This window comes from Hylemonella sp. GW821-FHT10B10 (assembly GCF_059415585.1).
The window spans coordinates 336,778-391,432 of the sequence record NZ_JBWKNN010000001.1; the positions used below are offsets into that span (position 1 = coordinate 336,778).

At 65.2% G+C, this 54,655-nt stretch carries 56 protein-coding genes and 3 tRNA genes (2 of these 59 running past the window's edge); 36 read left to right on the plus strand and 23 right to left on the minus strand.

Annotated features, from left to right (window positions below):
• From AC07NT_RS01625 to AC07NT_RS01695, 15 genes are all read left to right on the plus strand, one after another.
• Nucleotides 1-929, plus strand: the 3' end of a protein-coding gene (locus AC07NT_RS01625) for a DUF3683 domain-containing protein (protein ID WP_498598172.1). It extends 2,953 nt beyond the left edge of the window; 929 of the gene's 3,882 nt are visible here — the last part of the coding sequence; its start codon lies off the left edge, out of view; the stop codon is at nt 927-929.
• A gap of 25 nt (nt 930-954) precedes the next feature.
• Nucleotides 955-1,368: a gamma-butyrobetaine hydroxylase family protein gene (locus AC07NT_RS01630; RefSeq protein ID WP_498598171.1), complete on the plus strand. Its 414-nt coding sequence runs from the start codon at nt 955-957 to the stop codon at nt 1,366-1,368.
• Between the two features lie 2 nt (nt 1,369-1,370).
• Nucleotides 1,371-2,102 (plus strand): bifunctional demethylmenaquinone methyltransferase/2-methoxy-6-polyprenyl-1,4-benzoquinol methylase UbiE, encoded by a 732-nt coding sequence (gene ubiE, locus AC07NT_RS01635; RefSeq protein WP_498598170.1) that lies wholly within the window; start codon nt 1,371-1,373, stop codon nt 2,100-2,102.
• A gap of 58 nt (nt 2,103-2,160) precedes the next feature.
• A complete protein-coding gene (locus AC07NT_RS01640) occupies nt 2,161-3,123 on the plus strand; it encodes a Tim44 domain-containing protein (protein WP_498598169.1) in 963 nt (320 codons plus the stop codon).
• Between the two features lie 42 nt (nt 3,124-3,165).
• Complete coding sequence (locus AC07NT_RS01645) at nt 3,166-3,702, plus strand: ubiquinone biosynthesis accessory factor UbiJ (RefSeq protein WP_498598168.1); 537 nt, start codon at nt 3,166-3,168, stop codon at nt 3,700-3,702.
• Entirely contained in the window at nt 3,699-5,267 is a 1,569-nt protein-coding gene (gene ubiB, locus AC07NT_RS01650; protein ID WP_498598167.1) for a ubiquinone biosynthesis regulatory protein kinase UbiB, read from the plus strand. Before AC07NT_RS01645 ends, ubiB begins: the two co-directional genes overlap by 4 nt.
• Before the next feature lie 34 nt (nt 5,268-5,301).
• A complete protein-coding gene (locus AC07NT_RS01655) occupies nt 5,302-6,747 on the plus strand; it encodes a high affinity choline transporter 1 (protein WP_498598166.1) in 1,446 nt (481 codons plus the stop codon).
• A 131-nt stretch (nt 6,748-6,878) separates the two neighbouring features.
• Nucleotides 6,879-7,169: an FmdB family zinc ribbon protein gene (locus AC07NT_RS01660; protein ID WP_498598165.1), complete on the plus strand. Its 291-nt coding sequence runs from the start codon at nt 6,879-6,881 to the stop codon at nt 7,167-7,169.
• Nucleotides 7,170-7,174: 5 nt separating this feature from the next.
• Complete coding sequence (locus AC07NT_RS01665; RefSeq protein WP_498598164.1) at nt 7,175-7,813, plus strand: DUF502 domain-containing protein; 639 nt, start codon at nt 7,175-7,177, stop codon at nt 7,811-7,813.
• Nucleotides 7,814-7,834: 21 nt separating this feature from the next.
• Entirely contained in the window at nt 7,835-9,649 is a 1,815-nt protein-coding gene (gene aspS, locus AC07NT_RS01670; protein WP_498598163.1) for an aspartate--tRNA ligase, read from the plus strand.
• Nucleotides 9,650-9,713: 64 nt separating this feature from the next.
• A complete protein-coding gene (nudB, locus tag AC07NT_RS01675) occupies nt 9,714-10,190 on the plus strand; it encodes a dihydroneopterin triphosphate diphosphatase (RefSeq protein WP_498598162.1) in 477 nt (158 codons plus the stop codon).
• Nucleotides 10,191-10,194: 4 nt separating this feature from the next.
• The gene (locus AC07NT_RS01680; RefSeq protein WP_498598161.1) at nt 10,195-10,932 is read left to right on the plus strand and encodes an endonuclease/exonuclease/phosphatase family protein; all 738 of its coding nucleotides are present in this window, start codon (nt 10,195-10,197) and stop codon (nt 10,930-10,932) included.
• Nucleotides 10,929-12,161, plus strand: coding sequence for a cardiolipin synthase ClsB (gene clsB / locus AC07NT_RS01685; RefSeq protein WP_498598160.1), 1,233 nt, complete (start codon nt 10,929-10,931; stop codon nt 12,159-12,161). Before AC07NT_RS01680 ends, clsB begins: the two co-directional genes overlap by 4 nt.
• 78 nt (nt 12,162-12,239) lie before the next feature.
• On the plus strand, nt 12,240-12,968 hold the full coding sequence (gene folE, locus AC07NT_RS01690; protein WP_498598159.1) for a GTP cyclohydrolase I: 729 nt from the start codon (nt 12,240-12,242) through the stop codon (nt 12,966-12,968).
• Nucleotides 12,969-12,970: 2 nt separating this feature from the next.
• Nucleotides 12,971-13,393, plus strand: a complete 423-nt coding sequence (locus AC07NT_RS01695) for a BLUF domain-containing protein (protein ID WP_498598158.1) — start codon at nt 12,971-12,973, stop codon at nt 13,391-13,393.
• Nucleotides 13,394-13,435: 42 nt separating this feature from the next.
• Here the strand turns inward: AC07NT_RS01695 and AC07NT_RS01700 are convergent, their stop codons facing one another.
• Complete coding sequence (locus tag AC07NT_RS01700; protein ID WP_498598157.1) at nt 13,436-14,269, minus strand: MinD/ParA family protein; 834 nt, start codon at nt 14,267-14,269, stop codon at nt 13,436-13,438.
• Nucleotides 14,269-15,057, minus strand: coding sequence for a GGDEF domain-containing protein (locus AC07NT_RS01705; protein ID WP_498598156.1), 789 nt, complete (start codon nt 15,055-15,057; stop codon nt 14,269-14,271). The genes AC07NT_RS01700 and AC07NT_RS01705 overlap by 1 nt, the downstream gene beginning before the upstream one ends.
• A gap of 113 nt (nt 15,058-15,170) precedes the next feature.
• Here AC07NT_RS01705 and AC07NT_RS01710 point away from each other — a divergent pair, with 113 nt between their 5' ends.
• Nucleotides 15,171-15,665: a thermonuclease family protein gene (locus AC07NT_RS01710; RefSeq protein WP_498598155.1), complete on the plus strand. Its 495-nt coding sequence runs from the start codon at nt 15,171-15,173 to the stop codon at nt 15,663-15,665.
• 12 nt (nt 15,666-15,677) lie between these two features.
• Here the strand turns inward: AC07NT_RS01710 and AC07NT_RS01715 are convergent, their stop codons facing one another.
• From AC07NT_RS01715 to gpmA, 3 genes are all read right to left on the minus strand, one after another.
• On the minus strand, nt 15,678-16,433 hold the full coding sequence (locus tag AC07NT_RS01715) for a HesA/MoeB/ThiF family protein (RefSeq protein WP_498598154.1): 756 nt from the start codon (nt 16,431-16,433) through the stop codon (nt 15,678-15,680).
• Nucleotides 16,434-16,551: 118 nt separating this feature from the next.
• On the minus strand, nt 16,552-17,988 hold the full coding sequence (locus AC07NT_RS01720) for a S41 family peptidase (RefSeq protein WP_498598153.1): 1,437 nt from the start codon (nt 17,986-17,988) through the stop codon (nt 16,552-16,554).
• A 145-nt stretch (nt 17,989-18,133) separates the two neighbouring features.
• Nucleotides 18,134-18,880 carry a 2,3-diphosphoglycerate-dependent phosphoglycerate mutase gene (gene gpmA, locus AC07NT_RS01725; protein WP_498598152.1) on the minus strand — a complete coding sequence of 249 codons (747 nt, stop codon included), beginning with the start codon at nt 18,878-18,880 and terminating at the stop codon, nt 18,134-18,136.
• 138 nt (nt 18,881-19,018) lie between these two features.
• Between gpmA and AC07NT_RS01730 the strand changes: the two genes are divergently transcribed.
• From AC07NT_RS01730 to AC07NT_RS01745, 4 genes are all read left to right on the plus strand, one after another.
• Complete coding sequence (locus AC07NT_RS01730) at nt 19,019-19,426, plus strand: rhodanese-like domain-containing protein (protein WP_498598151.1); 408 nt, start codon at nt 19,019-19,021, stop codon at nt 19,424-19,426.
• A 4-nt stretch (nt 19,427-19,430) separates the two neighbouring features.
• On the plus strand, nt 19,431-19,691 hold the full coding sequence (grxC, locus tag AC07NT_RS01735; protein ID WP_498598150.1) for a glutaredoxin 3: 261 nt from the start codon (nt 19,431-19,433) through the stop codon (nt 19,689-19,691).
• A 118-nt stretch (nt 19,692-19,809) separates the two neighbouring features.
• Nucleotides 19,810-20,250 (plus strand): protein-export chaperone SecB, encoded by a 441-nt coding sequence (gene secB / locus AC07NT_RS01740; RefSeq protein WP_498598149.1) that lies wholly within the window; start codon nt 19,810-19,812, stop codon nt 20,248-20,250.
• Nucleotides 20,251-20,288: 38 nt separating this feature from the next.
• Nucleotides 20,289-21,305, plus strand: a complete 1,017-nt coding sequence (locus tag AC07NT_RS01745; RefSeq protein WP_498598148.1) for an NAD(P)H-dependent glycerol-3-phosphate dehydrogenase — start codon at nt 20,289-20,291, stop codon at nt 21,303-21,305.
• A 31-nt stretch (nt 21,306-21,336) separates the two neighbouring features.
• On the opposite strand, the gene cphA is transcribed toward AC07NT_RS01745, so the two are convergent.
• Together cphA and AC07NT_RS01755 are read right to left on the minus strand one after the other, a co-directional pair.
• Complete coding sequence (gene cphA / locus AC07NT_RS01750) at nt 21,337-23,916, minus strand: cyanophycin synthetase (protein WP_498598147.1); 2,580 nt, start codon at nt 23,914-23,916, stop codon at nt 21,337-21,339.
• A gap of 5 nt (nt 23,917-23,921) precedes the next feature.
• Nucleotides 23,922-26,090: a cyanophycin synthetase gene (locus AC07NT_RS01755; protein ID WP_498598146.1), complete on the minus strand. Its 2,169-nt coding sequence runs from the start codon at nt 26,088-26,090 to the stop codon at nt 23,922-23,924.
• 150 nt (nt 26,091-26,240) lie between these two features.
• Here AC07NT_RS01755 and AC07NT_RS01760 point away from each other — a divergent pair, with 150 nt between their 5' ends.
• The 7 genes from AC07NT_RS01760 (at nt 26,241) to AC07NT_RS01790 (ending at nt 32,686) form a co-directional block, all read left to right on the plus strand.
• Nucleotides 26,241-28,544 carry a cyanophycin metabolism-associated ABC transporter gene (locus AC07NT_RS01760; RefSeq protein ID WP_498598145.1) on the plus strand — a complete coding sequence of 768 codons (2,304 nt, stop codon included), beginning with the start codon at nt 26,241-26,243 and terminating at the stop codon, nt 28,542-28,544.
• Nucleotides 28,541-29,035 carry a cyanophycin metabolism-associated DUF1854 family protein gene (locus AC07NT_RS01765; RefSeq protein ID WP_498598144.1) on the plus strand — a complete coding sequence of 165 codons (495 nt, stop codon included), beginning with the start codon at nt 28,541-28,543 and terminating at the stop codon, nt 29,033-29,035. Before AC07NT_RS01760 ends, AC07NT_RS01765 begins: the two co-directional genes overlap by 4 nt.
• Nucleotides 29,036-29,060: 25 nt before the next feature.
• Nucleotides 29,061-29,933: a carboxylating nicotinate-nucleotide diphosphorylase gene (gene nadC / locus AC07NT_RS01770; RefSeq protein ID WP_498598143.1), complete on the plus strand. Its 873-nt coding sequence runs from the start codon at nt 29,061-29,063 to the stop codon at nt 29,931-29,933.
• Complete coding sequence (gene nadA, locus AC07NT_RS01775; RefSeq protein ID WP_498598142.1) at nt 29,933-31,045, plus strand: quinolinate synthase NadA; 1,113 nt, start codon at nt 29,933-29,935, stop codon at nt 31,043-31,045. The genes nadC and nadA overlap by 1 nt, the downstream gene beginning before the upstream one ends.
• A 40-nt stretch (nt 31,046-31,085) precedes the next feature.
• On the plus strand, nt 31,086-31,586 hold the full coding sequence (gene coaD / locus AC07NT_RS01780) for a pantetheine-phosphate adenylyltransferase (protein ID WP_498598141.1): 501 nt from the start codon (nt 31,086-31,088) through the stop codon (nt 31,584-31,586).
• 83 nt (nt 31,587-31,669) lie between these two features.
• Nucleotides 31,670-32,359, plus strand: coding sequence for a histidine phosphatase family protein (locus AC07NT_RS01785; protein WP_498598140.1), 690 nt, complete (start codon nt 31,670-31,672; stop codon nt 32,357-32,359).
• A gap of 42 nt (nt 32,360-32,401) precedes the next feature.
• Nucleotides 32,402-32,686 carry a YfhL family 4Fe-4S dicluster ferredoxin gene (locus AC07NT_RS01790; RefSeq protein ID WP_498598139.1) on the plus strand — a complete coding sequence of 95 codons (285 nt, stop codon included), beginning with the start codon at nt 32,402-32,404 and terminating at the stop codon, nt 32,684-32,686.
• Between the two features lie 4 nt (nt 32,687-32,690).
• On the opposite strand, the gene AC07NT_RS01795 is transcribed toward AC07NT_RS01790, so the two are convergent.
• From AC07NT_RS01795 to AC07NT_RS01830, 8 genes are all read right to left on the minus strand, one after another.
• Complete coding sequence (locus tag AC07NT_RS01795; protein ID WP_498598138.1) at nt 32,691-33,056, minus strand: hypothetical protein; 366 nt, start codon at nt 33,054-33,056, stop codon at nt 32,691-32,693.
• Nucleotides 33,053-33,685 (minus strand): aminoacyl-tRNA hydrolase, encoded by a 633-nt coding sequence (gene pth, locus AC07NT_RS01800; protein WP_498598137.1) that lies wholly within the window; start codon nt 33,683-33,685, stop codon nt 33,053-33,055. Before pth ends, AC07NT_RS01795 begins: the two co-directional genes overlap by 4 nt.
• An 87-nt stretch (nt 33,686-33,772) precedes the next feature.
• Nucleotides 33,773-34,465 (minus strand): 50S ribosomal protein L25/general stress protein Ctc, encoded by a 693-nt coding sequence (locus AC07NT_RS01805; RefSeq protein WP_498598136.1) that lies wholly within the window; start codon nt 34,463-34,465, stop codon nt 33,773-33,775.
• A 95-nt stretch (nt 34,466-34,560) separates the two neighbouring features.
• On the minus strand, nt 34,561-35,538 hold the full coding sequence (locus AC07NT_RS01810) for a ribose-phosphate pyrophosphokinase (RefSeq protein ID WP_498598135.1): 978 nt from the start codon (nt 35,536-35,538) through the stop codon (nt 34,561-34,563).
• 40 nt (nt 35,539-35,578) lie between these two features.
• Nucleotides 35,579-35,655, minus strand: a tRNA-Gln gene (locus tag AC07NT_RS01815).
• A gap of 36 nt (nt 35,656-35,691) precedes the next feature.
• A complete protein-coding gene (gene ispE, locus AC07NT_RS01820; protein ID WP_498598134.1) occupies nt 35,692-36,549 on the minus strand; it encodes a 4-(cytidine 5'-diphospho)-2-C-methyl-D-erythritol kinase in 858 nt (285 codons plus the stop codon).
• A 46-nt stretch (nt 36,550-36,595) separates the two neighbouring features.
• Entirely contained in the window at nt 36,596-37,096 is a 501-nt protein-coding gene (locus tag AC07NT_RS01825; protein ID WP_498598133.1) for a lipoprotein insertase outer membrane protein LolB, read from the minus strand.
• Entirely contained in the window at nt 37,093-38,829 is a 1,737-nt protein-coding gene (locus AC07NT_RS01830) for a tetratricopeptide repeat protein (RefSeq protein WP_498598132.1), read from the minus strand. Before AC07NT_RS01830 ends, AC07NT_RS01825 begins: the two co-directional genes overlap by 4 nt.
• Nucleotides 38,830-38,875: 46 nt before the next feature.
• Here AC07NT_RS01830 and mutM point away from each other — a divergent pair, with 46 nt between their 5' ends.
• The 3 genes from mutM to mutY all read left to right on the plus strand — a co-directional run bounded on the left by mutM (nt 38,876) and on the right by mutY (nt 42,802).
• The gene (mutM, locus tag AC07NT_RS01835; RefSeq protein ID WP_498598131.1) at nt 38,876-39,691 is read left to right on the plus strand and encodes a bifunctional DNA-formamidopyrimidine glycosylase/DNA-(apurinic or apyrimidinic site) lyase; all 816 of its coding nucleotides are present in this window, start codon (nt 38,876-38,878) and stop codon (nt 39,689-39,691) included.
• Nucleotides 39,692-39,761: 70 nt separating this feature from the next.
• On the plus strand, nt 39,762-41,729 hold the full coding sequence (locus tag AC07NT_RS01840; protein ID WP_498598130.1) for a dynamin family protein: 1,968 nt from the start codon (nt 39,762-39,764) through the stop codon (nt 41,727-41,729).
• 62 nt (nt 41,730-41,791) lie between these two features.
• Nucleotides 41,792-42,802 carry an A/G-specific adenine glycosylase gene (gene mutY / locus AC07NT_RS01845; protein ID WP_498598129.1) on the plus strand — a complete coding sequence of 337 codons (1,011 nt, stop codon included), beginning with the start codon at nt 41,792-41,794 and terminating at the stop codon, nt 42,800-42,802.
• On the opposite strand, the gene rapZ is transcribed toward mutY, so the two are convergent.
• From rapZ to AC07NT_RS01860, 3 genes are read right to left on the minus strand one after another with little or no spacing between them, the layout of a single operon-like run.
• Nucleotides 42,803-43,669 (minus strand): RNase adapter RapZ, encoded by an 867-nt coding sequence (gene rapZ, locus AC07NT_RS01850; protein ID WP_498598128.1) that lies wholly within the window; start codon nt 43,667-43,669, stop codon nt 42,803-42,805.
• A gap of 19 nt (nt 43,670-43,688) precedes the next feature.
• On the minus strand, nt 43,689-45,350 hold the full coding sequence (gene recN, locus AC07NT_RS01855; RefSeq protein WP_498598127.1) for a DNA repair protein RecN: 1,662 nt from the start codon (nt 45,348-45,350) through the stop codon (nt 43,689-43,691).
• Nucleotides 45,347-46,249, minus strand: a complete 903-nt coding sequence (locus AC07NT_RS01860) for an NAD kinase (RefSeq protein WP_498598126.1) — start codon at nt 46,247-46,249, stop codon at nt 45,347-45,349. Before AC07NT_RS01860 ends, recN begins: the two co-directional genes overlap by 4 nt.
• A 28-nt stretch (nt 46,250-46,277) precedes the next feature.
• Here AC07NT_RS01860 and hrcA point away from each other — a divergent pair, with 28 nt between their 5' ends.
• From hrcA to AC07NT_RS01875, 3 genes are all read left to right on the plus strand, one after another.
• A complete protein-coding gene (gene hrcA, locus AC07NT_RS01865; protein WP_498598125.1) occupies nt 46,278-47,282 on the plus strand; it encodes a heat-inducible transcriptional repressor HrcA in 1,005 nt (334 codons plus the stop codon).
• Between the two features lie 36 nt (nt 47,283-47,318).
• Nucleotides 47,319-47,395: transfer RNA gene (locus AC07NT_RS01870), tRNA-Ile, on the plus strand.
• Nucleotides 47,396-47,403: 8 nt separating this feature from the next.
• Nucleotides 47,404-48,144, plus strand: a complete 741-nt coding sequence (locus tag AC07NT_RS01875; RefSeq protein WP_498598124.1) for a polysaccharide deacetylase family protein — start codon at nt 47,404-47,406, stop codon at nt 48,142-48,144.
• A gap of 40 nt (nt 48,145-48,184) precedes the next feature.
• Here AC07NT_RS01875 and AC07NT_RS01880 read toward each other — a convergent pair whose 3' ends face one another.
• On the minus strand, nt 48,185-49,393 hold the full coding sequence (locus AC07NT_RS01880) for an ABC transporter substrate-binding protein (RefSeq protein WP_498598123.1): 1,209 nt from the start codon (nt 49,391-49,393) through the stop codon (nt 48,185-48,187).
• Nucleotides 49,394-49,570: 177 nt separating this feature from the next.
• Here AC07NT_RS01880 and AC07NT_RS01885 point away from each other — a divergent pair.
• Nucleotides 49,571-49,647 (plus strand) — tRNA-Arg (locus AC07NT_RS01885).
• 77 nt (nt 49,648-49,724) lie between these two features.
• Nucleotides 49,725-50,288 carry a transcription elongation factor GreB gene (greB, locus tag AC07NT_RS01890; protein ID WP_498598122.1) on the plus strand — a complete coding sequence of 188 codons (564 nt, stop codon included), beginning with the start codon at nt 49,725-49,727 and terminating at the stop codon, nt 50,286-50,288.
• On the opposite strand, the gene AC07NT_RS01895 is transcribed toward greB, so the two are convergent.
• The 4 genes from AC07NT_RS01895 to AC07NT_RS01910 form a co-directional block, all read right to left on the minus strand.
• On the minus strand, nt 50,285-52,492 hold the full coding sequence (locus AC07NT_RS01895) for a RelA/SpoT family protein (protein ID WP_498598514.1): 2,208 nt from the start codon (nt 52,490-52,492) through the stop codon (nt 50,285-50,287). The genes greB and AC07NT_RS01895 overlap by 4 nt on opposite strands.
• A 149-nt stretch (nt 52,493-52,641) precedes the next feature.
• The gene (gene rpoZ / locus AC07NT_RS01900) at nt 52,642-52,845 is read right to left on the minus strand and encodes a DNA-directed RNA polymerase subunit omega (RefSeq protein ID WP_174251171.1); all 204 of its coding nucleotides are present in this window, start codon (nt 52,843-52,845) and stop codon (nt 52,642-52,644) included.
• A 33-nt stretch (nt 52,846-52,878) separates the two neighbouring features.
• Nucleotides 52,879-53,499, minus strand: coding sequence for a guanylate kinase (gene gmk, locus AC07NT_RS01905; protein WP_498598121.1), 621 nt, complete (start codon nt 53,497-53,499; stop codon nt 52,879-52,881).
• A 28-nt stretch (nt 53,500-53,527) separates the two neighbouring features.
• Nucleotides 53,528-54,436 (minus strand): YicC/YloC family endoribonuclease, encoded by a 909-nt coding sequence (locus AC07NT_RS01910; RefSeq protein ID WP_498598120.1) that lies wholly within the window; start codon nt 54,434-54,436, stop codon nt 53,528-53,530.
• Nucleotides 54,437-54,512: 76 nt separating this feature from the next.
• On the opposite strand from AC07NT_RS01910, the gene AC07NT_RS01915 reads away from it, so the two are divergent.
• Nucleotides 54,513-54,655 carry the 5' end (the start) of a serine/threonine protein kinase gene (locus tag AC07NT_RS01915; protein WP_498598119.1) on the plus strand. Its footprint extends 868 nt past the window's final position, so 143 of the gene's 1,011 nt are visible here — the first part of the coding sequence; the start codon lies at nt 54,513-54,515; its stop codon lies off the right edge, out of view.

Here is a 54,655-nt window from a genome sequence, read left to right on the forward strand (position 1 = left end):
TCAACAAGAAGATGCCCGGTGGCCTGCCCAAGAAGACCGCGCGCGCGCTGCTGGACATCGAGGACGCCGACTACGTCCCAATCATCCGCGACCCGCAGGCCACTACGGCCGAGACCGAGGCGGTGTTCTATTTCCCGGGCTGCGGTTCCGAGCGCCTGTTCAGCCAGGTGGGTCTGGCCACGCAAGCCATGCTCTGGCATGCGGGTGTGCAGACCGTGTTGCCGCCGGGGTACCTCTGCTGTGGTTACCCGCAACGCGGCAGCGGCCAGTTCGACAAGGCCGAGAAGATGATCACGGACAACCGTGTGCTCTTCCATCGCGTGGCCAACACCCTGAATTACCTGGACATCAAGACCGTGGTGGTGAGCTGCGGCACCTGCTATGACCAGCTGCAGGGCTACAAGTTCGAGGAGATCTTCCCGGGCTGCCGCATCATCGACATCCACGAGTACCTGCTGGAAAAGGGCATCAAGCTCAGCGGGGCTCAGGGCGGTTACCTCTACCATGAGCCGTGCCACAACCCCATGAAGCAGGGCGACTCGATGAAGACGGTACGCACCCTGCTGGCGGGCGACTCGAAGGACAACGTCCTCAAGAGCGACCGCTGCTGCGGTGAGTCCGGCACTCTGGGTGTGACCCGGCCCGATGTGTCCACCCAGGTGCGCTTCCGCAAGGAAGAGGAGATCCGCAAGGGTGAAACCGAGCTGCGCGAGGCCGGCCTGGTGGGTGCGAAGGACAACGTCAAGATCCTGACCAGCTGCCCCAGCTGCCTGCAGGGCCTGAACCGCTACGGCAACGATCTGCAGAACGGCCTGCTGGAGGCCGATTACATCGTGGTCGAGATGGCGCGCCAGATCCTGGGCGAGCAGTGGATGCCCGAGTACGTGGCCGCGGCCAATGCCGGCGGGATCGAGCGCGTGTTGGTCTAAGTTAGAACGTTAAACGGAGACTTCCATGGCAGGTTTGCAAGCCGGCGCCCCGACGCCACAGGATCTCACGGTGCACAGCAAGTCGCGTGTGCTGGAGGTCAGCTTTTCCGACGGCAAGACCTTTCGCCTGCCTTTCGAGCTGATGCGCATCTACTCGCCCTCGGCTGAGGTGCAGGGCCATGGCCCGGGCCAGGAAGTGCTGCAGACCGGCAAGCGCAACGTGGAGCTGGCGGATTTGGAGCCCGTGGGCAACTACGCCGTGAAACCCGTCTTCTCGGACGGCCACGATAGCGGCATCTTTTCCTGGGATTACCTCTATTTCCTCGGTTCGCAGCAGGAACAGCTCTGGGCCGATTACGAGGCCCGCCTCAAGGCGGCCGGTGTGGACCGCGATGCGCCCATGCCCGAAAAAGCCGGTCACGGCTGCAGCACCCATTGACCATGAGCAGTACCCATTTCGGCTTCGAGACGGTCGACGAGACTGAAAAAGCGCGCCGTGTGCGCGGTGTGTTCGATTCGGTGGCGTCCAAATACGACGTCATGAACGACCTGATGTCCGCCGGACTGCACCGGCTCTGGAAGGCCTACACCGTGACGGTGGCCAAGCTCAAGGAAGGCGACCGCGCGCTGGACATCGCCGGTGGCACCGGTGACCTGGCCCTGGCTTTTGCCAAGAAAGTCGGCAAGACGGGCCAGGTGGTGCATACGGACATCAACGAAGCCATGCTGCGCGTGGGCCGCGACCGCCTGATCGACGCCGGGGTGGTGTTGCCCACCGTGGTTTGCGACGCCGAGAAACTGCCCTTCCCGGACCGCCATTTCGATCTGGTCAGCGTGGCTTTTGGCCTGCGCAACATGACCCACAAGGACCAGGCCCTGGCCGAGATGTGCCGGGTGCTCAAGCCCGGCGGCAAGTTGCTGGTGCTGGAGTTCTCCAAAGTCGCGCCGCCCCTGGCCAAGGCCTACGACTGGTATTCCTTCAAGATCCTGCCCCAGCTGGGCAAGCTGGTGGCCGGCGACGCCGACAGCTACCGCTACCTGGCGGAGTCCATCCGCATGCATCCAGGCCAGGAAGAACTCAAGGCCATGATGAAAAAAGCCGGATTCGGTCATGTGGATTTTCACAACATGAGTGGCGGTGTGGTGGCACTTCATGTTGGAATCAGGTGCTGACATCCCGTTTTGAGTTAATCAGGGGATGCGGCACCCACAAGGTATTTTTGGAGCAAACATGAAATTCTGGCCTCTCGCCCTGTCGCTGGTCCTGGCCCTGGGCACTGTCAACGTCGAGGCCAAGCGCCTGGGCGGCGGCAAATCGGTCGGCAAGCAGTCGAGCAATGTGACGCAGCGCGAGGCCGCCCCGACGGCGCCGACGCAAAACACAGCCGCGCCCAAGCCCGCTCCGACAGCCCCCGCAGCCGCTCCGGCCCCTGCGCCCAAGAAACCCTGGGGTGCCATGCTGGGTGGCCTGGCTGCCGGCCTGGGCCTGGCCTGGCTGGCCAGTTCCCTGGGCATGGGCGAGGCCTTTGGCCAGTTCATGCTGATCGCTCTGGTGGTGTTGCTGGCCATGATGGCCTTTGGCTGGTTCATGCGCAGCCGGCGACCGGCGACCCCGGCCACCGGCCGCTACGCCTTCCAGGGCGCCGGTGTCGGTGACGTGGCCACGGCCAGCCCGGCCTACCGTCCGGAAAATGTCGGCAACGACGCCTCGGCACGCCCCTGGGAGCGCAACCAGACCGCTTTCGACGGTTCCGCACAGGGCGCTTCCGGCGTCGTCATCGGTTCGGCCCTGCCCAGCACCTGGAGCATCCCGGCCGGTTTTGACGCCGACGGTTTCCTCAAGGCGGCCAAGAGCAACTTCATCCTGCTGCAGGCGGCCTGGGACAAGGCCGACATGGGCACCTTGCGTTCCATGATGACCGACGACATGCTGGCCGAAATCAGCGCCCAGCTGGCCGAACGTGAGGCTCACACGGGCGGCGCCGTGAACCTGACCGATGTGCAGATGCTGCAGGCCCAACTGCTGGGCATCGAGGAGCTGGGCGACGGTTACATGGCCAGCGTCGAGTTCTCCGGCATGATCCGCGAGACCCCGCAGGCCAGCCCCAGCCCCTTCCGTGAGGTCTGGAACATGGTCAAGCCTCGCGACGGCAGCGGTGGCTGGCTGGTGGCAGGGGTGCAAGCCCTGCAGTAAGAAGCGAAGAGCAGCGCTCTTTTCAATCAATAATCGGGGACTATGGCAACACAGTCCCCTTTTTCATTGCTGGAAGACGCTTTCCAGAAGCTCGGCACCACCCTGCAGCCGCCCGCCTGGGCCGTGCAGGAGGTGCAGCGACGTATCGTGCTGCTGCTCAACCACGTGCTGATGCAGGAACCCGAGGCCATGGCTCGACTGGCCCGGCAAAAGGGCAGGGTGGTGCTGTTCCACTGGCGCGAATTCGAATTCAAGCTGCAGCTCACGCCGGCCGGCCTGCTGGACCTGGCCGCGGCCGATGCCCCGTCCGACCTGACCCTGGCCGTGACCGAAACCTCCCCGATGGCGCTGGTGCAGGCCACCCTGGCCGGTGACAAGCCGCCCGTGCGCATCGAAGGCGATGTGCAACTGGCGGCCGAGATCAACTGGCTGGTCGATCATGTGCGCTGGGATATCGAGGAAGACCTGGCCCGCCTGATCGGCGACGCGCCGGCCCACGGCCTGGCGCAGGCCGCGCGCCGCACCCTGGAGGTGCTGCGGGGTTGGTTGCAGAAGGCGAAGCCCGGAGCCGCCGAATGACCCGGCTGCTGCGCGGCACCTACATCGTCTGGATCGTGCTGCGCTACGGTCTGGACGGGCTGGTCCTGACGAGTTTCCAGAAACCCTGGTTGCGGGTGATCGCACGCATCGTCTCGTTTGGCCGTAACCTGGACGCGCCGCGCGGCCAGCGCCTGCGTGAGGCGCTGGAGCGTCTGGGCCCGATCTTCGTGAAATTCGGCCAGGTGCTCTCCACACGGCGCGACCTGCTGCCCGCGGACATGGCCGACGAACTGGCCAAGCTGCAGGACCGCGTGCCGCCTTTCCCCTCCGAGGTGGCCGTGGCCACGATCGAACGCGCTTTCCGCAAGCCGGTGGCCCAGATCTTCAGCGAATTCGAGCGCGTGCCAGTGGCCAGCGCCTCGATTGCCCAGGTGCATTTCGCCAAATTGATCGACCGCGACGGGCATGAGCGCGAAGTGGCCGTCAAGGTGCTGCGCCCGGGCATGCTGCCGGCCATCGAGAAGGACCTGAGCCTGATGCGCCTCATGGCCGGCTGGGTGGAAAGCCTCTCGGCCGATGGCAAACGCCTCAAGCCGCGCGAGGTGGTGGCCGAGTTCGACAAATACCTGCACGACGAGCTGGACCTGGTGCGCGAAGCCGCCAGCGCCGCCCAGCTGCGTCGCAATATGGACGGCCTGGACCTGGTGCTGATCCCCGAGATGTTCTGGGACTATTGCCACAGCGATGTCATCGTGATGGAACGCATGAAAGGCATCCCGATCAGCCAGACCGCGCGCCTGCGCGAGGCCGGTGTCGACATGAAGAAGCTGGCGCGCGACGGGGTCACCATCTTCTTCACCCAGGTCTTCCGTGACGGCTTCTTCCACGCCGACATGCACCCGGGCAACATTTTCATCAGCACCGACCCGGCCACCTTCGGGCGCTACATCTCGCTGGACTTCGGCATCGTGGGCACGCTGACCGAGTACGACAAGGAGTATCTGGCGCAGAACTTCACGGCCTTCTTCCGGCGTGATTACAAGCGCGTGGCCGAGCTGCACATCGAGTCGGGCTGGGTGCCGCCGCGCACGCGCGTGGACGAGCTCGAGTCCGCCATCCGCGCCGTCTGCGAACCCTATTTCGACCGGCCGCTCAAGGAGATCTCGCTGGGCATGGTGCTCATGCGCCTGTTCCAGACCTCGCGCCGTTTCCATGTGGAGATCCAGCCCCAGCTGGTGCTGCTGCAGAAGACCCTGCTCAATATCGAGGGCCTGGGCCGCGAGCTCGACCCCGAATTGGACCTCTGGAGTACGGCCAAGCCCTTCCTGGAGAAGTGGATGACCGACCAGATCGGTCCGCGCAAGCTGCTGGAAGAGCTCAAGAACCAGGCCCCGCGTTACGCCAAGATGCTGCCGGACCTGCCGCGCCTGCTGCACGATTTCCTCAAGCAGGGGGCCGGTGGCCGGGACCGGCGCGAGCTGGAGGCGCTGCTGGCCGAGCAACGCCGCACCAACCGCCTGCTGCAGGCCCTGATCTACGCGGGCATAGGTTTTGCTCTGGGATTGATCGTCGTTCAGATGGTGATCCGCTTCCAGCTGTTTTAGGGATAATCCCGAGCCAAATTCCCAGGAGACCAAGGTGCTGCTGACCCTCGTCATTGTTTACCTGCTGGTGACCATCGCCATCGGCCTGTGGGCCGCCAAACGGGTCAAGAGCTCGGCCGATTTCGCCATCGCCGGGCGCCGCCTGCCGCTGGTCATGATCGTCACCACCACCTTCGCGACCTGGTTCGGCTCCGAGGTGGTGCTGGGCATCCCCGCCAAGTTTGTGGGTGGCGGTCTGGGCAGCGTGGTGGAAGACCCCTTCGGCGCGGGTTCCTGTCTGATCCTGGTGGGCATTTTCTTCGCCGCCAAGCTCTACCGCATGACGCTGCTGACCATCAGCGACTTCTTTCGCGAGCGTTATGGCCGCGGCGTGGAGGTTATCTGCTCGCTCATCATCATGTTGAGCTACCTGGGTTGGGTCTCGGCCCAGGTCACGGCCCTGGGCCTGGTGTTCAACCTGCTCTCAGGCGGGGCCATCAGCATCCCCGTGGGCATGGTGATCGGTGTGGTCTCGGTGCTGGCCTACACGCTGTTCGGCGGCATGTGGTCCGTGGCCCTGACCGACTTCATCCAGATGATCATCCTGGTGGTCGGCCTGAGCATCCTGGCCATCTTCGCAGGCAATCTGGCCGGCGGGGCCGACAAGGTGGTGGCCCTGGCCGTGAGCCGTGACATGTTCAACTTCCTGCCCGAGCCCAGCTTCAAAGACGTGGTGTTCTTCTTTGCCGCGGCCATCACCATGATGCTGGGTTCCATCCCCCAGCAGGACGTGTTCCAGCGCGTGATGTCGGCAGACAGCGAAAAATCGGCTTCGCGCGGCGCCATCATCGGCGGGGCGCTCTACATCCTGTTCGCCTTCGTGCCCATGTTTCTGGTGGTCAGCGCCCTGATCATCATGCCCGAGCAGGCCGACGCGCTGATCAAGGAAGATCCGCAGAAGGTGTTGCCCACCCTGGTGATGGAGAAGATGCCTTTCATCATGCAGGTGCTCTTCTTTGGTGCGCTGTTGTCGGCCATCAAGTCCTGCGCCTCGGCCACGTTGCTGGCGCCCAGTGTGACCTTCGTGGAGAACATCTGGCGCCAGTTCAACCCCCATATGGGCGACAAGCAGGAGTTGAAGACCATGCGCATCACCGTACTGGTCTTCAGCACCCTGGTGCTGCTCTACGCGATCAAGATGCAGGGCAGTTCGATCTATGAAATGGTGTCCGGCGCCTACCAGGTCACCCTGGTCGGGGCCTTTGTGCCCCTGACTTTCGGCCTGTACTGGAAACGGGCCACGACCCAGGGTGCCTTGTTCTCCATCGTGCTGGGCCTGCTGACCTGGGGGGTTTTCCTGGCCACTCCGGCCGGCGCGGAGTTTCCCGCCCAGCTGGCGGGCGTGCTGGCTGCGCTGACGGGCATGCTGGTGGGCTCGCTCGGTCCCCAGGCCATCGTCAACCAGCACGCCGGGCACCACAAGCTGGTCGGGCTGGGCTAAGAAGGCCCCCGGAAGGGCTTGATTAGGAGGCGGCCGCCTATAATTGCGGGTTTTCCGCAGTTCGCCCGGTCGCTGGTAGGCGACGCGACGCGCGGACACCCGGTAGACCCTTCCTAACCCTCCTTCGAGCCATGCCTATTTACGCCTACAAATGTGAATCCTGCGGTGCCGCCAAGGATGTGCTGCAGAAGATCTCTGACCCGACCCTGAGCGACTGCCCGGCCTGTGGCAAACCGACTTTCCGCAAGCAGGTCACGGCTGCCGGCTTTCAACTCAAGGGCAGCGGCTGGTACGCCACCGATTTCCGGGGTGGCGCTGCTCCTGCCGCCACCGCCCCCGCTGCTGCGACCGCGACCAGCGAGGCTCCGGCTGCGGCCGCACCGGCCAGCCACAGTTGCGGCACGGGCTGCGGTTGCGCTTGATGGCCATGGCCAAATTCCGCAAATGGCTGTTCGCGGGCCTGCTGGTGCTGGCCCCGCTGGGCATCACCGTCTGGGTGCTGGAATGGGTGGTGTCCACGCTGGACCAGACCCTGCGCATCCTGCCTGCCTCCTGGCAGCCCGACCAATGGCTGGGTCTGCACATTCCCGGCCTGGGGGTGATCTTCGCCCTGGCCGTGGTGCTGGCCATCGGCGCCCTGACCTCGAATTTCATCGGTAACCAGCTGCTCAGCTGGTGGAATGCCCTGCTGCACCGCATCCCGGTGGTGCGCTCCATCTATTCCGGCGTCAAGCAAGTCTCGGACACCCTGTTTTCCGAGAAAGGCAATGCCTTTCGCCAGGCCGTGCTGGTGCAGTGGCCGCGCGAGGGCATGTGGACCATCGGTTTCGTGACCGGCGTGCCTGGTGGCGACCTGCTCAACCATCTGCCGGGCGAGTACCTGAGCGTTTACGTTCCGACCACACCCAACCCCACGGGCGGCTACTTCGTGATGATCAAGGCCAGCGATTGCATCGTGCTGGACATGAACGTCGACGAGGCGCTGACCTATGTGATCTCCATGGGCGTGATCGTCCCCGGCTCTGCGAAGAAGCCGGCCGAGCCCGGCCAGCCTCCCCATCCCTGATTTCCTGAAAGAGTAAGCCCCATGGCCATGCGTTCCCACTACTGCGGTCTCGTGACCGAAGCCCTGCTGGGCCAGACCGTCACCCTGTGCGGTTGGGTCAACCGCCGGCGCGACCACGGCGGCGTGATCTTCGTCGACCTGCGTGACCGCGAGGGTTATGTGCAGGTCGTGTGCGACCCGGACCGCGCCGAGATGTTCAAGGCCGCCGAAGATCTGCGCAACGAGTTCTGCATCCAGGTCAAAGGCCTGGTGCGCGCACGTCCGGCCGGCACCACCAACGACAGCCTCAAGAGCGGCAAGATCGAGGTGCTGTGCCATGAGCTGACCGTGCTCAACCCCTCGGTCACGCCCCCGTTCCAGCTCGACGAGGACAACCTCTCAGAGACCACGCGCCTCACGCACCGCGTGCTCGACCTGCGCCGTCCCTATATGCAGAACAACCTGATGCTGCGTTACAAGGTGGCCATGGAGGTGCGCAAGTTCCTCGACGCCAACGGTTTCGTGGACATCGAGACGCCCATGCTGACCAAGAGCACGCCCGAAGGCGCGCGCGACTACCTTGTGCCCAGCCGCGTGCACGACGGCCAGTTCTTCGCGCTGCCGCAGTCGCCCCAGCTGTTCAAGCAGTTGCTCATGGTGGCCGGTTTCGACCGTTATTACCAGATCACCAAGTGCTTCCGTGACGAGGACCTGCGCGCCGACCGTCAGCCCGAGTTCACGCAGATCGATATCGAGACGTCCTTCCTGAGCGAGCAGGACATCCGCGACATGTTCCAGGGCATGATCACGACGGTGTTCAAGAACACCATCGGCGTGGACCTGGGCGAGTTCCCGGTCATGACTTACCAGGACGCCATGCACCTGTACGGTTCGGACAAGCCCGACCTGCGTGTGAAGCTGCAGTTCACCGAACTCACCGATGTGATGAAGGACGTGGACTTCAAGGTCTTCTCGGGCGCCGCCAACATGGTGGGCGGTCGTGTGGTGGCCCTGCGTGTGCCGGGTGGTTCGGTCGAAGGCGGCGGCATCAGCCGCGGCGAGATCGACGCCTATACCGAATTCGTCAAGATCTACGGCGCCAAGGGCCTGGCCTATATCCGCGTCAATGAAGTGAGCAAGGGCCGCGATGGCCTGCAGTCGCCCATCGTCAAGAACATCCATGACGCCGCGCTGGCCGAGGTACTCAAGCGCACGGGTGCCCAGGACGGCGACCTGATCTTCTTCGGTGCTGACAAGGCCAAGATCGTCAACGATGCCATCGGTGCGCTGCGCATCAAGATCGGCCACAGCGAGTTCGGCAAGAAGAACGGCCTGTTCGAAGCCCGTTGGGCGCCGATGTGGGTGGTGGATTTCCCCATGTTCGAGTTCGACGAGGAAAACCAGCGCTACACCGCCGTGCACCACCCCTTCACCGCGCCCAAGGCCGGCCACGAGGACTGGATGGTCACCGCGCCGGAGAAATGCATCTCGCAGGGTTACGACATGGTGCTCAACGGCTGGGAAATGGGGGGCGGCTCGGTCCGTATCCACCGCGCCGACGTGCAGCAGAAGGTGTTCGACGCGCTCAAGATCACGCCCGAGGAAGCCAAACTCAAGTTCGGCTTCCTGCTGGATGCGCTGCAGTACGGCGCCCCGCCGCACGGCGGCCTGGCCTTTGGCCTGGACCGTATCGTCACGCTGATGACCGGTGCCGAATCGATCCGCGACGTGATCGCCTTCCCCAAGACCCAGCGTGCCCAGTGTCTGCTCACGCAGGCCCCGAGCCCGGTGGACGAGAAGCAGCTGCGCGAGCTGCACATCCGCTTGCGCAACCCGGACGCTGTGAAGCCGGCTTGAATTTCCCGGGCTCCTGCCTTGGTGCAGAATCAAAGGGCGCTCAAGTAGCGCCCTTTTTCTTGCCATGAACCCGACCTACAAAATCCCGCAATCCGTGTTGGTGGTGATCCACACACCGGCGCTGGAGGTGCTGCTGATCAGGCGCGCCGATACCGAGGATTTCTGGCAGTCGGTCACGGGCGCCAAGGACCATCTCCATGAGTCCTTCGAAGCGACTGCTGTGCGCGAGATCGCAGAGGAGACCGGCATCGATGCCCGCGCGCCGGGTCATGTCCTGCTGGACTGGGGGCTGGAGAACGTCTACGAGATCTACCCACGCTGGCGCCACCGCTACGAACCGGGTGTGGTCCACAACACCGAGCACCTCTTCGGCCTGCGGGTACCGGCGGGTACACCCATCACCCTGAGTCCGCGCGAGCACACGGCCTGGCGCTGGCTGCCCTGGCGCGAGGCGGCCGAGGCCTGTGCCTCGCCCAGCAACGCCGAGGCCTGCCTCATGCTGCCGCGTTTTGCACAGCCCTTGGCCGTCCTGCCAGAATAGTTCCATGAACATCTTGCGCGTGGCCACCTACAACATCCACAAGGGGGTGCGTGGCCTGGGGCCGCGACGCCGGCTGGAGATCCACAACCTGGGCCTGGCGGTGGAACAGCTCGATGCCGACATCGTCTGCCTGCAGGAAGTGCACAAAGAGCACCGGCGCCATGAGCAGCATTTCAGCCGCTGGCCGGGCATGCCGCAGGCCGATTTTCTGGCCCCCGAGGGTTACGAGGCGGTCTACCGCACCAATGCCTATACCCGCCACGGCGAACACGGCAATGCCTTGCTGTCGCGCTGGCCCGTGCTGTCGCACCAGCATGAAGACATGTCAGACCATCGCTTCGAGCAGCGGGGCCTGCTGCACAGCGAGGTTCATGTCAACGGGGTGTACATCCACGTGGTGGTGGTGCATCTGGGCCTGCTGGGCGCCAGCCGTCTACGCCAGGCCGCGCAGTTGATGCGCTTTATCGCGCGCGAGATTCCCGATGACGCGCCCCTGCTGGTGGCCGGTGACTTCAATGACTGGGGTGATCGGGTCGGACTGCAGCTGAAAACCTGTGGTCTGCAGGCCTGGCAGCCCGGGTCGCACAGGACTTTCCCGGCGATCCTGCCTATCGTGCAGTTTGACTATGTCTACGCGCGTGGCCTGGTGGCCCTGGGGGCACATGTGCCGCATGGCCGTGTCTGGCGCCGCATGTCCGATCACCTGCCTTTGATTGCCGAGTTCGGACTGCCGGCGCCATGAAAGACCGCCACCTGCCGCCTCTGCGTGCCGGTCACCGTGTGCAATTGCTGCAAGGCGGACAGGCGCTGTTTCCGTCGCTGGTGCAGGCCATCGAAAGCAGCGTGCACGAGGTTCGCATGGAAAGTTATATCTTCCATCTGGATACCTCGGGAGAGCAGGTGGCCTCCGCGCTGGTGGACGCGGCCCGGCGCGGGGTGTCGGTTTACCTGGTGGTGGACGGCGTGGGCACCCCCGATCTGCCTGCGCAATGGACCGCGCGCTTTGATGAGGCCGGTGTCCAGTGGCGGATATTCAGGCCACTGGGGCATTTGGGGCTGCTGATACCGAGCCGGTGGCGCCGCCTGCACCGCAAGCTGTGCATCGTGGATGGTCAGACGGTTTTTTGCGGGGGCATCAATGTGCTGGACGACTGGTACGACCCCAACCATGGTCCGCTGCAGGCGCCCCGGTTCGATTTTGCCGTGCGTGTGACAGGCCCGCTGGTGCGCGCCGTGCATGAGGTAATGGTGCAGTTCTGGTGGCGTCTGCAGGTGGGCAACAAGCTTCGTGAGGCCGATCTGCCAGCGGCCTGGCATCAGCTGGAGGAAGCGGTCAGGCAGGTGGTTCTGTCCGGGCCGAACGAGGCCGCCGTGGCGGCCACGGCCCAGGGGGCCAGGACGCGTGCGGCACTGCTGCTGCGCGATAACCTGCGCAACCGCAGCAGGATCGAGCGGGCCTACCGCAAGGCGATCGCCGAGGCGCGCCATGAGATCATCATCGCCAACGCCTATTTCGTTCCCGGACGCAAGCTCAGGCTGGCGCTGATCCATGCGGCGCGGCGCGGGGTCCGGGTGCGTCTGCTGCTGCAAGGCCGATATGAGTATTTCATGCAGTTCCACGCTGTGCGCATGGTCTACGGGGTGCTGCTTGGGGCGGGCATGGAGATCCATGAGTATTCGCCCAGTTTCCTGCATGCCAAGGTGGCGGTGATCGACGGGCACTGGGCCACGGTGGGTTCTTCCAATCTCGATCCCCTGAGTCTCTTGCTGGCGCGTGAGGCGAACGTGGTGGTGGACGATGTCCATTTCGCCCGGGATCTGCGCTCCCGTCTGGTTCACGCCATGGACAAGGAGGGCCACCAGGTGGACCCGGCCCGTTATGCCGACCGGCCCTGGTATCAGCGCCTGCTGGACCGCGTGGCTTTCGGGTTGATGCGGATGGCGGTCTTTCTGAGCGGAAATCGCTATTGAATTGATAGCTCCTGATGTCCATATCTCAAGGCTCAGGGGGCGATAACCCTGATGGCGAATCGCTGGTACCATAAGGCCATGCTGAAGAAAAGCCAGAGTCCCCTGTCCCCCGCAGACGCCTCCGACGAGGGCACCCCGGTGTCCGTGAAGATCCGCGAGCGCCTGTTGTCGGCCCGCAAGCGTTTCTATGCGAACGACAACATCGCCGAGTACATCGAGCCAGGCGAACTGGAGCGGATGCTGGACGAGGTCGCGCAGAAGATGCAGCATGTGCTGGACAGCCTGGTCATCGATACCGAGAACGACCACAACACTGACAACACGGCACGCCGCGTGGCCAAGATGTACGTGAACGAGGTGTTCCGCGGGCGTTACGTGCAGGCGCCGACCATCACAGAGTTTCCCAATGCAGAGCATCTCAACGAGTTGATGATCGTCGGGCCGATCACGGTGCGCAGTGCCTGCTCGCACCATTTCTGTCCGGTCATCGGCAAGATCTGGATCGGTGTCATGCCCAACGAGCACACCAATGTGATCGGCCTGTCCAAATACGCCCGCCTGGCCGAATGGATCATGGGCCGGCCGCAGATCCAGGAAGAGGCCGTGGTCCAGCTGGCCGACCTGATCCAGGAAAAGACCCAGCCCGATGGCCTGGCCATCGTCATGGAAGCCAGCCACTACTGCATGGCCTGGCGTGGGGTCAAGGACATGGATAGCAAGATGATCAACTCGGTCATGCGCGGCGTGTTCCTGAAGGATCCCAATCTGCGCCGTGAATTCCTGTCACTGATACCCCAAAGGTCCTGAAGATGCTCGTTCGTCTGCTTTACGCCAGCCGCGCCGTCGATACCAGCCCCGAAGCCATCGAGAACATATTGGCGCATTCACGCCAGTACAACCCGAGTTGCGGCGTCACAGGCATCCTCTGTTATGGCGGCGGCATCTTCCTGCAAGCCATCGAGGGCGGGCGCAATGCGGTCAGCGACCTGTATGGTCATATCCAGCGCGATGCACGTCACAAGGATGTGGTACTCCTGCATTACGAGGAAATCAACGAGCGGCGCTTCGGCGGCTGGACCATGGGGCAGGTCAACCTCTCGCGCATCAACACATCCATCCTGTTGAAATACTCCGAGAAGCCTGAGCTCGATCCCTATGCTGTCTCCGGCAAGGTCTCGCTGGCATTGCTCGAAGAGCTGATGGCCACGGCCTCCATCATCGGCCGCAGCTGAGCACCGCTCTGGCGCGCGTCTCGGGAGGCGGCTCAGGCCGCCTCAGCTGTTTTTGGGGATGACCGTGTCCTCGATCTTGCCGGCCAGTTGCACCAGGGCCAGTCCGGCTGGGCAGCCCGGCGTGACCTGCATGAGCAGCTGGCGGCGCATGATGGCCTGGCGTACCGAGGGGTCGACGGGGATGTCACCCACATGGATGAGCTTGACCGGCTTGCCCGGCTCGCCCGGCACGAAGCGGTCCACCACCTGCTGCAGTTGTACCGTGATGGCCCGGCCGTCACCCGGACGGGCGGTCTGGTTGACGATCATGCGGATGTTCTGGCGCTTCTGTTGCCCGACCAGTACCTTGATGGTGGCGTAGGCATCCGTCAGCGAAGTCGGTTCCGGCGTCACGACCAGCAGCACTTCGGAAGCCAGTGAGACCGCGAACAGCACCACGTCGGAGATGCCGGCGCCGGTGTCGAGTAGCACCACGTCGAAACGCGGCACGAGGCTCTCCATCACGCGCAGGAACTCGTCGCGTACCTCGGGGGTCAGGCGCGAGTACTCGACCATGCCGGAGCCAGCCAGCAGCACAGAGAAGCCACCCGGCGCCTTGATGATGGCCTCGTCCAGCTTGGCCTTGCCGGTGAAGACGTCGTGCAGCGTGGTCTTGGGGTAGAGGTTGAGCACCACGTCCAGGTTGGCCAGGCCGAGGTCGGCGTCCAGCACCAGCACGCGCAGGCCGCGCCGTGCCAACGCAGCGGCCAGGTTGGCCGAGACAAAGGTCTTGCCCACGCCGCCTTTGCCGCTGGTGATGGCCAGTACTTTGCCCAGGGGCTTGAGGGGCACGGGCGGTGCCGGCTTGTCTTTGTCGGTAGTCAGTTCATCACTCATCAGCTGAACCTCTGCGTAGTGCTGTCGGTCAGTTCGCTCCAGGCGGAATCAGCCAGGGCCAGATTGCCGAACAGCAGGCTTTTTTCCTCCGGACTGACGGAAATGACTTGCTGGTGGTCGATGCACACCCGGTTGCGCCCCTGGGCCTTGGCCAGGTAGAGCTGGGTATCGGCGCGTTCGATCCACAAATCGGCGGTGGAGCGCACCCATACCGGTGCGAAGGCGCCGCCCACGCTGGTGGTGATCTGCAGGCTGAGCAGCGGGCTCACCGGGATGGACAGGGCGGCGATCGATTGGCGGATGCGTTCGGCCACGGTTTCACCATAGGCGGCCTGGCAATCGGGCATGACGATGGCAAATTCCTCGCCACCGTAACGCGCCACGGTGTCCTGCGGGCGCACGCAACCGGCGATGCAGCGCGCCACGGCCTGCAGGACCTTGTCGCCGGCCAGGTGGCCATGCGTATCGTTTACCTTCTTGAAATGGTCGATGTCCAGCATCAGCAGCAGGGCCGAGTTGCCGGAGCGTGCCACGATCTCGATCTCGCGCGAGAGCACAGCGCGGAAATGGCGCCGGTTGGCCAAGCCTGTGAGCGGGTCACGCAGGGAGAGTTCGCACAGGCCGTCGATGATGCGCTGCAGGTAGGCGACAGGGCCATCACCAGGAGCCGGCAACTCGGTGCCGTCGTGCTCGAGCAGCGCGCGCGCGTCGTCCAGACGCAGCGCGTTCACGTCAAGCAGGGGAGCGGCGGCGGAGCTCACAGGGGGTGGATGTCCATCATTTACCATCAAAGTCTAACAGGAGCCCCGCGGGACGAGGCCCCAAATTTGACGGGCTTCCTCCTTTAAATCAGGGCTTCGATGAACAGGCCACAAAAACAAGGGAACAGACGGTGCAGGGCATGAAGCGGGGCAGCTGGATACTGGTGCTGTGGTTCAGCCTGGCGGTACCGGTGCTCGCGCAAGCGCCGAAGTCGACCTGGACCGGCACGGTGACCCATGTCAGTGACGGCGACACGCTGTGGGTGCGGCCGCAGCAGGGTGGCGCACCACGTTCCGTGCGCATCGACGGCATCGATGCGCCCGAGCTGTGCCAGAGCCATGGCGAGACGGCTCGTGCCGCTCTGGTCGCGCGCGTGCTGGGGCAGTCGGTGCAGGTCCGCGTACGGCGGCACGATGACTATGGCCGTGCTCTGGCACGTGTGAGCCTGCGCGGGGAGGATATGGGGGGCTGGTTGGTCCGCCAGGGGCACGCCTGGTCGTACCGCTACCGGGCGCAGACGGGCCCCTATGCCCATCAGGAAGCGCAGGCACGGGCACAGCGATTGGGTTTGTTCCATCAGGCACGCGCTGAACAGCCGCGTGCGTTCCGTCGCCGGCACGGCCCTTGCCACTGAGGCGAGCCGGCTTCAGTGATCGGCCTGGCCGCACACCGGACAGGCCGGGTTGCGCGGGATACGGACTTCGTTGAAGGCCATGGAGCGGCCGTCGAGCATGAGCAGGCGGCCCGTCAGGGGGGTGCCGGCACCGCTGAGCAGCTTGAGCGCCTCGGCAGCCTGCAGGGTGCCGATGATGCCGACCAGAGGAGCGAACACGCCCAGGGTGGAGCACAGGGTCTCCTCGAAGCTGGCCTGCGGGTCGAACACGCAGGCATAGCAGGGTGAATCGGCGCTGCGCGGATCGTAGACGGCCAGCTGTCCGTCAAAGCGGATGGCCGCACCCGAGACCAGGGGACGGCCCCGCTTCACGCAGGCGGCGTTCACGGCCTGGCGGGTGCGGAAGTTGTCACTGCAGTCCAGCACAACGTCGGCACGGGCCACCAGCTCGTCTAACAGGGGCGCATCGGCGCGCTGCGCCACGGTGTGGACTCGCACCTCGGGGTTCAGGCTGGCCACGGCCTGGCGGATGGAGTCGACCTTGGGGCTGCCCACCCGCGTCATGCTGTGGGCGATCTGGCGCTGCAGATTGGTGATGTCGACCGTGTCGTGGTCGACCACGGTGAGCTGGCCCACGCCGGCCGAACCGAGGTAAAGCGCGACCGGTGAGCCCAGACCGCCGGCACCGATGATCAGGGCGTGGCTGTCGAGGAGGCGCTGCTGGCCTTCAATGCCGATCTCGTCCAGCAGGATGTGCCGCGAGTAGCGCAACAACTGGTTGTCGTTCATGGTGCTAGGCCCGAGCGGGTTTGATCGAGAGTGCCGCGGAACCGGCCGAGCCGGGCCGCTGGCACTGCCCCCTGGAAGGGGATGGCGAAGCGACACGCAGTGTCGCGCAGCCTGGGGGTCAGTTTTCCTTGGGTTCCTCTTTGCGCTCGGTCTGGGTCTTGCTGACCAGAACCGGCAGGCCCTTGAGCTGGTTGATCGCCTGCATCAGCTGGAAATCCTTGTCCGTGCCGAATTCCGGCAGCTTACGTTCGGCCGCCGGTTTCTTGGCTTCGTCTTCCAGCTTCTTGAGCGCCGCATCACGTGCCTTTTCTCGCGCCTCGTCCTTCTGCTCGCTGCCCTGGCCGCTGCTGAGGTGCTTGTCGAGGTCGGCTTCGCGGGTGCGCAGCACGGAGAACACATTGCCCTCGGCGGTTTCGTCGACCATGATGTCGGGCAGGATGCCCTTGGCCTGGATGGAGCGGCCCGAGGGCGTGTAGTAACGCGCCGTGGTGATCTTCAGGCCGGTGTCGGGCCCCAGCGGGCGCACGGTCTGCACCGATCCCTTGCCGAAGGTCTGACTGCCCATGATGGTGGCGCGTTTGTGGTCCTGCAGGGCGCCGGCCACGATTTCGCTGGCCGAGGCCGAGCCTTCGTTGACCAGGACCACGAGCGGCACCTTCTTGAGACCGGCCGGCAGGCGCTTGAGCGGGTCGCTGTTGCCGCGGCGCTGGTAGAACTCGGGGGCCGCCTTGAAGGTGTATTTGCTCTCGGCGAGCTGGCCATTGGTCGAGACCACGGTCACGTTGTCGGGCAGGAAGGCGGCCGAGATGGCCACGGCGGCGTCGAGCAGACCGCCTGGGTCGTTGCGCAGGTCCAGCACCAGGCCCTTGAGAGCGGGTTCCTGCTTGTAGATCTCGTCCAGCTTGCGGGCGAAGTCGTCCACCGAACGCTCCTGAAACTGGCTCAGGCGGATCCAGGCGTAGCCGGGTTCGATCACCTTGGCCTTGACTGACTGGGTCTTGATTTCCTCGCGCGTGATGGTGACGGGGAAGGAACGATTCTCGTCCTTGCGGAAGATGGTCAGCATGACCTTGGTATTGGGCTCGCCGCGCATACGCTTGACGGCCTCGTTGAGCGTCAGTCCCTTGACGGCGGTGTCGTCGATGCGGGTGATCAGGTCATTGGTCTTGAGGCCGGCGCGGTAGGCCGGCGAGCCCTCGATGGGCGAGACGATCTTGACCAGGCCATCTTCCTGCGTGATCTCGATGCCCACGCCGACAAAACGTCCGGCTGTGCCTTCGCGGAATTCCTTGTAGGACTTCTTGTCGAAGTACTGCGAATGCGGGTCGAGGCTCGAGACCATGCCGGAGATGGCGTCGGTGATGAGTTTCTTCTCGTCTACCGGTTCGACATAGTCGGTCTTGATCATGCCGAAGACGGCAGCGAGCTGCTGCAGTTCTTCCAGCGGCAACGGTGCCACGGCATTGCGTGCCACGGTTTGCAAGGAAACGGTGGTGAGCGCGCCGGCGAGCACGCCCAGCGAAACCCAGCCGGCGATTTTCAGTTTCTGACCCATGGATAGACCCTCGTCGCTTCAATATACACGGTTGGAAGCGAAATCGCCGCCGGGGTTCCGACGGCTGGTGACAAATTGTTGGGCTATTTCCAGCCCGGCTCACCTCCTCAGTTGGGGCTGAACCAGTCTGGTGCAAGGCCCGGTTTCAGGCGGCCTTGCCTTGGGTAGCCACGGCGGCTGCGGCGCGGGCGGCGGCTTCGGCATCGCCCAGGTAGTAGTGCCGCAGGGGCTTGAGCTCGGCGTCGAGCTCGTAGACCAGGGGGATGCCGTTGGGGATGTTCAGGCTCACGATGGCCTGGTCGGAAATGCCGTCCAGGTACTTGACCAGGGCGCGGATCGAGTTGCCATGGGCTGCCACGACCACCCGCTGGCCGGACCGGATGGCCGGGGCCAGGGCTTCGTTCCAGAAAGGCAGCACCCGGGCCACGGTGTCTTTCAGGCATTCGGTCAACGGCACCTGATCGGCCGGCAGGCTGGCATAACGGCGGTCGCCCCGTTCGCTGCGCGGGTCGATCGGTTCCAGGGCCGGCGGCGGGGTGTCGTAGCTGCGGCGCCAGACCAGCACCTGCTCATCACCGTATTTTTTGGCCATGTCGGCCTTGTTCAGGCCCTGCAGGGCGCCGTAATGGCGCTCGTTGAGACGCCAGCTCTTGACCACGGGCAGCCAGGTTCGGTCCATCTCGTCCAGGCAGTACCAGAGGGTGTGGATGGCGCGCTTGAGCACGCTGGTGTAGGCCACGTCGAAGTCGTAGCCTTCGGCCTTGAGCAGCTTGCCGGCCGACATGGCCTGGGAGACGCCGGTGGGGGTGAGGTCGACATCGGTCCAGCCGGTGAAGCGGTTTTCCAGGTTCCAGGTCGATTCGCCGTGGCGGATGAGCACGAGTTTGTACATGGGGAATAGCGGGGAGGTTACGAAGCGGTTACAGGCAGAGCGTAACGCGGGTAGGGGCTAAAAGCCCGCGTTCTGCAGTCGTCAGCCTGTCATTTTAAAATCAGGGCTTCGCTCCGGCGAACTTCTATAAGGAATATTGTGAAATTCATCATCGATAACTGGTCCCTGATCCTGGTTTGCCTCAGTTCCGGCCTGCTGCTGGCCTGGCCGGCCATCAAGGGCGCCGCTGGCAGCTCCCTGACCCCGGGTGCCGCCGTGCAGCTGATCAACCGCGAAAAAGCCGTGGTGATCGACGTCTGCGAGGCCAAGGAATACGCGGCCGGCCATGTCAACGGTGCCAAGAACATCCCCCTGGCCCAGCTGGCCAGCCAGTTGCCCACGGTGGTCAAGAACAAGGACCTGCCGGTGATTTTCGTCTGCCAGAGCGGTGGACGTTCCAGCAGCGCGGTGCGCATCGCCAAGGGCCTGGGTTATGCCCAGGCGCAGTCCCTGGGGGGCGGCCTGGCCAGCTGGCGCGCCGCCAGCATGCCGGTCGAGAAGGGCTGAAGCCATGCCTGCAGTGAAGATGTACACCACGGCGGTCTGCCCTTACTGCATGCGCGCCAAGCAGTTCCTCAAGTCCAAGGGTGTGGAGCAGATCGAGGAAGTCCGTGTCGACGCCGATCCCCAGGCGCGCGAACACATGATGGCTGTGACCGGCCGACGCACGGTGCCCCAGATCTTCATCGGCAGCACCCATGTGGGCGGTTGTGACGATCTGATCGCCCTGGACGCCCAGGGCGGGCTGGCCCCGCTGTTGCAGGCGGCCTGACGGGCGCCGAAGTCCTCTGCCACGGCCTGAGATAATCGGGCCGATCCGATCGTGAGCTCGCTCGGTGTCTGCCGGGCGGGCTCTCATTTTTTGACCCTCCATTTTCCAAGGCAAGTTCATGGCCGACCAGCTAGACCCCGTTTTCCAGATCCAGCGCGTTTATCTTAAGGAAGCCTCGCTGGAGCAGCCCAATTCGCCGGCCATCTTGCTGCAGGGCGAGCAGCCCTCGGTGGACATCCAGCTCGGCGTCGAGGCCCAGCCGGTGGGCGAGGGTGTCTACGAGGTGTCCGTGACGGCCACCGTGCACACCCAGATCGCTGACAAGACCGTGTTCCTGGTCGAGGCCAAGCAGGCCGGCATCTTCGAGATCCGCAACCTGAGCGAAGAGCAGATGGGCCCCATCGTCGGTGTGGTCTGCCCGCAGATCGTCTTCCCTTACCTGCGCGGCAATGTGGCCGACATCGTGCAGCGTGGCGGTTTCCCGCCCGTGCATCTGCAGGAAATCAATTTCCAGTCCATGTACGAGCAGCAGCAGGCGCAGGGCAACAAGGTCCAATAAGGCCGCGGCGTTCTGCATCCAGGGCCCGGACCCAGACCATGAAGATCCTTGTGCTCGGCGCAGGTGCCTGGGGAACAGCCCTGGCCGTGAGCGCCAGCCTGAATCCGCAGACGCGCCACGAGGTCAGCCTGTGGGCGCGTGATGCGGCCCAGGCGGCTGCCATGCGCGCCCAGCGCGTCAACGCCCGTTATCTGCCCGATCTCTTGCTGCCCGAATCCCTGCGGGTGGTGGACGGCCCGGCCGAAGGCCTGGCCGGGCTGGTGCGGGGGCAGGACCTGGTGGTGATCGGCACCCCCATGGCGGGTTTGCGCGGTGTGCTGCAAGGCATTGCCAGTTTCGACCAGGCCGTGGCCTGGCTGTGCAAGGGTTTTGAGCCGGCCGGACAGGGACCGCATGGCTTGCTGGCCCATGAGGTCCAGGCCCAAGTGGCGCCCACCCTGCAGGCCGGCGTGCTGAGCGGCCCGAGTTTTGCCCAGGAAGTGGCGCGCGGCCAGCCCACTGCCCTGGTGGCGGCCAGCCGCCACGCCAGCGTGCGCGAGCGCCTGGTGCAGGCTTTCCACAGCCCGACACTGCGCGTTTATGACAACGATGACATCGTGGGTGTCGAGGTGGGCGGTGCCGTGAAAAACGTGCTGGCCATAGCCACCGGCCTGTGCGACGGTCTGGGGCTGGGTCTGAATGCCCGGGCCGCGCTGATCACGCGTGGTCTGGCCGAGATGACACGCCTGGGCCTGGCGCTGGGGGCGCGCGCCGAGACCTTCATGGGGCTCTCGGGGTTGGGTGACCTGGTGCTCACGGCAACGGGCGACCTCAGCCGCAACCGCAAGGTGGGCTTGCTGCTGGCCCAGGGGCAAACGCTGGAACAGGCTGTGGCCTCGCTGGGCCATGTGGCCGAAGGCGTCTACTGCGCCCGTACCGTGGTGCAGCGCGCGCAAGGCCTGGGCATCGAGATGCCCATTGCCCAGGCGGTGGTGGCGCTGCTGGACGGCCGCGTGCAGCCGGCCCAGGCCGTGATGGCGCTCATGGGGCGCACACCCGGTTCCGAAGCCAAATAAGGCCTCGGTGGATCCGGCCAGAGGCCGGAGCTCAGGTGCTGGCGCCCGCGATGCGCGCGTTGATGTGGGCGATCGCTTCTTCCACCTGGTCGACGAGGATCAAGCACAGATCACCTTCGCCTAGTTTGTCCATGGCCGTGTCGATGGCCAGGAACTCGCCGCGGATTTCATGCACGTCGCGCGTGCGCTTGGCCTCGGACAGGCCTGAGCGCAGCAGCGCCAGCACCTCGCCGTCGGCGCGACCGCGCTGGCAGGCGTCCTCGAACAGCACGATCTGGTCGAAGGCGTCACCCAGGATTCGCGTCTGTTCGCGGATGTCCTCGTCGCGCCGGTCGCCGGCGCCACTGATGACCACGGAGCGGCGCTGGGCCGGCATGGCCCCCACGGCCTGCACCAGGGCCAGCATGGCGTCCGGGTTGTGGCCGTAGTCGGCGATCACCGTGGCGCCCTTGTAGCGGAACAGGTTGAAGCGGCCCTGGGCGTTGTTGCTGTCGTTGTCGAAAGTGGCGAGGCCCTGGCGGATCAGCTCCCAGTCCAGGCCCAGGGCCCAGACGGCAGCCACGGAGGCCATGACGTTCTCGACCTGGAAGCCGATAGCGCCACCCAGGGTGAGTGGCACGGCAGCCAGCGGCAGGCGATACAGGAACTTGCCTTCGGCCGCCACCAGGTGGCCGTCCTCGACATACACCGCGCGCTTGCCCTGGGCCAGGTGCGTGGCCATGATGGGGTTGTGGCGGTCGGCGGCGAAGAAGGTGATCAGGCCGCTGCGGCACTGGTTGGCCATGGCCGCGACGATGGGGTCGGCCGCGTTGAGCACGGCGGTACCCCGGTCGGAGATGTTCTGCACGATCACGCGCTTGAGCACCGCCAGATCTTCCACCGTGGTGATGAAGTTCAGACCCAGGTGGTCGCCGCTGCCTACATTGGTGACCACCGCCACATCGCAGCGGTCGAAGGCCAGTCCCTCGCGCAGCATGCCGCCACGCGCGGTTTCCAGCACCGCCGCGTCCACGTCCGGGTGCTGCAGCACATTGCGCGCGCTCTTGGGGCCGCTGCAGTCGCCGGTGTCGATGCGCTCGCCGCCGATGTAGACGCCATCGGTGCTGGTCATGCCCACGCGCAGCTTGTTCTGCGTGAGCAGATGGGCGATCAGGCGCACGGTGGTGGTCTTGCCGTTGGTGCCGGTGACGGCGACCAGGGGGATGCGGCCATTGTCCTGCTCGCCGAACATGGTGGAGATGATGGCTTCGCCGACGGGCCGGCCCTTGCCGTAGGAGGGCGAGAGGTGCATGCGCAGTCCGGGTGCGGCGTTGACCTCGACGACGCCGCCGCCGGTTTCCTCCAGCGGCTGCAGGATGTTGTCGCAGACCATGTCCACACCGCAGATGTCCAGCCCCACCATCTTGGCGGCGATGATGGCGCGGTGCGCCACCTCGGGATGCACGTCGTCGGTGACGTCGGTGGCCGTGCCGCCGGTGGACAGATTGGCGTTGTGGCGCAGCGCGACGCGTCGCCCCGGTGCAGGCACGGACTCGGCGTTCAGACCCTGGCCGGCCAGGCAGGCCAGGGCGATGTCGTCGAAGCGGATCTTGGTCAGTGAGGTGGAATGGCCCGTGCCGCGGCGCGGATCCTGGTTGACCTGGTCCACCAGGGCGCGGATGGTGTGCACGCCGTCGCCCACCACCGTGGGCGGGTCACGGCGGGCTGCGGCGACCAGCTTGTTGCCCACCACCAGCAGGCGGAAATCGTTGCCGGGCAGGAAGCGCTCGACCAGGATCTCGTTGTCGAATTCGGAGGCCGCGGCATAGGCTTTGAGCAACTGCTCGCGGGTGGTGATGTTGACGGTGACACCCTTGCCCTGGTTACCGTTCTTGGGCTTGATCACCACGGGCAGACCGATTTCGCCGGCCGCAGCCCAGGCATCCTCGGCCGTGGTGATCTCGCGACCCAACGGCACAGGCACGCCGGCGCTGGCCAGCAGCTTCTTGGTCAGTTCCTTGTCCTGCGCGATCGATTCGGAGATCGCGCTGGTCACGTCCATCTCGGCCGCCTGGATGCGGCGCTGTTTGCTGCCCCAGCCGAACTGGATCATGCTGCCCGAGGTCATGCGGCGGTAGGGGATGCCGCGCGCCGTCGCCGCGTCGGCAATGGAGCCGGTACTCGGGCCCAGGCGCACGTCTTCGTCGAGTTCGCGCAGCTGGCTCAGGGCGGCGGCCAGGTCGAAGGGGGTGTCCTCCAGGGCGGCGCGGCACAGCGACTGCGCCAGTTCCAGCGCCAGGCGACCGACGGCCTCTTCGGAATATTCGACCACCACCTGGTAGACGCCAGGCTCCACCGTAGGGGTGGTGCGGCTGAAGGTGACGGGGCAACCCGCTTGCGCCTGCAGCCCTAAGGCGGCCAACTCCAGCACATGGGCCAGGGGCACGGTGTCGTCGTGGCCGGTCGGGTTCAGCGGCAGGATCTGCGGAAAGCGCGTGCGCAGGCGCAGGCCGAAGTTCTGCCGCGGGCTCAGTTCGCACTCGGCCGGCGTGCAATGGACGACGGCCTCGATGGCAGTGTGGTGGCTCCACAGATTGGGGCCGCGCAGGGCGCGTATGCGTTTGACTTCCATGGGGCTCAGTGGTCGTTGGTGAGGTTGGCCTTGAAGGTGCGCAGGCCGGCGCTGATCAGTTCGGGTCGCACGTCCAGCGCCCAGGCGGCGGCCACGGCGGCCATCACCATATCGGGTTTGGCGGCCTTGGCCGGGTTGAGCGTGTCCAGCGGGATCTCGCTGATCTCGTCCAAGCCCTGGGCCAGCACGATGTGGCGCTCGCGCAGGAAGACGGTACGTTCGCCCTGCTGGCGGTGCTGGGCGATGGCCGGCAACTGGGCATCGGAGCCGTAGAAGATGACCTTACCGTCACACAGCGCCGCCATCTCGACCACGCGCGGATCGGCGGCGTTGAGCACGGCGGTGCCGGTGGGCAGGATCACGTCGACCTGGGTGCGCGCCACGTTGTAAAGCTTGTCGGCATCGTCGATATAGAACTCGGCCAGCTCTTCCAGGTTGCCGTCCAGGTCGGTGACCACGCCTACGGCGCAGCGATCGTAGGCCAGGCCCTCGCTCAGGATGGCGCGGTAGCTGTGTTCGAGCACGGCCGCTTCCAGCGAGCGGTTGATCAGCAGGCGTTGGCCGGTGGCCCAGTCCGAGCAGTCGCGGGATTCGACCTGGCGCGGTCCAAGGAAGAAGCCGTCGCGGCAGGCCAGGCCGACCTGGGTACCGTTGATGTGCAGCAGCCAGTTCACCAGGCGCGCGATGCGGGTGGTGTGGCGGCTGCCGGTGATGCCCACAATGGGAATGCGGCCCTGGTCTGCGCCGGGGAAGAGGTGGGCCACGATGGCCTGGCCCACGTTGCGCGGCTGGCCTTCGGCGGGCTTCAGGTGCATGAGCAGGCCGGGGCCGGCATTGACCTCGATGATGGCGCCACCCTGTTCGGCCAGCGGGCGCGAGATATCGGGCGTCACCAGGTCGATACCGGCAATGTCCAGGCCGACCACGCGCGCGGCCAGTGCGGCAGCGGCGGCCACCTGCGGGTGGACCTGATCCGTGACGTCGTAGGCGAGATCACCGTGGCGACGGATCAGCACGACCTGGCCGGCGGGTGGCACCGAGTGGCCATCCATGCCCTGGCGGCTGAGCTCCAGCTGGGCGATGGGTTCCTTGTCCAGGATCAGCGGTTCCAGCGGGAACTCCTCCTCCTCGCCGCAGCGGGGGTCGCTGTTGATCTGGCTGTCGATCAACTGCAGGACGGTGGAACGGCCGTCGCCGGTGATGGTCTGCTTCTTGCCGCGCGTGGCGGCCACGACCTGGCGGCCCACGACCAGGAGGCGATGCGCTTCGCCCTCGATGTATTTTTCCACCAGCACACCGCTGCCTTCGGCATCCGCCGTCTGCCAGGCTCTGGTGACCTCTTCGCGTGTGTGCAGGTCGGTGAACACGCCGCGGCCATGGTTGGCATCTGTGGGCTTGACGGTCACGGGCACGCCGATGTCCTGTGCCACGTCCCAGGCCTGTTCAGGGCTCTCCACCTCTTCGCCCGCCGGGACCGGCACGCCGCAGGATTGCAGCAGCTCCTTGGTGAGCTGCTTGTCGCTGGCGATGCTTTCGGCAATGGCACTGGTCTGGTCGGTTTCGGCCGTCCAGATGCGGTGCTGGCGGGCGCCATAGCCCAGCTGCACCAGATTGCCTTCGTTCAGGCGGATATGCGGGATGCGGCGGTCGGTGGCCGCCTCGACGATGTGGGCCGTGCTCGGGCCCAGGTAGAGCCGGTCGCAGAGTTCGCGCAGGCGAGCCACAGTGGCGGCCACATCGTAGGGTCGGTTTTCGATGGCGGCCATCAGCAGTTCGCGCCCAGTGTCCAGGGCAGCCCGACCCACTTCCTCCTGACGCGTGCGGAAGGCCATCTTGTAGATGCCGCGGCGGGAGGTGCTGCGCGTCTGGCCAAATCCGGTGGCCATGCCGGCCATGGATTGCAGCTCCAGGGCCACGTGCTCCAGGATATGGCCGGCCCAGGTGCCGTCGCGCAGGCGTTCCAGGAAACCGCCGATTTCACCCACGCCGCAGCGGTGCTGGGCCAAGCCGGGGAGCAGGCTGGTCAAACGCTCGTAAAATCCGGGAATGACATTGGAAGGCCGGTCTTCCAGTTCCCCCAGGTCCAGCCAGGCTTCGATGACCGGACGGTAGGTCCAGATGTTGGGACCGCACAGATGGCTGACCCGCAGAATTTGAAGGTTTTTTTGAGTCATGAGGCTAGGCAGGGTGAACTATCTGTCCCTGCAATGGTCTTGCTCGCTGGCATCGCCAGATCGTGCTGAGGCTGCGGTTGGTCTCCAAGGTGCCGTGCATAAAACGGGGACAATCGACATCAGCAAACCCCACCCCAGGTTCTGGATTCCATGACTCGTGTGACCCCGTCAGCAGCTCTATTATCTTTCAGCGACGTTCCGGCGGAATGGTTGGCCGAAATCCGTTCACAGCTGCACCCTGAAGAGAACGTCCAGGCGGTGCTTGAGGTTGACCTCGACACCCGTTTGCAGTTCGGTCGCGGCCTGTTGGCGGCGACCGACCGGCGCCTGCTGGCCCGCGCCCCGGGACAGTCCGCCTGGTCGAGCTGGGACTATCACCGTGGGCTGCAGTTGAGCCAGCACGACCATGCCGGCGTCGGCCACCTGGAGCTGCTGGACGGCCAGGGCCGGCTGGCGCACTGGTGTTACACCTTGGGACAAAATCTGCAAGCCGTGCGCCTGGCCGAACAGGTCGGCCGCCAACTACGCAGCCTGAGCACCGGCCGGCCGGTACCGGCCCCGGTAGGCCACGATTGCCCGATCTGCAAGGCGCCGCTGGACCCCGGGCAGGACGAATGCCCGATCTGCGCCAAGGTCATTCACACCCCGCCCTCGACCTGGACCCTGCTGCGCCTGTGGCGTTTTGCCCAGCCTTACAAGGGCCAGTTGCTGCTGGGTTTTGTGCTGACCCTGCTGGGCACGGCAGCCAGCCTGGTGCCGCCTTACCTGACCATGCCCCTGATGGACGAGGTGCTGGTGCCGCTGGAGGCCGGCAAGCATGTCGACCCCATGCTGGTCGTGCTCTACCTCAGCGGCCTGCTGGGGGCGGCTGTGCTGGCCTGGGGCCTGACCTGGGCCAAGACCTATATCCTGGCCCTGGTGTCCGAGCGCATCGGCGCTGACCTGCGTACCACGACTTACGACCACCTGATGCGTCTTTCGCTCGAGTACTTCGGCGGCAAGCGCACCGGTGACCTCATGGCCCGCATCGGCAGCGAGACCGACCGCATCTGCGTCTTCCTCTCCCTGCACCTGCTGGACTTCTTCACCGACCTCATCATGCTGCTGATGACGGCAGCCATCCTGTTCTCCATCAATCCCTGGCTGGCCCTGGCCACGCTGATCCCGCTGCCGATCATCATGTGGATGATCCACGCGGTGCGGCACCGCCTCAAGACCGGCTTCGAGAAGATCGACCGGGTCTGGTCCGAAGTCACCAGCGTGCTGGCCGACACCATCCCCGGCATCCGCGTGGTCAAGGCCTTTGCCCAGGAAAAGCGCGAATCGGCCCGTTTCCACGAAGCCAACCGCCAGAACCTGCTGGTCAACGACCGCATCAACAAGATTTGGTCCCTGTTCGCACCCAGCATCTCCTTCCTGACCGAGGTCGGCCTGCTGGTAGTCTGGGGCGTGGGGGTCTGGCTGGTGGCCAAGGGCGAGACCTCGGTGGGCGTGCTGACGGCCTTCATCGCCTACATCAGCCGTTTTTACGGCCGGCTGGACTCCATGAGCCGCATCGTGTCCTGGACCGAGCATTCGGCCTCGGCCACCAAACGTATCTTCGACATCCTGGACCACGTCTCCAGCGTGCCCGAACCCGCCCAGCCCGTGCACCTTAAGGAAGTCGAGGGCCGTATCGAGGTGCGCGACGTGGGCTTCCGCTACGGCAACCGCGAAGTCAACCGCGGTATCAACATCACCATCGAACCCGGTCAGATGGTGGGCCTGGTGGGGCACAGCGGTTCGGGCAAGAGCACCCTGGTCAATCTGATCTGCCGTTTCTACGACGTGACCGAAGGCTCGATCCGCATCGATGGCGTGGACATCCGTTCCCTGCCCGTGGCCGAGTACCGCCGCAACATCGGCCTGGTGCTGCAGGAGCCCTTCCTTTTCTTCGGCACCATTGCCGAAAACATTGCTTACGGCAAACCCGACGCCACGCGTGAGCAGGTCATGGCGGCTGCACGCGCCGCCCATGCGCACGAGTTCATCCTGCGCCTGCCCCAGGGTTACGACTCCATCGTCGGCGAACGCGGCCAGGGTCTGTCGGGTGGTGAGCGCCAGCGCATTTCGATCGCGCGCGCGCTGCTGATCGACCCGCGCATCCTGATCCTGGACGAGGCCACGGCCTCGGTGGACTCCGAGACCGAGAAGGAAATCCAGAAGGCCCTGGACAACCTGGTGCAGGGCCGCACCACCATCGCCATCGCGCACCGGCTCTCCACCCTGCAACGTGCCGACCGTCTGGTGGTGCTGGACCGTGGCCAGGTGGTGGAAGAAGGCACACACCATGAGCTCATGGCGCAGCAGGGCGCCTACTACAACCTCTACCAGGCCCAGGCCCGCAATGTCGACACCGACATGGACGACGCCGAAAGCGATGTGAGTCCGGAACGCAAGGACGACGCCAAATGAACTCGCGCCCCATCCTGAACCTGACGCAGACGGCGGCTCCCCTGGAGCGCAATGCCTATGGCAAGCTGGTCCTGACCCTGGCCGATGGCCAGGTCCGCACGGGTGTGGTGCCGGTGCGCGCCTTTCCCATCCAGGCGCCCGAGCGGGATATTTCCCTGCTCGACGCCGATGGCCACGAGGTGGCCTGGGTCGATGAACTGGCCCGTGTGCCCGAGCCGGCCCAGGGCCTGATCCGCGCGGCGCTGGCCGAGCGCGAATTCATACCCGAGATCCGCGCGATCACGGGCGTCAGCAGTTTTTCCACACCCAGCACCTGGCAGGTGCGCACCGATCGGGGCGACACGGCCTTCGTGCTCAAGGGCGACGAGGACATCCGCCGTCTGGTAGGCAACACCCTGCTGGTGACCGACTCGCACGGCATCCAGTTCCTGATCCGCGACGTCGCGGCACTGGACCGCGAAAGCCGACGTCTGCTCGATCGCTTCAAGTAAGCCGGTTGACCCCGGCCTCGTGACCATGAAACCTGTTTTTGACTATTCCGACGCCACCTTGCGTGAACTGGCCCGGACCGACGTGAGCCGTGCCCTGCAGGAAGACGTGGGCGGCGGCGATCTGACGGCCGGCCTGATAGCCCCCGAGCGCGAAGCGCACGCGCGCATCCTGGCGCGCGAAGCGGCGGTGATCTGCGGCACGGCCTGGGTGGAGGCAACCTTGCAACAGGTGGTGCCGCAAGCCAAAGTCAGCTGGTTGGTGCGTGACGGCCAGCGCTGCGCGGCCGATCAGGTGGTGCTGGAGCTCAGCGGCCCGGCCCGCGGCCTGCTGACCGCCGAGCGCACCCTGTTGAACTTTCTGCAATTGCTCAGCGCCGTGGCCACACAGACGGCAGCCTATGTCGACGCGATCCGTTCCGTGCCGGGCAATCGTGCGCAGATCGTCGACACACGCAAAACCCTGCCTGGCCTGCGCCTGGCGCAGAAGTACGCGGTGCACTGTGGCGGCGGTTTCAACCACCGCATCGGCCTTTACGACGCGGTGCTGATCAAGGAAAACCACATCGCTGCGGCCGGGGGCGTGAGGGCCGTGTTACAGCGTGCTGCCGCTGTCGCGCCTACAGCCAAGTTCGTCGAGATCGAGGTCGAAACGCTGGCGCAACTCCAAGAAGCCCTACAGGCCGGTGCCACCATGGTGCTGCTCGACAATATGAGCCTGGACACGATGCGCGAGGCCGTGCGCATCAATGCCGGACGCGCCATCCTGGAAGTCTCGGGCGGTGTGAACATGGGCACGGTACGCGAGATTGCTGCCACAGGTGTGGACCGCATCTCGATCGGGGCCTTGACCAAGGATGTGAAGGCCGTTGATTTTTCCATGCGGTTTACGGAGTTGTGATGAGCGCAAGCCAAGTCATCGACGTCGAATACGAACAGCCCGAGGGCGCTGCCTGCTCGACCCACCATGCCTGGGCGCGTGTGCCGCTGGAGCCCGCTCCGGCCGAGCGCGCTGCGCTGAAAGACAAGATCCGCCGCCTGCTCAAGGAAAAGAACGCGGTCATGGTTTCGCACTACTACGTGCACCCGGATCTGCAGGACCTGGCCGAGGAGACCGGTGGCATCGTCAGCGACTCGCTGGAGATGGCGCGTTTCGGTCGTGACCACGCGGCGCAGACCCTGGTGGTTTCAGGTGTGCGTTTCATGGGCGAGACCTCCAAGATACTCTCGCCGCACAAGCGCGTGCTCATGCCCGACCTGGATGCCACCTGTTCGCTGGATCTGGGCTGTCCCGTCGATGAATTCAGCGCCTTCTGCGACGCCCACCCCGACCGCACTGTGGTGGTCTACGCCAACACCAGCGCGGCCGTGAAGGCCCGCGCCGACTGGCTGGTCACCTCCAGCTGCGCACTCGATATCGTGCGTGCCCTCAAGGACCAGGGCCACAAGATCCTGTGGGCACCCGACCGCCACCTGGGGGGGTACATCGAGCGCGAGACCGGGGCCGACATGCTGATGTGGAACGGCTCCTGCATCGTGCACGACGAGTTCAAGAGTTTCGAGCTCGAAGAGCTCAAGAAGGAGCACCCTAAAGCCAAGGTGCTGGTGCATCCCGAATCGCCGGCCGCCGTGGTGGCCCTGGCCGATGCCGTGGGCTCGACCTCGGGCATTCTCAAGGCCGCACAGGAGATGGAGGCGCCCGAGTTCATCGTGGCTACCGATAAGGGCATGATGCACAAGCTGCGCACGCTCAACCCCGGCAAGACCTTCATCGAGGCGCCCACCGCCGGCAACAGCGCCACCTGCAAGAGCTGTGCGCACTGTCCCTGGATGGCCATGAATGGCCTGGCCGGCGTGGCCCACGTGCTGGAGCACGGCACGAACGAGATCCACGTAGACCCGGCGCTGATCCCGCGCGCCCGTGTCCCCATCGACCGCATGCTGGCGTTCACGGCTGCACTCAAGGCCGGCAAGCCGGTCAGCGGCCTGGTGCCCAACATCGGCGCCGCCTGACCGGGCGGCGGCATAATCGGCGCGAACAAGGAGTGGATCCATGTCCCGCAATGTGCTCGCCGTCTACCCCGGTACCTTCGACCCCATGACCCTGGGCCATTCCGACGTGATACGCCGGGCGGCCCAGCTCTTCGACCGCGTCATCGTGGGCGTTGCGGCGGCCCACCACAAGAAGACCATGTTCACGCTGGATGAGCGCATCGGCCTGGTGCGCGAGGTCATGCACGATCAGCCCAATGTGGTGGTCGAAAGCTTCTCGGGCCTGCTGCGCGACTTTGTCGTGGGGCGTGGCGCCAAGGTGGTGATCCGCGGCCTGCGCGCCGTCACGGACTTCGACTACGAGTTCCAGCTGGCCGGCATGAACCGCAGCCTCATGCCCGAGGTCGAGACGGTCTTCCTCACACCCAGCACCAGCTACCAGTTCATCTCCAGCACCTTGGTGCGCGAGATCGCCACGCTGGGTGGCGAGGCCGAGAAGTTCGTCGACCCCATCGTTGCGACGCGCCTGCAGGAAAAAATCCGAAGCCTCGGCCGGTCCTGAACCGCTGTACGGCGAAGCATCCTGTTGCAAAACCGCGGCCCGGACGTCACCGGGCTGAAACGCATGCGTCGCATAATTGACGCATGACCGAATTGATCCTGATCCGTCACGGCGAGACCGACTGGAACCGCGAGTTGCGTTTCCAGGGGCAACTCGACGTGCCGCTCAACGCGGTCGGTCTGGAGCAGGCGCGTCGTGTGGCCGAGCGCCTGGCCCTGCAGCCCCTGCACGGGCTGGTCAGCAGCGACCTGCAGCGGGCCTTGCAGACCGCGCAGGCCTTGGCGCAGCGGGCCGGCCACGCCGCACCGCTCACGGAGGCCGGCTTGCGCGAGCAGCATTTCGGCATGGTGGAAGGGCTGCGCGTGCCCGATATCCAGGCCCGGCATCCCCAGGCCTGGGCGCAGTGGGTGCGTTTCGACGAACACTACGCCTTTGATGGCGGCGAATGCACCCGTGATTTCCATGCCCGTGTCCTGGCTGCGCTACGGGGCCTGGGGCAGCGCCATGTAGGCCAGACGGTGGCGGTGGTCACCCACGGTGGTGTACTGGACATGGTCTACCGCAGCGCGCTGGGCCTGTCCCTGTCCGGCCCGCGCGTGAGCGAGATCCCGAACGCCGGCATCAACCGGGTGCGCCTGCAGGGCGAAGCCATCGAGATCCTGGACTGGGCCGACACGCGGCACCTGGCTGATCTGCCACCGCAACCTGTCTACGACCAGCAGCGCCTGGCGCGTGAGCGCGAGGCCGCAGCCCAAGCCACCGATAGCGCCTGAAGCCGCCGTGGTTTTCGGTCCCGGCGGATAATCGGGTCCACCATGGCCCTGATGATCACCGACGAATGCATCAACTGTGATGTCTGCGAACCCGAGTGCCCCAACCAGGCCATCTATCTCGGGGCGGAGATCTATGAGATCGATCCGACGCGTTGTACCGAATGCGTGGGCCATTTCCAGGAGCCCCAGTGCGTGCAGGTCTGTCCTGTGGCCTGCATTCCGGTGAATCCGCAGGTTGTGGAAGACCGCGAAACCCTGTGGCAGAAATACCAGCGTCTGCAGGCCGAGGCGCAAGCGCTGGCTGCCGCCAAACCCTCGGCGGCCTGACGGTCTAATTCGTCGCCGGGGCCCGGTAAGCCGGAATCTTGTCCTTGCCGTTCTTCCTGGCGGCGGCTTTCTGTGCGGCCCTGTCGGCGTCCCGTTGGGCCTTGTCGGCCCGTTCCACGTCGCGTTTCACCGCCGCCTCTTCCTGTTGCCGGGTCTTTTCCAGCGTGTCGCCGGCACGTTTTTCCTGCTTGACGCTGGCTTCGTGCGCCTTGCGTTGCTCGGGGCTGCGGCTGTCGCTGGCCTCGACAGCCTTGCCGCCGGGGCAAGGGGTCTGGCTGTAGCTGCTGCCGCAGCGGTAGACGGTCTGGGCTGACACTCCGGTGCACAACGTCAGGGCGGTGATCGCGAGGATGGGTGACAGCGTCTTCATGCGGGCTCTCCTTCCTGGGGGGGCAGTTGTGCCGGCCGCGGCGGCTTGGGCCGGGGTGGCTTGCTCGTGTGGATCAGCATCATCGCCTTTTCCATCTCGCCGGCCAGCAGCTCAGGCAGGGCCTTGATCGAGCGCGTGACGCAGTCTTCGATGGCCGTGCGGTGATCGGGCGAAGGTTTCTTGAGCACCCAGTTCACCACTTCCGATTTCACACCCGGGTGCCCGACGCCGATGCGCAGGCGCCAGTAGTCGTCCGTGCCCAGCCTGGCATGGATGTCACGCAGACCGTTGTGGCCGGCGTGGCTGCCGCCGAACTTGAGCTTGACCTGGCCCGGCACGATGTCGAGTTCGTCGTGCGCGACGAGGATCTCCTCGGGCTGGATCTTGAAGAAGCGCGCCAGCGCCGCCACCGATTTGCCTGATTCGTTCATCCAGGTCTGCGGCTCCAGCAGCCAGATGGTCTGGCCCTTGACAGTGGTACGTGCGATGAGACCATGGTAGCTCTTGTCCATGCTCAGGCCGAGCTTGAGTTCGCGCGCCACGGCGTCGATCCACCAGAAACCGGCGTTGTGCCGGGTGGCCTCGTATTCGGGGCCGGGGTTGCCCAGGCCGACAAACAGTTTGATCATGCGCGGATTATCGGTGCATCCATGACAGCCGGAAGGGCCAAAAAAAACGGCCCACCGAAGTGGGCCGTTGGTACAAGCCGGAAGGGCTTATTTCTTGGCGGCAGGTGCCTTGGCGGCCGGAGCGGCAGCCTTGGCCGGTGCAGCCTTGCCACCGGCGGCGGGGGCCGCTGCGGCAGCTGCAGCGTCGGCAGCAGCCGGTGCGGCTTCGGCAGCGTCTGCACCCGCAACCATCACGACCGACACCACCACCGGGTTGGCCTTGCCGTGGGTCACGGCGGTCACGCCCTTGGGCATCTTGATGTCCGACAGGTGCAGGGAAACACCCTTCTTCAGGCCGCTCAGGTCCACGGCGATGAACTCGGGCAGGTCGGCCGGCAGGCAGAGCACCTCGATTTCGGTCAGCACGTGGTTGGCGATGCAGCCGTCGGTCTTGACCGCAGGCGAATTCTCGTCACCGCTGAAGTGGAAAGGCACCTTCATGTGCAGCTTGGTGTTGGCGTCCACGCGCTGGAAGTCGATGTGCAGCACCAGGGGCTTGAAGGGGTGCATCTGCACGTCACGCAGCAGAACCTTGTTGCTCTTGCCGTTCACTTCCATCTCCAGGATGGACGAGTGGAAAGCTTCCTTCTTCAGGGCATGCCACAGCGCGTTGTGGTCGAGCTCGACCAGCTGCGGCTCACCGGTGCCACCGTAGACGATACCGGGCGTGCGGCCCGTGTTGCGGAGACGGCGGCTCGCACCCGTGCCCTGCTTGGCGCGCTCAAAAGCGACGAATTTCATAGTTCACTCCAGAAAGAGTCCACCGCGACCAGTGGGACTCCGTTTCAACAAAGGCCCGTGGCAGTATGCGTGCGGGCCGGCTTTTTGCTCGGGAATCAGAACAGATCGTCCTGGTCCGAGAACAAACTCATGACCGACTCGCCCTTGGCGATGCGGTGGATGGTTTCCGCGATCAGCGGGGCCACGTTCACCTGGCGGATCTTGGCGCAGCCGGTGGCGGCGGGGCTCAGCGGGATGGTGTTGGTCACCACCACTTCGTCCAGGGCCGTGCCCTTGGACAGGCGTTCGATGGCCGGCCCTGAAAAAATCGGGTGCGTGCAATACGCGTAGACCTTCTTGGCACCACGCTCCTTGAGCACCTCGGCGGCTTTCACCAGCGTGCCGGCGGTGTCGATCATGTCGTCCATGATCACGCAGTTGCGGCCTTCGATCTCACCGATCACGTGCATCACTTCGCTGACGTTGGCCTTGGGGCGGCGCTTGTCGATGATGGCCAGGTCGCAGCCCAGCTGCTTGGCCAGCGCGCGCGCGCGCACCACACCACCGACGTCGGGTGAGACCACGATCAGGTCTTCGTACTTCTTCAACCGCAGATCACCCAGCAGCACCGGCGAGGCGTAGATGTTGTCCACCGGGATGTCGAAGAAGCCCTGGATCTGGTCGGCATGCAGGTCCATGGTCAGCACGCGGGCCACGCCCACGGTCTGCAGCATATTGGCCACCACCTTGGCGGTGATCGGTACGCGCGTGGAGCGCGGGCGGCGGTCCTGGCGGGCGTAGCCGAAATAGGGGATCACGGCGCTGATGCGCTCGGCCGAGGCGCGCTTGAGCGCGTCGACCATGATGAGCAGCTCCATCAGCGAATCGTTGGTCGGCGCACAGGTGGACTGCACGACGAAGACGTCGCGGGCGCGCACGTTCTGGTTGATCTCCACGGTCACTTCGCCGTCCGAAAAACGGCCGACCGTGGCGGCGCCCAGCGTGATGCCGAGGTGCTTGGCAATATCGGCGGCCAGTGCCGGATTGGCATTGCCCGTGAAGAGCATGAAATCGGGGGTTGGAGCGACCTGCATGAACGATCCAGCGATGAGCGACTAGTGACCCAGAAAAATTTGGCAGGGGAGGAAGGATTCGAACCTTCGCATGCTGGAATCAAAATCCAGTGCCTTAACCAACTTGGCGACTCCCCTACACAGGCTGACAGCTGGGAAACAGCTGTCCACCGACTAACTCTTTTCGCTGGTCGCCCAACCGCAAAGCGGGTGAGCCTCCAGGCTGCAACACAACCGGGCCTGCAAAGTGTCCGGCGCCGTCGGAACACTCAATAAGGGCGGTGCCCACGCAAACACGGCACTTCCTGAGCCTGTCATTCGTCCTTCCAGCCCCAGAGTGGCGAGCCAATCGAGAGCCTGCGTGACACCCGGGCAGAGCCGCTGGGCGACAGGCTGCAGGTCGTTGCGGGCTTCTTTCAGAAAAGCCTGCGGGTCTGCAGCAAAGCCTGAAATTGTAGCAGGAATACTGTCGCGTCTCAAGGTCGGGTCTGAAAAAATCGCCCGGGTTTCCAGTCCGGCCAGGGGCTTGACCACCAGCACGGGGCGGGGTGGCAGTTCGACCGGGGTGATGGACTCGCCGATGCCTTCGACCCAGGCGTTGTGGCCGCGCAGGAAGAAGGGCACGTCGGCCCCGAGTTGCAGGCCGATGGCGCAGAGTTGTTCCAGCGTGAGGCCGAGTTGCCACAGGCGGTTGAGCGCGAGCAGGGTCGACGCAGCATCCGATGAGCCGCCACCCATGCCGGCCTGCGCCGGCAGGCGTTTCTCGATGGCGATGTGCGCGCCCTGCGCCGTGCCGGTGGCCGCCTGCAAGGCCCGTGCGGCGCGCAGGATCAGGTCATCCGCCGGCAGCGGCGCCAGCAGGTCTTCGCGGCTGAGCTGTCCCCGGGCGCGGCGGTCGAAGTGCAGGGTGTCGGCCCAGTCGATCAGCATGAAGACCGACTGCAGCAGGTGGTAGCCGTCGGCGCGCCGCCCCGTGATGTGGAGGAAAAGATTGAGCTTGGCCGGGGCCGGGATGTCGTTGAGCGACTGCATGCCGGGATTATCCGGTGAGGCCAGGGGCCTGCTTCGAATGCCGGCCCTAGCGCTCGATGATGAGCCGCAGTTCGGCGGCCGGCGCGGGTTGGCTGCGCCGGGCCAGCAGACGGCCAGCGTCCAGCTGCGTCAGGTCGGCCTGCCAGCCGTCTGCCACGGCCGGGCGACCCTGCAGCCATTCGAACAGGGCCGCGATAGGGATGGCGGTGCCGGTGGCCTCGGTGGCCAGGGCATCGAGCGTATCGAAGGCGCGGGTCTGCCCGTTGTTGCGCAGCAGCGCCTGCTGAGGACTCCAGCGCAGTTGCGCCAGCGTCGTGCCCAGGGGGCTGGACAACAGCAGCTCACCGGTCGGGGCCTGGCCGCTGAGTTCGAAGTTGGCAAAGAAGGAAGTGGGTTCCGGGCTGCTGTCCACGCGCAGTGCGAGGCGGCCGCGCCAGTAGGTTTGCGTTTCGCCCGGGGCGGCTGCCACTTGCCTGGGTGGCTGGGCGCAGCCGGCCAACAGGGCGCCGATCAGGCCGGCAAAGAGAATCCGCGGCAGCAGTTTCACGGCTTGACGCGCAGGCGTTTGAGCGTTTCGATCAGGGTCTCGTTCTCGGCATTGAGCTTCAGGCCTTCGCGCCAGATGCTCAGCGCCTGCTCCCGTTGGCCCATGCTCCAGAGCACCTCGCCCAGATGGGCGGCGATCTCGGCATCAGGACGTGCACGGTAAGCTTTTTCCAGCACTCGCAGGGCTTCAGGCTTGTTGCCGGTGCGGAACTCGACCCAGCCCAGGCTGTCGCTGATGAAGGGATCATCGGGAGCGAACTCGAGGGCCTTGACGATGAGCTGGCGTGCCTCGCTCAGGCGTACATTGCGATCGGCGAAGGAGTAGCCCAGCGCGTTGTAGGCATGGTGGTACTGCGGCTTCTCGGTGATGATGCGACGCAGGATGCGCTCCATCTCGGTCGTGTTGCCCAGCTTTTCGGCGAGCGTGGCCTGGTCGTAGAGCAGGTCATAGTCCTTGGGTTCGCGCTTGGTCGCTTCGGCCAGCAGTTCGTAGGCCTGGGCATAACGCTTGTTGTCGCGCAGCAGCTGCACCTCGCTGGAGAGCTTGACACGCGCGTCGGCCGGTGAGCGCTCGGGCAGATTGCGGATCAGCTCGCGCGCTTCGTCGATACGGCCCTGGCGGGCCAGGATACCGGCGCGCCGGCTTTGTGTGCGCACCAAGTCCTCGGGGCTGCTGATCTTGGCCAGCCAGGCCTCGGCCTGTTTGTAGTCCTTGCGCTGTTCGGCGATCTGGGCCAGGGACAGATAGGCTTGGGCCAGGGCGCGGCTGGGTTCTTCCATGCCGTCGCCGCCACGACGCGACTGCATCAGTTCCAGGAATTGCTTGAGCGAGCGCTCGGCCGGGTCGAACCGGTTGTCTTGCAGCTCCAGGGTGCCGCGGATCAGCCACGCTTCGGCGTAGTCGGGTTTTTCGCTGGTGACGATTTGCACCTGGCTGCCGGCCTCGGCATAACGCTGGGCGTCGAGCAGCGCGCGTGCATAGGACAGACGCACTTCCACCAGGGGGCGGCCTTCCAGGTATTTGCGCACAATGGCTTCCGCCCCGGGCTGCTGGGGCGACATCAGGGCCAGGGCCAGCAGGACCGGCCCCTCGGCGCGCGCATCCAGCGCTTGGCCCCGCCGTGCGGCTTCCAGCGCACCTGCGCCGTCCTCGTTTTCCAGCCGCATGCGGCCCACGGCGCTCCAGGCGGCAGGGCCCGTGCCGGGGTTGCCCAGGTGTTCGGCCACGGCCTGCTCCAGCATCTCGGCAGCGACCTTCTTGTCGCTGCTGCGTGCGAAATAGCGCGGCAGCAGGGTGATGGTGAGGACGCGGTCCTTGGCCTCTGCCAGCGCGATCTCGCGCTTGAGCGGCTCCACCGTTTCACTCAGGCGGTTCAGGCCGATCAGGATCTGCAGCACATAGCGGTTGGCGTCGCGCGAACCGGGCTGGGCCTGCTTCCAGGCGCGCGCAGCTTGCAAGGCCGAGTCGCCGGCGCGCGACTGCAGGGCGATGTCGATGGCGCGCTGGTACAGGCGGGCGTCGCCGGTCTTGCGTGCGGCATCGAGGATCAGGGAGTAACCCACGCCGGCTTCGCCGCGCTGGGCGCTGAATTCACCCACCATCAACTGGTAGAAAAGCTCGCCATCGAGCGCCGAACTGGCGGGTGGGGTGGCAGGAGCCGGGTCCGGCTGTTGCGCATGTGCCGTCAGGGCGGCGGTCAACAACAGAGGGAGGAGGCGTAGGCGTGAGAACATCAAACCATAATAATCCAAGCCAGCTTGTCCTTGCGTGCCTACTGTCATGCCTGAATTGCCCGAAGTCGAAGCCACGCGCCTGAGTTTTGTCGACCGCATCAGCGGGGCTGGCATCGTCTCGGCCTGGTGCGGCAAGCCCCTGCGCTGGCCTCTGGGCTTGCCGGTGGCCCGGCTCGTGGGGCGACAAGTGCGGGGGGTACGTCGGCGCGGCAAGTACCTGCTGCTGGATCTCGACCAGGGTTTGCTCCTGCTGCACCTGGGGATGTCGGGCAGCCTGAGCTTTGGCAACGGCCTGCCGCCGCGCGGTGTACACGACCATTTCGAGCTGCATACCAGCCGCGGCACGTTGCGGCTGAACGATCCGCGCCGTTTCGGCGCCGTGGTCTGGGCGCCAGCCGAAGATGCGCCTGTGGCGCGCAAGTTGCTGGGCGGGCTGGGGGTGGAACCGTTGTCGGAGGACTTTGACGCGGCAGGTTTTCATGCCGCCCTCAAGAAGCGCAAATCTGCCGTCAAGCAGGTGCTGCTGGCGGGTGACGTGGTGGTGGGCGTGGGCAATATCTACGCCTCGGAGGCGCTGTTCCTGGCCGGCATCCGTCCTACCCTGAGTGCAACGCGTGTGAGCCGGCCCCGCGCAGAGAAATTGCGCGCCGCCATCCGCGACGTGCTGGGCCGGGCCCTGGCGGCCGGGGGCACCACCTTGCGCAACTATTCCAACGCCGTGGGCGAGCGCGGCAACTTCCAGTTTGAAGCCAAGGTCTATGGACGAGAGGGGCAAGCCTGCAAGGTTTGCGGTAGCTCCATCAAGGCCATCCGACAGGGGCAGCGGGCGACGTTTTTCTGCCCCAATTGTCAGAAAACATGAGGCTAATCAAGGAGATAGATGCTATATTGAGTGTTTGCAGAATGACCTGAAGTGCGTCTAGGGGGCAGATTTGGCTACATCTTTCAACGATCAGTTCGACCAGCACGGCACGTGGCGGCGTGAGTTCGCCCTGCGCCTGAAGCTGCTGGGCGAATGGATGAAAGACCACGACCTGCTCGATGCAGCCGTCGAGGAGCGCCTGCACCGCCTGGAGATGCAGGTGCGTGCCGACAAGGTCATGGTGGCCTTTGTGGCCGAGTTCTCGCGCGGCAAGTCCGAGCTGATCAACGCCATCTTCTTCGCCGGTTATGGCCGGCGCATCATGCCGGCCAGCGCCGGGCGCACCACCATGTGCCCGACCGAGATGGGCTACGACGCCGAGGTGCCGCCCTGCCTGCGCCTGCTGCCCATCGAAACCCGCCTGCAGCCCCAGTCCCTGATGGAATGGCGCATGGTCCCCGAGAAGTGGACCCGCGTCGACCTCGACGTCAACGACCCTCAGCAGCTGGCCATGGCCCTGGAGAAGGTTTCCGAAACCCGCCGTGTCTCGCTGGAAGAAGCGCGTGCCCTGGGCTTCTGGAGCAGCCAGGTGCCGGGTGACACCCCGATGATGGATGCGCAGGGCAGGGTCGAGGTGCCCAAGTGGCGCCACGCGCTGATCAACATCGCCCACCCCCTGCTCAAGCAGGGCTTGGTCATTCTCGACACCCCGGGTCTCAATGCCATCGGCGCCGAGCCCGAACTGACGGTCAGCCTGGTGCCCCAGGCGCACGCCGTGGTCTTCATCCTGGGTGCCGACACCGGCGTCACCAAGTCCGACCTCGAGATCTGGCGTGAACACCTGATCACCGAATCGACCGCAGGCGACACCCGCCTGGTCGTGCTCAACAAGATCGACTCGCTCTGGGACGCGCTGAGTTCGCCGGCCCAGATCCAGATGCAGATCGACCGCCAGCGCGCTACCACGGCCGAGATCCTCGGCCTGACGCGTGAGCAGGTGCTGCCCGTCTCGGCCCAGAAGGGCCTGGTGGCCAAGGTCACCGACGACGCCAAGCTGCTGCAGGCCAGTTGCCTGCCCGCACTCGAAGAGGCGCTGGCCCAGCGCATCATGGGCCAGCGCCAGCGCATCCTGGGCGCCGCTGTGGCGGTCGGCATTTCCGATCTGCAGCTTGAGGTCGGCCGGGTGCTCAACATCCGCCGCCGCGACCTCAACGAGCAGATGCTCGAGCTCAAGGGTCTGCAGGGCAAGAACGCCGCCGTGATCAAGCACATGCGTCTGCGCATCTCGCAGGAGCAGGCCGAGTTCGACCGTGCGGGTGCCAAGATCCATGCCGTGCGCTCGGTGCATCTCAAGCTGTTGCGCGACGTGTTCGCGCTGCTGAGCACCAAGAGCCTGCGCGCCGAGATGAACCAGCTCATGCAGTCCCTGCTGCAGACCGGTCTCAAGCTTGGCGTCAAGAAATCCTATGGCGAGACTTTCGCCCGCCTGCGCGAGAACCTGCGCCGCGTGCAGTCCCTGATCGGCGAGATCCAGACCATGCTGGGGAGCTCCTTCAAGCAGCTCAACTCCGAACAAGGCTTCTCGCTGCAGCCGCCGGCCGAGCCCCAGTTGCAGGCCTATATCGACAACCTGGACCAGGTCGAGCGTGGCCATTTGCAGTACCTGGGCCTGGGCAATGCCTTCCGCCTGGCCCAACCCGAGTTTGCCGACCGTCTGGTGCGCGCCCTGGCCACGCGCCTGCGCACGGTCTACCAGTCGGCCCTGGGCGACGTGGAGCTGTGGAGCAAGTCGGCAGCAGCCCAGCTCGACGCCCAGCTGCGCGAGCGTCGCCGCAACTTCAGCCGCCGGCTCGAGGCGATCGATCGCATCCAGCAGGCCGCGGGTGGTCTGGACGAGCGCATCGCCGAGATCAACGAACAGTTCCGCGCGCTGGACCAGCTCGATTCCAAGCTGCTTGAACTCACGGCTTACCTGATCCGGGCGCAAGACGTCACCAAGCCCAAGGACACGGTAGCGGCCGAACTCCTGGCTTCGTGAGCCGGCCTTCGCGCCCCTCTTCTCCTTTGCCCGTGGTCCAGCCGGCTGACTGGGATGCCCGCGTGCTGCGCTGGCAGGCCCGGCATGGACGCCAAGGTCTGCCCTGGCAGGGCACGCAGGATCCCTACCGGGTCTGGCTCTCCGAAATCATGCTGCAGCAGACCCAGGTGGTCACGGTGCGCGACTACTACGCCCGTTTCCTGCAGCGTTTTCCTGATGTGCGGGCCCTGGCGGCTGCCAGCCTCGACGACGTGCTGGGCCTGTGGAGCGGCCTGGGTTATTACAGCCGGGCGCGCAACCTGCATGCCTGCGCCGTGCAGGTGGTGCAAGTGCATGGCGGTGAATTCCCCCGCACGGCGGAACTGCTCCAGACCCTGCCAGGCATAGGCCCGTCCACGGCGGCAGCCGTCGCCTCCATTTGCTTTGGCGAGCGTGTGGCCATCCTTGACGGCAATGTGAAGCGCGTGCTCACGCGTGCCCTGGGTTTTGACGCCGATCTGTCCGTGGCTGCCAACGAGCGCGCGCTCTGGGCCCGCGCCACCGAGCTGCTGCCGCAGCGCGACCTGACGCACGCCATGCCGCGCTATACCCAGGCCGTGATGGACCTGGGTGCCACCGTCTGCCTCGCGCGCAAGCCCCTGTGCGAGGCCTGTCCGGTGCTGGACATCTGCGTGGCCAGGCGCGAAGGCCGGCCCGAAAGCTATCCCGTCAAGACGCGCAAACTCAAGCGCAGCGCGCAGTCGCTCTGGCTTCTGTGGGCGCGGACACGCGAGGGCGCAGTCTGGCTGCGCCAGCGGCCCACACCTGGTGTCTGGGCCGGGCTGTATTGCATGGAGCTGTTTGACAGCTACGACGCCCTGCGCGCAGCAGTGCCTGTGGCCTACCAGGATCGTCTGCAGGAGCTGGCCGTGTTCACCCACGTGCTGACGCACAAGGACTTGCATCTGCATCCCGTGCGCGTGCAGTTGCCGGCGCGTGCCAGGCTGTCGCAAGACGGGGGCTGGCAGATGGCCAATGCCTGGCCGGGCCTGGGCCTGCCGGCGCCGGTGCGCAAGTTGCTCCAGCAGGGCTGATCAGCCGCCGATTTCGCGGTGGCGCCGCAGCGTGTTCCAGCGTGCGGCAAAACGCCGCGCCAGCTCTTCCACCAGATAAACCGAGCGGTGCTGGCCGCCCGTGCAGCCTATGGCCACGGTCACGTAGCTGCGGTGGTTCTGCGACATGGCGTCCAGCCAGTGCGAGAGAAAAGCCTCGATGTGTTCCAGCATGCGGGTGGCCTCGGGCTGGGCACGAAGGAAGGCCGCCACCGGCTCGTCCCGGCCGGTCAGCGGGCGCAGCTCGGGTTCGTAGTGAGGGTTGGGCAGCATGCGCACGTCGAAGACGTAATCCGCATCGACCGGTATGCCCCGCTTGTAGGCGAAGGACTCGAAGACCAGGGTGAGCTGGCTGCCGGGCAGCTGGATCACTTCCTTGATGTAACCCTGCAGCTGTGAAGGCCGGATCAGGCTGGTGTCGATCACGTGGGCCTGCTCGCGCAGTGCGGCCAGCAGCTCGCGTTCGAGTTCGATGGCTTCCACCAGAACGCGGTTGAGGTCGGCGCCTTCGCTCATGGCTTGCGACAGCGGGTGCTTGCGCCGTGTTTCGGAATAACGTCGCACCAGCGTGTCGGTGGAGGCATCGAGGAACAGCGATTTGATCGCGATACCCTGCTGGCGCAGCGTGGCCAGCAGCGCCGGCACCTGGGGCAGGGAGGTAGCGCTGCGCACATCCATGGCGATGGCCACGCGACTGGCCTGGTGCTGCTGCTCCAGTGTCGCGAAGGGCAGCAGCAACTCGGGCGGCAGGTTGTCCACGCAGTAGTAACCGGCGTCTTCCAGTGCGTTGAGCGCCACGGATTTGCCGGAGCCGGACATGCCGGTGATGAGGACGATCTCCATGGCCATGGTCTTGCGCCTGTTCCGCTCAGTTGCCGGACTGCAGCATTTCCTTGGCGTGGGCCAGGGTGGTGCTGGACAGGCGTTCGCCGCCCAGCATGCGTGCGACTTCGGCCACGCGGGCTTCACCCTGCACCGGCGTCACCGTGCTCAGCGTCTGCGCGCCCTGGCGCTGCTTGGCCACCACCAGATGGTGGTCGGCACAGGCAGCCACCTGCGGCAAGTGGGTCACGGCCATGACCTGGCGGTCGCGGCCGAGCTGTTTCATGAGGCGGCCCACAGTCTCGGCCACGGCGCCACCGACACCGGCGTCCACCTCGTCGAAGATCAGGGTCTGGGCCGTGCCCAGCTGGCTGGTGGTGACGGCGATGGCCAGGGCGATGCGTGAGAGCTCGCCGCCCGAAGCCACCTTGCCCACCGGCCTCGGCGTGCTGCCGGCATGCCCGGCGACCAGGAAGTTCACCTCTTCCAGTCCGCTTTGCAAGGGGTGTTCCGCCTTGTGCAGCGTCACCTCGAAACGTCCGCCATGCATGCCCAGGCCTTGCATGGCCTGGGTGATGGCCTGCGCGAGCTGGGGCGCGGCCTTGGACCTCGCCTTGGAGACGGCTTGGGCTTCTTTCATGTAGGCGACCTGGGCTTGCTGCTCGGCGGCTTCCAGGCTGGCCAGATCGGCCGCGGCATCGAGTCGGGTCAGCTCTTCACGCCAGCCAGCCAACGTGGCCGCCAGTTCTTCGGGCGGACGTTTGTAGCGACGGGCCAGCGACACCCAGGAAGTCAAACGCGTGTCCAGCTCGGCCAGGCGCTCGGGGTCCAGATCGGTGCGGCGCAGGTAGGTGCGCAGACTGTGTACGCTGTCTTCCACCTGTGCCAGGCTGGAGTTCAGCACTTCCACCAGCGACTTGAATTCAGGCTCCAGATGCTCCTGATTTTGTAGCAATTGGCGGGCACTGCCCAAGGCGTGGGAAGCACCACCGTCTTCGCCCTCGAGCGCGTCCAGCGCGCCCTGGGCAGCGTCCATCAGGGCCTGCGCATGGGCCAGGCGGCTGTGGTCGGTGTTCAGCGTTTCCCATTCGCCGGCCTGCGGTGCCAGTTTTTCGATTTCGCCAATCTGCCAGCCCAGGCGCTCGCGCTCGCGTTGCAGCGTGTCCTGGGCCTTGCGGGCGTCCTCCAGGACGGTCTGGGTTTCACGCCATTGCTGCCAGCTCAGGGTGAGGGGGCTGGTGTCCAGTTGGGCATAGGCGTCGAGCAGGCCGCGCACGGCCTCGGCCCGCGTCAGGCTTTGCCAGGCATGCTGGCCATGGATGTCGAAAAGGCGCTCGCCCAGTTCGCGCAGCTGGGTTGCGGTGGCGGGGCTGCCGTTGATCCAGGCGCGGCTCTTGCCCTGCGTGTCCACAGTGCGGCGCAGTAGCAGGGTGAAACCGGGGTCGAAGCCCGGGTTGAAACCAGCTTCTTCCAGCCAGCCCAGTAGGGCGGTGCATTCACCGAACTCGGCGCTCACATCGGTGCGGTTGGCGCCTTCGCGGATCAGTCCTGTGTCGGAGCGCGCGCCCGTGACGAGCTGCAAGGCATCGATCAGGATGGACTTGCCGGCACCGGTCTCGCCGGTCAGCACGCTGAAACCGCTTTCGAGCTCGAGCTCAAGCTCGCTGATGATGACGAAGTCCCGCAGGACGATGCGCTTGAGGCTCATGAACCCGTGATCCCTTCGTTCCAGTGCAGCTTCTGCCGCAGGGTGTCGAAATAACTCCAGCCGCGCGGATGCAGGAAACGCACGCTGTGCTCCGAGCGCCGCACGATGATGCGGTCGCCCTGTTGCAAAGAGGCCAGGGACTGCATATCGAAGTTGGCAATGGCTTCGCGGTCCGAGGCGATCTCGATGGCCACCTCGGACTGGCTGGACAGCACGATGGGCCGGTTGGACAGGGTATGCGGCGCAATCGGTGCCAGGACCCAGCCGGCGATGGCCGGGTGCAGGATGGGGCCGCCGGCGGACAGGGAATAGGCCGTGGAGCCGGTCGGGGTGGCGATGATCAGGCCGTCGGCCCGCTGGTTGGCCACGAAATGGCCATCCACTTCCACGCGCAGCTCCACCATGCCCGAGGAATTGCCGCGGTGCACCACCACATCGTTCATGGCCAGGGTGTCGAAGACGCAGTTGCCGTCGCGCAGCACGCGCGCATGCATGAGCTGGCGCTGCTCTTCTTCGTATTCCCCGCGCAGCATGGGCGGCAGCACGGTCTCGAAGCTGCCGAAGGGGATGTCGGTCATGAAACCCAGGCGGCCATGGTTGATGCCGATCAGCGGCACGCCAGAGCTGGCCAGCTTGCGGCTGATGCCCAGCATGGTGCCATCGCCGCCCACTACCAGGCCCAGATCGCATTGCTGGGCGATGGTGGCCAGATCCTGCACCGGGTAACCCTCGAGGCTGGCATTGGTCGCGGTCTGCTCCTCCACCACCACGGCACAGCCCTGGGCCTGCAGAAAGGTGGCAATGTCGGCGAGCGCCGGGCGCGCGCGGCTGCCCTGGCTACCGCCAGCGACGGTCTGGTACTTGCCGATCAGGGCCACCTGGCGGAATCTGGAGTTCATTCGCAAATTACATCATTAAAATGATCCCATGCTCGATGACCGTGCCAAGTTGTTGCTGAAAACGCTGGTGGAACGCTACATTGCCGAAGGGCAACCTGTCGGCTCGCGTACGCTCTCGCGTGCGTCCGGTCTGGAGCTGTCGCCGGCGACCATCCGCAATGTGATGTCCGACCTGGAAGAGCTGGGCCTGATCGCCAGCCCCCACACTTCGGCTGGGCGCGTGCCTACGGCGCGCGGTTACCGCCTATTTGTCGACACCATGCTGACGGCCCAGCGTGAGCAGATTGCCACGCCCAGCCTGACGCCGGACCAGCCGCAAAAAGTCATTTCCAGCGCTGCCAACCTGCTGTCCTCGCTTTCTCAGTTTGTCGGCGTGGTCATGGCGCCGCGCCGTTCCTCGGTGTTTCGCCATATCGAATTCCTGCGCCTGGGCGAGCGGCGCATCCTGGTCATCCTGGTCTCGCCCGAGGGGGATGTGCAGAACCGCGTCATCTTTACCGAAACCGACTACTCGCCGTCGCAACTGGTCGAAGCCTCCAACTATCTCAATGCCCACTACATGGGCCTGACGCTGGAGCAGGTGCGCGAGCGCTTGCAGGGCGAGGTGGACACACTGCGTGGCGAGATTGCCAAGCTGATGCAGGCCGCAGTGACCGTGGGTACGGATGCCATGACGCAGGTGCAGGACGAGGTGGTGATTTCCGGCGAGCGCAATCTGCTGGCTGTGTCCGATTTTTCCAGCGACATGAGCCATCTGCGCCGTGCTTTCGATCTTTTCGAGCAAAAGGCCCAGCTGATGCGTTTGATGGACATTGCCGGGCAGGCCGAGGGGGTGCGCATCTTCATCGGCGGCGAAAGCCAAGTGGTGCCTTTCGAGGAGCTGTCTGTGGTCAGCGCCCCCTACGAGGTGGACGGCCAGGTGGTGGGCACGCTGGGCGTGATCGGCCCCACGCGCATGCCCTATGAACGCATGATCCAGATCGTGGACATCACCTCCAAGCTGCTGGGCAATGCGCTGAGCCACAGCAAATAGCAAACAGGTTCGCCCCGTACAATCACGCCTTCGGTCGGGGCGTTAGCTCAGTTGGTTAGAGCAGGGGACTCATAATCCCTTGGTCGGGGGTTCAAGTCCCTCACGCCCTACCATTCTCTTCATGAAGACCGGCTCCAAGCTTCCTGTTGCTGCCCTGGCGCTGTTCATTGTGGTGACGGCCTGGGGGCAAGGCAAGCCCGTTGAGATCCACGACCGGCTCCTGCCGGACGGGTCGGCACACAAAAGGGTGGCGCTGACGCTGGATGCCTGCACGGGCCGTTTCGACGGGGACCTGATCGGGTTTCTGATCCGCAATCGCATACCGGCCACCCTGTTCGTGACCAAGAAGTGGCTGGACGCCAATCCGCGTGGCGTAGCCGTCATCAAGGCCCATCTGGACCTGCTGGAGGTGGAGAACCATGGTGCGAACCACATCCCTGCCGTGATCGGGAAGGGGCGCACGGTCTATGGCATCCCAGGGGAACCCGACCTCGTCCATTTGCGCAGAGAGGTTTCCGAAGGGGCCCGCGCCGTTCAGCGGGTGACCGGTGTCGCACCTCATTGGTACCGGGGGGCTACGGCCGAATACGATGCCCGGGCGAGTGCCGAGATCGAACGCATGGGGTACGGCATCGCCGGCTTCTCGGTCAATGCGGATGCCGGTGCCACGCTGACGAAGCCAGCGATCGAAGTCCGCTTGAAAAACGTCAGGGATGGCGATGTCATCATCGCCCACATGAACAAGCCTGCGTCAGACACCGCAGAGGGGCTGGCCGATGGCCTGATCTGGCTGCTCAGGCAAGGCTTCGTTTTTGTGCGCCTGGACCAGGTGGAAATGCAAAGAATCCGTGACAAGAAGTAGCCAGGTTGACCCGAGCCATGTGCGGGCAGGCAGGACGCGCCTACTGCTTGCGCCGGATCACCGTCGCGCGTTTCTCGTCTTCCTTGTAGTAGTAACCGCGCTCCTGGTTGCGCCAGGTGCCCAGCCACAGCATGTTCAGCGAGATGGCGTCGTGGTCCTTGTCCGAGAAGGGGCGGTCGTAGGTGGTGACCACGCCACGGTAGATGCCGCTGGGGTTCTCCAGCGCTTTTTTCATGGCGGGGCCGGAGAAATCACCGCGCGAATCGAACATGGCGCGCACCAGCAGGTTGACGGCGTCGTAGGTCTGCGCGGCCGACATCATGGAGCCGATGGGCTGTTCCTTGCGGACCTTGTTGTAGTTGCGCAGGAAGGAGCTGTTGCGCTCCAGGAAGACGTTGGGCAGCACGGTCTGCACCATCAGCGCGCCCTCTACCTTGCCGGCAGAGGTATTGAAGGCCGAGGCGTGTGACAGGCCCCAGGGGCCGAACTGCGGCACCTTCCAGCCCACCGCGGTGCGGCTGGCCGAGATCACGCCCTGTTCGGGGCCCACGGTCCAGCCGATCAGGGCGTCGGCGCCGGAGTTTCTCAGCTCCTTGATTTCCTCTTCCAGTGTTTTCACGCCGACCTTGAAGCGCACCACCGCTTGCGGCTTCAGGTTGACGCGACCCAGGGCGGCCTCCAGGTCCTTGAGGCCGGCATCACCATAACCGGTAGAGTCCACCAGCAGCGCCACCTTGGTCAGCCCGCGCTTGACGATCTCGTCGATCAGGAACTGGGTCTGGTGCTGGTCCGGGGCCGAGGTGCGGAAGATGAAGCTTTGCGCAGCCGGGTATTTGGCCGTGATGGCCGTGCCAGTGGCGCAGGGCACGATGAGCGTGTGTTTGTTGTTCTGGAACACGTCCAGCGCCTTCATGGCCACGCCGCTGTTGCAGAAGCCGATGGTGGCCACCACTTTTTCCTTGAGCACCAGATCCTCGGCGTGTTTGAGGCCAATGTCATTGTTGGCCTCGTCATCACGCACCACAAGCTCGAGTGGCCGGCCGAGGTAACCTCCGACCTGGTTGATCTCCTGCACCGCCACCTGCGCGCCAACCAGGGCGCTGTTGCCCATGTCCGAGGAGCCCCCGGTGAGCGGAAAGATGAGGCCGAGGCGGATGGGGCCGGCGGTATTGGGCTGGGCCTGTAGCGGTGCAGTTCCCAGGCCCAGGCCGATGGCTGTCAGCAGGCCGGCCAGGCGGATTGCTTGCATGGTGCTTGTCTCCGTTATTGCTTTGTGCCTAGATTAGTCGATTGCGCCGCAACTGCGGGCAAATTTCAGCTTAGGCTGACGACGGCAAGCGGCTTACCGTGGTTTCCATGCCGTCCGCCAAGGGCCGGCAGGGGCCCCGGAAAAACCGTCGAAAGCCGTGCTATAATTTCGGTCTTCGCGGCTGTAGCTCAGTTGGATAGAGTACTTGGCTACGAACCAAGGGGTCGTGGGTTCAATTCCTGCCAGCCGCACCAAAACGGAAAAGCCTGCAACTGCAAAGTTGCAGGCTTTTTTCTTTAGTCAGACAATTTCCGGTCCACAGGACGTTGCCATGAGCAAAGCCTTTACCCGCGAATCCGCCAACGACGAGGACGATGATGAAGCGCAACTGCCCGCCCTGCCGGCCGGTGGCAAGAACTACATCACGCCCGCCGGTTATGCCCGCCTGCGCGCCGAGTTGATGGAACTGATCGACGAGGAGCGGCCCAAGGTGGTGGAAATCGTGCACTGGGCGGCCAGCAATGGCGACCGCTCGGAGAACGGCGACTATCTCTACGGCAAGAAGCGCCTGCGCGAGATCGACCGGCGTATCCGTTTCCTGACCAAGCGCCTGGAGATCGCCGAGGTGACCGACCCCAGCGTGCACCATGGCAGCGATCAGGTTTTTTTCGGCGCGACAGCCACTTATGCGGACGGGGCCGGCCTGGAGCGCACCATCACCATCCTGGGCATCGACGAAGCCGACAGCCTGCAAGGGCAGGTCAGCTGGGTCGCGCCGGTGGCGCGCACCCTGCTCAAGGCCCGCGTGGGGGATGTCCTGAAGCTGGTCACCCCGGCTGGCGTGGAGGATATCGAGGTGCTGGCCGTGCAGTACCCGGCGCCGTTCAACACCTAGGTGGTGTTGGTGATGCGTCGCGCCTGCAACACCGAGGAGGTGCGTTGCAGATTGCGCAGGGCGGTCGCCAGATGCTGGCGGTCACGCACCGCGATGATGAAGCGCAGGTCGGTGGTTTCCTGGGCCGCTTCCTGGCCCATGTCGATGTGGATGATGTCGGCTTCCGAGGCTGCCAGGGCCGAGGCCACACGCGCCAGCACGCCCTTGCCGTTGTTGACCGTGACCACGATGCCGGTCTCGAAAGCTCGTGCCGGTTCGTCCGACCACTCCACGCCAATGAAGCGCTCACTGTCCTTGTTGCGCTGCTTGCGGGCTACGGCGCAGTCTTCGGCGTGCACCACCAGGCCTTCGCCCCGCCCGAGGTAGCCCACGATGGTGTCGCCCGGGATGGGGCGGCAGCAACTGGCGTACTGCACCGAAGCGTTTTCGCTGCCATCCACGATCACGGTGCTGTGGCCCGATGACTCGGCGTTGAAGCGTTCGCGGCTCATGAGCACGGCGTTGGGTTTCTCACCGCTTTCGGTCAGCAGGGTGGCCATGCGCTTGGCAACGATGCTGGCAATGCGCTTGCCCAGGCCGATGTCGACCAGCAGTTCGGAGCGGCTGCGGTTGCCGGTGAAGCGCAGCAGCTTGTCCCAGATGCCTGCACTGGCCCCATCGTCGTCGGTCGGGAAACGTTCGATGCCTTCGGCGCGCAGGGCCTGCAGCAGCAGCTTTTCGCCCAGTCCTTCGGATTCGGTCTGGGCCAGGGTCTTGAGGTGGTGGCGAATCTTGGAGCGCGCCCGGCCGGTGCGCACAAAACTCAGCCAGGCCGGGTTGGGCGCCGAGACCGGGGCCGTCACGACCTCGACCACGTCGCCGTTCTTGAGCTCGGTGCGCAGGGGCACCTGCTCACCGTTGACGCGTGCGGCCATGGTGCGGTCGCCAATGTTGCTGTGGATGGCGTAGGCAAAATCGACCACGGTGGCGCCGCGCGGCAGCGCCATGATCTTGCTCTTGGGTGTGAAGACGTAGACAGCGTCGGGGAACAGGTCCACCTTGACGTGGTCCCAGAACTCCGCGGCGTCGCGCGTCTCGTTCTGGATGTCCAGCAGGGACTGCAGCCACTGGGCGCCCAGGCGCGCGGTCATGGGGCTGTCGGGCTCGTTGGCCTTGTAGAGCCAGTGCGCGGCCACGCCGGATTCCGCGACCACGTGCATGGCCTCGGTGCGAATCTGAAATTCGATGTGCACGCCCGAGGGACCGACCAGCGTAGTGTGCAGCGACTGGTAGCCGTTGAGCTTGGGGATGGCGATGTGGTCCTTGAACTTGCCCGGCACCGGTTTGTAGATCTGGTGCAGCGTGCCCAGGGCCGTGTAGCAGTCGGCCTGGTTGGGAACCAGCAGGCGGAAGCCATACATGTCCGAAATCTGGGCGAAGCTCAGGTGCTTCTCGTCCATCTTGCGGTAGATGGAGTACAGCGTCTTCTCGCGCCCGCCAATCCGCACCGACATGCCCGCACTGTCAAAACCTGCCTCGACCTCCTTGCGCACCTTCTGGATCAGGTCACGCCGGCGGTTACGGGCGCGTTCCAGCGCCTTTTCCAGCACGGCATGGCGCCAGGGGTGCAGGTGGCGGAAGGACAGGTCCTGCAGCTCGCGGTAGGTCTGGTTCAGGCCCAGGCGGTAGGCAATGGGGGCGTAGATTTCCTGGGTTTCCGAGGCGATGCGCGCCCATTTGGCACGCGGCACGTCGGCCAGGGTGCGCATGTTGTGGCTGCGGTCGGCCAGCTTGATGAGGATGACGCGCACATCGCGCGCCATGGCCAGCAGCATCTTGCGGAAGGACTCGGCCTGGCTTTCCTCGCGCGTGTTGAATTGCAGCTTGTCCAGCTTGGTCAGCCCGTCCACCAGCTCGGCCACGGGCGAGCCGAAACGCTCGATCAGCTCGACCTTGCTGACGCCGCAGTCCTCCAGCGCATCGTGCAGCAGGGCCGCCATCAGGGCCTGGGCATCGAGTTTCCACTCGGCACACTGTGCTGCCACGGCGATGGGGTGGGTGATGTAGGGCTCGCCGCTGTTGCGCAGCTGGCCCAGGTGGGCCTCGTCGGCAAAACGGTAGGCCTGACGCACCTGTTCGAGGTCCGTCGGCGAGAGATAGTCCAGACGGGCGGTGAGACTCGCAAAACTCGCCGCCGCAGCATTGGCTGCCGCCGGGTCGGCCATGTCAGGCAGACCGGGGGCAACCGGCGCGGCAGGAGGGGTGGGGAGCACGGTACTCACCCCCTAAATATATAGTGCGGCGGCGCGGTCTGCGTCCGGGCAAGAAAAAAGCACCGCAAGCGGTGCTTTTTTCAGGCTGGGCGGGGTATGCCTCAGACGGGAACCTTCTTGAGCATCTCCAGGCCGATCTTGCCTTCGGCGATCTCGCGCAGGGCGGTCACGCCCGGCTTGTTCTTGCTCTCGATCTTGGGCGCGTGGCCTTGGCTGAGCATGCGGGCGCGGTAGGTCGCGGCCAGCACGAGCTGGAAACGGTTGGGGATCTGCTGCAGGCAGTCTTCGACGGTGATACGGGCCATGTATTTACTCCAGTGGACCGGGAAAATCCGGGGTCAAGGCAGGCGCAGCGCCTGGAAGGTGTCGGGCCGGGCCCGGCGCTGGGCCGGGTACCGCAGCCGCTGGGCTTGTACGACCAATTGAAGGTCGGCCAGCGCGCGCTCGAACAAGTCGTTGATTATAACGAAATCGAACTTCGGGGCCTGGGCCATCTCGGTGGCGGCGTTTTCCAGGCGCAGGGCGATGACTTCGGGGGCATCCTCGCCGCGTTTGATCAGCCGGGCGCGCAATTCCTCCCAGCTGGGCGGCAGGATGAAGACCGTGGCGGCGTCCGGGAAGAGCTTCTTGATCTGCATGGCACCCTGGAAGTCGATTTCCAGCACGATGTCGGTACCGGCCAGGATCTTGTCCGCGATGGCCTGGCGCGAAGTGCCGTAGCGCTGGCTGTGCACATGGGCCCATTCGACAAAGGCATCGGCCTGGACCATGGCGTCGAAGGCGGCGGGGGAGACAAAGTAGTACTCGCGCCCGTTCTGTTCCTGCCCGCGCGGTGCCCGCGTGGTGTGCGAGACCGAAAGCTGCAGCCGCGGGTCCTGCGCCAGCAGGGCCTTGACCAGGCTGGACTTGCCGGCCCCGCTGGGGGCGGCGATGACGAAAAGATTGCCGGGGTAGTCCATGGAGCAAGAGCGGGTGGCCGGGGTGGCCCTATTCTAGGTTCTGGACCTGCTCGCGCATCTGCTCGATCAGCACCTTCATGTCCACCGAAATGCGGGTCAGGTCGAGTGCCGCCGACTTGGAGCCCAGGGTGTTGGCCTCGCGGTGCAGCTCCTGGATCAGGAAGTCCAGGCGCTTGCCGAGTTCCCCACCCTTCTTGAGCAGGCGCTCGATCTCGTCCAGGTGCGAGGCCAGGCGCGTCAGCTCCTCGGCCACGTCGATGCGAATGGCGTAGGCTGTGGCTTCGGTCAGTGCCCGCTCCTGGGCGGCCTGCGGCGGGGTGGCGCCGTCGGTCAGAGCCATGGCCTCCTGCCAGCGCTCCAGGAAACGCTGACGCTGCTGTTCCACCAGTTGCGGCAGCATGGGGCCAGCCTGGGTGGCCAGCTGGCGCAGCTGGCTGATGTGGCCCAGCAGCATGGTGACCAGGCGGGCGCCCTCGCGCGCACGGGCCTGCACCAGTTCTTCCAGGGCCTGGGCTGCCAGGGCCTGCAGGGACGGGCCCCAGTCTTGACCGGCGGCCCCCTGTTCGCTGGCGGCCAGCTTCAGGATATCGGCCACGCTCAGGGCCCGGGCGTCGGGCAGCCAGGCCTGCACGCCGTCCTGCAGCGCGTTGAGGCGCTGCAGGAGTCGGGGGCTGGGTTCGGCCACCTGGCCGACCACGGTGGATTCAAGGAAGGCGCGCAACTCGACCTTGCCGCGCTTGATCCGGCCCTGCACCAGTTCGCGCAGGGCGGGCTCATGCATGCGCAACTCTTCGGACAGGCGCAGGCTGAAGTCCAGGAAACGGCCGTTGACGGAACGGATCTCCAGGCCGAGGCGGGTCGGCGCCCCCGTGCTGTCAGGCCCGCTGCCCGCGCTCTGCTGGGCGCTGGCGTATCCGGTCATGCTGTAAACTGGCATCGCGTATTCTTGATCTGTAAAACGACCCCGAGAATAACCGGATTGGGCCCGGTGATCGGGCTGCCCCACCAGAATTATGTCCAAGGTCAAACCAGCACCCCTGTCACCGGAGACCCAGATTGGCGGCTACCGCATTGTCCGCAAGGTGGCGGCCGGCGGCTTTGGCGTGGTGTATCTGGCCATCGACCCCGAGGGACAGCAGGTCGCCATCAAGGAATA

Excerpts from the sequence above, each read along its gene's own strand:
- nudB (WP_498598162.1), top strand. The coding sequence starts at position 9,714 with ATGAACCCGACCTACAAAATCCCGCAATCCGTGTTGGTGGTGATCCAC.
- pth (WP_498598137.1), bottom strand. The coding sequence starts at position 33,685 with ATGATCAAACTGTTTGTCGGCCTGGGCAACCCCGGCCCCGAATACGAG.
- AC07NT_RS01745 (WP_498598148.1), top strand. The coding sequence starts at position 20,289 with ATGAAGATCCTTGTGCTCGGCGCAGGTGCCTGGGGAACAGCCCTGGCC.
- aspS (WP_498598163.1), top strand. The coding sequence starts at position 7,835 with ATGGCCATGCGTTCCCACTACTGCGGTCTCGTGACCGAAGCCCTGCTG.
- AC07NT_RS01790 (WP_498598139.1), top strand. The coding sequence starts at position 32,402 with ATGGCCCTGATGATCACCGACGAATGCATCAACTGTGATGTCTGCGAA.
- secB (WP_498598149.1), top strand. The coding sequence starts at position 19,810 with ATGGCCGACCAGCTAGACCCCGTTTTCCAGATCCAGCGCGTTTATCTT.
- clsB (WP_498598160.1), top strand. The coding sequence starts at position 10,929 with ATGAAAGACCGCCACCTGCCGCCTCTGCGTGCCGGTCACCGTGTGCAA.
- AC07NT_RS01795 (WP_498598138.1), bottom strand. The coding sequence starts at position 33,056 with ATGAAGACGCTGTCACCCATCCTCGCGATCACCGCCCTGACGTTGTGC.
- AC07NT_RS01875 (WP_498598124.1), top strand. The coding sequence starts at position 47,404 with ATGAAGACCGGCTCCAAGCTTCCTGTTGCTGCCCTGGCGCTGTTCATT.
- AC07NT_RS01830 (WP_498598132.1), bottom strand. The coding sequence starts at position 38,829 with ATGTTCTCACGCCTACGCCTCCTCCCTCTGTTGTTGACCGCCGCCCTG.
- AC07NT_RS01680 (WP_498598161.1), top strand. The coding sequence starts at position 10,195 with ATGAACATCTTGCGCGTGGCCACCTACAACATCCACAAGGGGGTGCGT.
- AC07NT_RS01860 (WP_498598126.1), bottom strand. The coding sequence starts at position 46,249 with ATGAACTCCAGATTCCGCCAGGTGGCCCTGATCGGCAAGTACCAGACC.
- ubiE (WP_498598170.1), top strand. The coding sequence starts at position 1,371 with ATGAGCAGTACCCATTTCGGCTTCGAGACGGTCGACGAGACTGAAAAA.
- cphA (WP_498598147.1), bottom strand. The coding sequence starts at position 23,916 with ATGGAAGTCAAACGCATACGCGCCCTGCGCGGCCCCAATCTGTGGAGC.
- AC07NT_RS01645 (WP_498598168.1), top strand. The coding sequence starts at position 3,166 with ATGGCAACACAGTCCCCTTTTTCATTGCTGGAAGACGCTTTCCAGAAG.
- AC07NT_RS01700 (WP_498598157.1), bottom strand. The coding sequence starts at position 14,269 with ATGAGTGATGAACTGACTACCGACAAAGACAAGCCGGCACCGCCCGTG.
- AC07NT_RS01720 (WP_498598153.1), bottom strand. The coding sequence starts at position 17,988 with ATGGGTCAGAAACTGAAAATCGCCGGCTGGGTTTCGCTGGGCGTGCTC.
- AC07NT_RS01710 (WP_498598155.1), top strand. The coding sequence starts at position 15,171 with ATGAAGCGGGGCAGCTGGATACTGGTGCTGTGGTTCAGCCTGGCGGTA.
- AC07NT_RS01895 (WP_498598514.1), bottom strand. The coding sequence starts at position 52,492 with ATGGCCGACCCGGCGGCAGCCAATGCTGCGGCGGCGAGTTTTGCGAGT.
- AC07NT_RS01755 (WP_498598146.1), bottom strand. The coding sequence starts at position 26,090 with ATGACTCAAAAAAACCTTCAAATTCTGCGGGTCAGCCATCTGTGCGGT.
- ispE (WP_498598134.1), bottom strand. The coding sequence starts at position 36,549 with ATGCAGTCGCTCAACGACATCCCGGCCCCGGCCAAGCTCAATCTTTTC.
- rapZ (WP_498598128.1), bottom strand. The coding sequence starts at position 43,669 with ATGGCCATGGAGATCGTCCTCATCACCGGCATGTCCGGCTCCGGCAAA.
- rpoZ (WP_174251171.1), bottom strand. The coding sequence starts at position 52,845 with ATGGCCCGTATCACCGTCGAAGACTGCCTGCAGCAGATCCCCAACCGT.
- AC07NT_RS01760 (WP_498598145.1), top strand. The coding sequence starts at position 26,241 with ATGACTCGTGTGACCCCGTCAGCAGCTCTATTATCTTTCAGCGACGTT.
- coaD (WP_498598141.1), top strand. The coding sequence starts at position 31,086 with ATGTCCCGCAATGTGCTCGCCGTCTACCCCGGTACCTTCGACCCCATG.
- AC07NT_RS01880 (WP_498598123.1), bottom strand. The coding sequence starts at position 49,393 with ATGCAAGCAATCCGCCTGGCCGGCCTGCTGACAGCCATCGGCCTGGGC.
- AC07NT_RS01715 (WP_498598154.1), bottom strand. The coding sequence starts at position 16,433 with ATGAACGACAACCAGTTGTTGCGCTACTCGCGGCACATCCTGCTGGAC.
- greB (WP_498598122.1), top strand. The coding sequence starts at position 49,725 with ATGAGCAAAGCCTTTACCCGCGAATCCGCCAACGACGAGGACGATGAT.
- AC07NT_RS01630 (WP_498598171.1), top strand. The coding sequence starts at position 955 with ATGGCAGGTTTGCAAGCCGGCGCCCCGACGCCACAGGATCTCACGGTG.
- AC07NT_RS01705 (WP_498598156.1), bottom strand. The coding sequence starts at position 15,057 with ATGGTAAATGATGGACATCCACCCCCTGTGAGCTCCGCCGCCGCTCCC.
- AC07NT_RS01910 (WP_498598120.1), bottom strand. The coding sequence starts at position 54,436 with ATGCCAGTTTACAGCATGACCGGATACGCCAGCGCCCAGCAGAGCGCG.
- AC07NT_RS01695 (WP_498598158.1), top strand. The coding sequence starts at position 12,971 with ATGCTCGTTCGTCTGCTTTACGCCAGCCGCGCCGTCGATACCAGCCCC.
- folE (WP_498598159.1), top strand. The coding sequence starts at position 12,240 with ATGCTGAAGAAAAGCCAGAGTCCCCTGTCCCCCGCAGACGCCTCCGAC.
- nadC (WP_498598143.1), top strand. The coding sequence starts at position 29,061 with ATGAAACCTGTTTTTGACTATTCCGACGCCACCTTGCGTGAACTGGCC.
- gpmA (WP_498598152.1), bottom strand. The coding sequence starts at position 18,880 with ATGTACAAACTCGTGCTCATCCGCCACGGCGAATCGACCTGGAACCTG.
- AC07NT_RS01765 (WP_498598144.1), top strand. The coding sequence starts at position 28,541 with ATGAACTCGCGCCCCATCCTGAACCTGACGCAGACGGCGGCTCCCCTG.
- AC07NT_RS01785 (WP_498598140.1), top strand. The coding sequence starts at position 31,670 with ATGACCGAATTGATCCTGATCCGTCACGGCGAGACCGACTGGAACCGC.
- grxC (WP_498598150.1), top strand. The coding sequence starts at position 19,431 with ATGCCTGCAGTGAAGATGTACACCACGGCGGTCTGCCCTTACTGCATG.
- AC07NT_RS01640 (WP_498598169.1), top strand. The coding sequence starts at position 2,161 with ATGAAATTCTGGCCTCTCGCCCTGTCGCTGGTCCTGGCCCTGGGCACT.
- mutM (WP_498598131.1), top strand. The coding sequence starts at position 38,876 with ATGCCTGAATTGCCCGAAGTCGAAGCCACGCGCCTGAGTTTTGTCGAC.
- AC07NT_RS01805 (WP_498598136.1), bottom strand. The coding sequence starts at position 34,465 with ATGAAATTCGTCGCTTTTGAGCGCGCCAAGCAGGGCACGGGTGCGAGC.
- nadA (WP_498598142.1), top strand. The coding sequence starts at position 29,933 with ATGAGCGCAAGCCAAGTCATCGACGTCGAATACGAACAGCCCGAGGGC.
- hrcA (WP_498598125.1), top strand. The coding sequence starts at position 46,278 with ATGCTCGATGACCGTGCCAAGTTGTTGCTGAAAACGCTGGTGGAACGC.
- recN (WP_498598127.1), bottom strand. The coding sequence starts at position 45,350 with ATGAGCCTCAAGCGCATCGTCCTGCGGGACTTCGTCATCATCAGCGAG.
- gmk (WP_498598121.1), bottom strand. The coding sequence starts at position 53,499 with ATGGACTACCCCGGCAATCTTTTCGTCATCGCCGCCCCCAGCGGGGCC.
- AC07NT_RS01660 (WP_498598165.1), top strand. The coding sequence starts at position 6,879 with ATGCCTATTTACGCCTACAAATGTGAATCCTGCGGTGCCGCCAAGGAT.
- AC07NT_RS01810 (WP_498598135.1), bottom strand. The coding sequence starts at position 35,538 with ATGCAGGTCGCTCCAACCCCCGATTTCATGCTCTTCACGGGCAATGCC.
- AC07NT_RS01665 (WP_498598164.1), top strand. The coding sequence starts at position 7,175 with ATGGCCAAATTCCGCAAATGGCTGTTCGCGGGCCTGCTGGTGCTGGCC.
- ubiB (WP_498598167.1), top strand. The coding sequence starts at position 3,699 with ATGACCCGGCTGCTGCGCGGCACCTACATCGTCTGGATCGTGCTGCGC.